A 57,671-nucleotide genomic window follows, 5' to 3' on the forward strand; every position below is an offset into this window, starting at 1 on the left:
ATCTGCTCTTCCGTGTATCGCTTTCGCGCCATTGTCGGGCCTCCGTTGTGCCAGTTTAGCACCTCGGAACCACAATCAGGCGCGGCCTAGTTTAGCGGGGAGACGTCGGGGGGACTCTGAGGATTTCAGGGGGCGAAGACACGCCGCCGGCGGCTGGTTTGGGGCATACAGTTCGGCTGATGGGGGTAGCTTGGGAAGTCAAAATCGGGGGCAGGGGGCAGCTAGAAACATGGGGAGGGGGCCTCTGGCGATACAGAGACCTGCGTCGAGTAGGACCGAGTTGGAGAAATCAATGTCCCCGCTGTCCTTTTTGCCCGCCTCATCCTCGGCTGGCGCCGAAGATGCCTCCCGACCCCACCCCCACAACCAACTGCTGTGTGCGGGTGGGGTCGGGAGGTCGGCGGGCTATGGGAGCGGGGTTGAGGGAGTGGATGCGTCTGGTTTTTGAACGGAAATGACGGGGAGAAAGAGGCGAGAATATCGGGCAAGGTAGAGAGCAGAGGGTGGGGGAATGGGAATGGTTCCAGGAGAGCTTTGGGAGGTTTCCAGCGGAGGGAGACTCGGTGATTAATGGTCTGGGGAGATGGGCTCTGCTGAGTGAGGGGACCTGGCATGGATAAGCTTCTGACTGTGAGCGAGGTGGCGGAGTTGCTCCAGGTGAAGCCGGGAACCATCTATCAGTGGGTCCACGAGGGCTACATCCCAATCCTCAAAATCGGCAGCTTGGTCCGCTTCGATAAGACGAGCATCACGGCCTGGTTGCGGAGCCGGGAGGTAGCCGGACGGCGCAGGAGGACGCTCACTTTTGAAATTGAAGATGCGCAGCTGGCGAGGTAGCGGGGTGAGACCTGTCATGGCGAAGCGGCCGCGTTTTCTTGTATCGTCTGTGCCGCCTCTATGGTGAAGAAAAGCCTTCAGCCGACACGGAATCCTCCTCCCGAGTCGGGCCGGCTCGGTCTCCTCCTCCTTCCGTGGGCGTTTCCCGCCTTGATGTGGGGGGTCGCGCTCGCCGAGATTATTCTGTCTTTGCGCGCGGAGTGGTTCACGAACCAGGCTTTCTACGTCCACGATATGACCTTGAAGGTCCTCTCCTGGGGCGCCTTCGCGACCGCGGCGCTCCTGGCCTTCGTGCCTCCGGCGCGCGTGGCGGTCGAGCGCTGCTTCGCTGCGGTCGACGCGCTCTCGCCGCGCCTGCGTGTGTTCTGGCTCGCATCGGCGACACTCGCCCTTTTCGCTCAGACCTCCTTCATCAAGTACTGTCAATACCGTGGCTTCCAGCTCCCAATGGACACGGCGGCGACGGCGAACATCGCCTACAACTTTCTCCATCATGGGACCTTTGAGAGCTCGATATTCGGCCTGCCGAGCTACTACGCCGTGCACTTCATGCCGGTCATCGCCCTGTTCGCGCCGCTGCTCCTGTTCTGCAACAGCGCGCTCACGCTCCTCTTCGCCCAGCAGGCGCTCGTCGCCTCGATGCCCGCGGCCCTCTTCCTCATGGTCCGCGGCGCCGGAGGGAGCGCGCTCGCGGCGGCCGCGGCGTTCTGGCTCGGGTGGACGAACTCGTTCTTCCAAGACCTCACCTCTACCAGCATCGCCCTCCAGGTCGCCCTTCCCGCCTTCTTCCTGTGGGGGATGCACCTCCTGGAGAGCCGGCGGATATGGGCGGGCGTCACCGCGCTGGTCCTGATGACGCTCTGCATCGAGCAGGCGCCCTTCACTCTATTCGGCCTCGGGCTCTATCTCCTCTTCCGGCCCGGGAGGCGCCTGCCGGCCCTGGCCCTTTGCCTCGGTTCGGCCCTGCTCTTCGGCGCGGAGATGAAGTTCATCCTTGCCCATCCGGAGGCGCCGCTCTTCCGGGACTGGTCGATGTTCGCGCATCTGGGGCCGGATCCGGCGAGTGCGCTGCGCTCCGCGCTGACGCATCCGTGGAATTTCGCCCTTAAGTTGCTCTGGCCGCCCGCTAAGCTCGAACCGCTCTGGCGCATGTTCTACACGACCGCCTTCCTCGGACTACTCGCCCCGACGCGCCTGTTGCCTTGGGCGGTGAACTACCTCCCCAACTTCCTCTCGGCGCCCGGGAGCTTCTACAACTTGGTCATCCTGCATTACCCGGCTTACGTCATGGGACCGCTATGGTGGGCGAGCGCGCACGGGGCGGCGCGCGCGGCGGGCTTCATGCAGGAGCGCAGATGGTCCGGCTTCCTGCTGGCGGCGGCGCTTCTGGTCTCGGGGTTCTCCCTGCGGGGTTCGACGCGGATCCTTCTCCCGGAGCGATCCGAACAGTCATTTAAGGACGGACCCTCCGTCGTCGCGCATGTCCCTCCAGCGGCGGCTGTTTGGATCAGCGAGTTCCTGAGCCCGGCTTTGAGTGCCCGGAGCTTCATCAAGGTCTTGCCGCTCCGTGGGGAAGACCCCAGCTTCGCGATGAACCTTTTCGTTCCCGACTATATCCTCCTTTCCAAGGGATTCATCACCCTCGGCGATCCGACCTTCCGGATGCGCATGGCGGCCTTCATCAGGCAGGAGGGCTACAAGAAGGTCGTCGAAGCTCCCTCGATCTACCTCCTCCGGCATCCCCGCGCACCGCTCGCCCCTCCCGGGGGCAGGCCTCCAGCGGCGACGCTGCCGCAGCCTCAGAAGGGCGTGGACTTTGCTGTGCAAGTCACGCAGTCGAAGTAGATTCCTGCTCCGAATCCGCATGCACAGAACCGCTAACGGCGGTTGGAGCGATGATTCTTTGGCGGGAAGAAGAGGGCCTTCATGCGCAGGCGCAGGAAGATCCGCAGGACACCGGACGCGGCGTTCCAGAGCTCCTCGGTGTTGACCGAGCTTTCTCCGCGCAGGCGATTGACGAAGATCGTGGGAGTCTCTCCGATCCGGTATCCGCGATTATGGAGATTGAGGAGGGTCTCACTGAGAGGGATGAAGCCCTTTCCCATCCGCCCGCAGGTGGCCGTGACGCACTCGGCGGCTTCGCGCGAATAGGCGCGGAAGCCGTTCGTGTAGTCGGTGATCGGTACGCCGAGCAGGGCCCGCGCGACAAGGTTTGCGAAGCGGGAGAAGAGGAGGCGCGTCCAAGGCCAGTTTTCGATGCTGCTCTGGGGAAGATAGCGGCTGGCGATGAGCAGGTCCAGTCCGCGTCCTCGTAGCCCCTGTTCCAACTCTGCGACTTGGGAGGGGGGGTGGGAGAAGTCCGCATCCATCTCGATGATGCGGAGGCACCCCTGGGAGAGCAGTTCCTTCATCCCCAGGAGTACGGCGGAGCCGCGTCCTTCTTTCGCGTCCCGGTGGATCATCCGCACGCCGTCCAGGGCGAGTTCCTCGACGGCCTTGACGGTCAATAGGTCCGGGGAGTCGTCCACGACGACGATGCGGACTTCGGGCAGGGCGACGCGCACCTGCTGGAGAAGCTCGGCGATGCTCTCCTGTTCCCGATAACAAGGGACGACGAGGCCGATAGTGGGAGGGTTCATCATCAGGTGGTTACGGGGTTATTTTAGTAGAATCGCGACTGGAATGAAGACCGAAAATGAAGGGAAGCCCGGTCTCTCCCGGGCCTCGGCGTTTCCTCTCGCGCCCTTGACGCACCTCGACATCGTTCTCTATTCCCTGCTCATCCTCCTCTGCGCAGTGTCCTTCCAACAGAAGGACCTCTTGGATACTTGCCGGGCTTCGCTCGCTTATCTGTCGGGGCATGTCTTCGACTTCTACGACTTCAACGCGTCGTATCCTCCTGCCTGCATGTACCTTCCCTCCACGTACGTCCTCTTCGCTCTCTGGGGGATACCTCTGAAGCTCATGGGGCTTCTCCCGGCCGCGCCGGCGGAGGTCGGAACTTTCTTCCTCTGGTTCAAGCTTCTGACGACGATTTTTGTAGCCGGCTCCGCCTATCTTATCCACCGGATTGGTCGGGTCCTCGGCCTTTCTCCGCGTAGCGCCATGCTGATGGCCGCTTTCTGGCTTGCCTCCCCGATCATGCTCTATTCGCAGTTCATGCTCGGACAATATGACGTTTTCACGACGTTCTTCATGCTCGCCGGGCTTTGCTTTCTGTTGGAGGAGCGGATGGAGCTCTTCGCCCTCTCCTTCGGCGCCGCGCTCACGTTCAAGTATTTCTCGGCCTTCATCTTTCTTCCCTTGCTGCTTCTTAAGGAGCGGCGGCCACTGCGGCTCGCGCTCTCCATGGGCCTCTTCATCCTCCCGCTTGCGCTCGAGATTCTTTGCTACCGCCACTCCCCAGCTTTCCGCTCCGGCGTGATGACCTCCAGTTCCTTGGAGCTTTTCAATAGCTCGACGGTGGAGTTCGCGTACGCTAAACTCCCTCTTTTCCTGTTTTCGTGGGCGTCCCTATGCGCGTACTGCTACCTCCGGGAGCCGGACGGCGCGGAGGACGTGCGGGCTTGGCTTTTGTATGTTCCGTTGCTCGCTTCGTGTCTCTTTTTCCTCTTCGTGCGCTGGCACCCGCAGTGGCTGCTGATGATGACGCCATTCCTGTCCATGGCGGTGTTCCTCGGCCGGAAACCGGGGGAACACTGCTTGCTCGAGCTCATGCTTTTCTATTTCTTTATCGCGATATCGACCCAGGTATGGGCGATGAACGTGGACCAATCACTGCTGCAGCGCGGAGTATGGAGAGCGTTGCGTCCTGAGATGTTCGACCCTGGGGGCGCAACGCTCGTTTACCGCATGCTTCCACCGCTGCAGATGGGGTTCAAGGTCGCTGCGTTTTCCGCGCTCCTCGCGGCCTTCATGCTCGATCTCGCGCCGTTCTTCCGCAAGACGCCGCTTGTGGAGCATAAAGATTTCGATTCCTATCTCCCGTTCGTGCGCCTGCGTCTGTGGGGTGGAGTCGGTGTATTCGTTTTGCCCGTCGTCATCTCCTTCTTCTCCGTGCGAGGGGAGGCGCGTCCCGTTTCGCTCGTAGGAGTTCCTCCTCAGGTCCAGGCGGAGCTCGTCCTGAGCGCGGGAGACGAGCTCGTGCAATCCTTCACCGCCGGGGCCGGGGATTTCCGCCGGATTCGACTGCGGGTGGCGCGGTTCTCTCCTCCAGCGTCGGCGGTCGGAGGACTCGAAGTCCTCTTGAAGGCCGTTCCTGAAGACAAAATACTGCTCCGCTTCTCCGTGCCGTGGGGACAGATATCCGCGGGACGGGACCTTTCTGCCGCGCACCCGCGGGGATTGCCGCTCCAGACAGGCAAGCGCTATCGTCTTGTGCTCAAGACTGCGGCAGGCTCCCCGCTGGAGTTGGCGTTGGCGCGCGATACGGCTTCGGGGCAAGCCGTCGGCCTCGAGCTTAACGGGCGAGCCCTCTGCTCGGCTGAAACTGCCTGCCTGCCTGTCCTCTCCGTCCTTCCGTAATCCTACCGGGACTCCCCCGTCGAGGATTTGACCCCTTGCCGGAGAACTTGTTGAATCCCGCTGCCATGAACCCCGTCGTCCCGTCGTCCCGCCGCGTCCTCATCATCGATGATGACCCTGCGTATGGGAGAACCGTCTATCGCGCTCTCCAGAAGCGCGGGTACGCGGCTTTCCATGCCGCGACCGGCACGGAGGGATCGGCGCAAGTCGAGACGTTCCGGCCGCACCTCATCTTGCTCGACCTCTACCTTCCCGACACCGACGGCATCGAGCTCTACAAGACCTTCAGGCAAGATTCGCGGACGCGAGGCGTCCCCATCATCTTGATGACCGGCGAGGCGTTCATCGAGAACGTTCTGAAGGCTATCTCGATCAGCTTGAATGCCGACGAGGTCTACTCTAAAGGGAATCCCAATCTGAACATCCTTATGGAGAGGGTCCAGCATGCGTTGGCCGCGGAGACTCCCTCGCAGCCCGTCGCCACCGATCAGCATATCGTGCGCCGAGGAAGGATTTCGGCAGATTTGGTCGGTCAGAAGGTTTGGGTCGACGGCCAGCCGATTCCTTCTCTGGGCGCTCGGCGTTTCGCGCTCCTCTGCGTCTTGCTGCGCAACGAGGGACCCACCTGTCGGGCGGACCTCCTTAGGGAGGTGTGGGCGGAGCGGGGGAACCTGAACCTGGTGGAGGTCACGATCAACCGCTTGCGCCAGGACCTGGAACGGCTCGGTGCTGGGCGCATCGACACCACGGCGCATGGGTATGAGTTGATTTGCGATAGCTGAGCAACCTCCACAGAGTCGTTCCTCGTCGGGGAATTCGCGACCTTACAGTTTGTAAGAATATCCGTACTGAAAATCCTTGCATTCCGACGGCGCGCGCTTATACTTCTTCAGGTTGGGCCGGATTGGAGGACGCGAGTGTCAGCGCCGAGGACACGAAGAACATCGGACTCTATTGCCTTGTCCCGCCCTGGGGCAAGGGCTTTCACCATAATATCCCAAGGGGGCTTCAATCCTCCTACATGAGGGCAATTCATGATTAGGTTCCTATGTGGGTCTAAAAGTTTCGGGCGTTATCTGGGAGAACTCTGGTGTGAATATTCAGTGCATGGGGGCGCGCGCGGGGCGGGAGAATGGGCAGCGATGGGAAAGGGAGACAAGATGAAGAGAGGCGCAAGTGAGAATGCATGGCTCCTGGGGAGCACTCTTCTTTTCGGTCTTTCGATGATGTCTGTAGCGTCCGATATCAAGCCCGCTGGCCCGAGGGATAAAGACTACCTACTGCCTGCCTCCAAGGACCAGGAGCTCTATGATCTCTGGAAGACCCAGAGCCCTCTGTTGCGTCAGTTGGAGTTGCAGTCAATCTGCCTTCGTAGTTCGGGTCGGCTGGCACCTCGCGTTGCCTCGCTGCTGGAGGTCGATCCTGACGAGGAGATGCGAGTCACGGCAGCCAGGGTTCTTGGGGCATGTGGGGAATCGACAGTTGCCTTGCCCGCGTTGCTCAAGGCAAAGACAGACCGCTCAGACAATGTGCGCTTGATTGCGGCCAACTCACTGATGAAAAGAAAGGACCCCCAGAGTGCATTGGCGATCTATCTCGATCTCTTAGACTCACCGACCTTGGCTCCAGCGGCCAGCAGACACCTATACGAGTTCAAGTCCGAACCGAGCCTCTACACCCAATTCAGAGATCGACTGCTAAAAATCAAGCGGAACAAATCAGCGAGCCTGAGCCTTCGGCTCGCTGCTTCGATGGGCATAGCCGGCGCGGATATAGCCAGTTTTGATGACTTGGCGGCAGACCTCTTGAAGGCTGGTCTCGAGGCCGTGGTGATGAAGGATGATGAGGCGTCCGTGAAGACGGCCCTCAAACACCTTGATTGGGTCGAGGCGATGGAGCGCAACTTGAAGCCCGACAGCGCAACACGGGGTCGAATGGCGCGTGCGATTGAGATCGCAAGTACCGCTGCCAGCGAGAAGGTCCGAAACAAGGTGGGAGATGTTCAGGGAAAGCTGCGGAAGTAGCGCTCAACGACGATCCAGCCGTCGGCATTTAACGGCCGTTGCCGTAATGCTCGGCTCGATAAGCATTTCTGCGCATGCGCAGGTGTATAGCCGGTCGGCGGCCGTTGCCTACTCAGACAAGTGGTGTGGCATCTCCAGCCTGTGCGGCGAGGACGATCGGTTCAACATCTGGAGCAATCTCCAGAGTCGTGAATCGACCTACTTCAACGACTATTCCCTTGGATTTTCAGGTCAAGGCGGCGACTGCGCGAACTTCGTCTCGCAGACGTTGATTTGGGGTGGCCTCGAATCCAGTCTCAGGGCGCATATTACCTCAGGCCGCATCAATCAGAACCTTGCTGGGAACAAGTTCGCGGGCGGAAATGAAGTCGAGTGCGCCGACCAGGCGATGCGGGATGCTGGCCTAAAGTGCGGCGGAGTCCTGGGCACCTGGGCAAGCGCCGGCAGCGACCAGCCGGAGATTCCGTTGCGCGACTTTCTCATCCAGGTATTCCATGCACAGTACCTTCGGGGCAATTTGTCGCTTATTCCGCCAGACCTTGGTCCCGGCGACATAGTGCTGTTCTCGGGCCTCACGCAGAACCACTCGTCCATCGTAGCGGCAGGCACTGGGGCAAACGCGTTGTTGAACTTCCATTCCAATCCCAGCTATCACAGGCCCATCACCGACCTAGCAAATCAGCCGGTCATGCACTTCTTCCGGATGAATCGTTCGCCAGGCCACAAGAAGCGGACGAGGATTCGGCAGGGGGCGCGTGTCATCCACGAATCCGCGCTCGACGAGGTGACGGCGGATGCCAGGAGCTTCAACATTCTGACCGAGAACGCGGCGAACGGCAGCGAGGAGATTGAGTTCACCCTCGATTTTAGCCAGTCGGTTCTCTCGGTTGATGCCAAGGTCGTTGGCGGGGCTGGCCATACGGTCACGCTGACCGGAGCCTTCACGGATATCACAAACACGCGATGGATTGGCACCATGAGTCCGACCCAACTCGCGACGCTCGACGACGGACAGGTAACCTTGTCGGTTGGCGGGCAGAACTTCGCCGAAAGCAGTAGCCAGGTCGACGGTGACCCGCGAACGGTGGCCCTCTGGGGCGGGACCGGCTTCACGCGCTACGAGAGCGAGACTGGAGCCGACGGTGCAGGCGGCCGAGATACATTGGTGAACTTCGATATTCATCGCAACGAGGCTCCGAATTCGCTGCTTCCAAGACCCTCCGTCGGTTTGCCCGGCTCTGGCACGATCAAGACGACTCAGTGCGCCATGCTGGGGGGAGATGGTTCAGATGTCTGCATGATTACTGTTGCGAGTTCGGACCCCCGGACGGTACAGGTCCGGGATCCAATAAAGCGTCCTGCCTGGGGAGGGCCGTTCTGCGGCCTGGAGGCCGGCGAACATACTGCGACGATCACCGGCTGCAACGGGCTTTCGGCGACGACGACTTTCATGGTCATTTCGGATGAGTCGCTTCTATCGCTGACCGCGTCGGATACGGACGGCCGCTCGGTCGGGCAGGGGACCCCGCTGGACCGTGCCGCTCTTGCGACGGCGACGATTACGGTCCATCTCAGTTACGAGCTGGAGCGGATAGGTTCTCCCGACTTCGCTTCGGCCGTCGTGGCCACTATCGGAGGAGATGCCGTTCCTCTGCATGTGGGGAACAACCAGGGGAATGTGTGGGCCGATGCCGAGTGGACCCATTCCGGCCCGGTCCCGGTCAGTTTCAGCATCAAGAATACGCAAGAGAGCGGCTCCGCGCCTTACGCCGGGGCCATCGGGATCAGCGTCGGAGTGAGTGGGCCGGGCGTGAGCGCGCAGTTGGACAAAAGCTTTTCTTTCGGGTATGGCTCGCCTTTGTGGAATCCAGGGGATGCCATCAGCGGCGAAATCAGCGTCCCCGAAGGTTTGCCGCGGCACAAATGTTCCGCCGATAGGCGCATGTGCGTGCGGACGCCGTATCACGCAGCGAAGCTCCTATGCTTTGAACCATCGGAAGAGGAAAAACAGGCGGCACATGAGCAGGGAATCGCGTTATCAGGGCCAATCTGCACCTACACCGGTTCCGCTTTAGCGCTCACGACTCCCGCCCAGATGGAGATGCGCTACAAGCCCTCTCCGGAGTCGGGGACGGATACGGCAACCCTCAAGCTGTATGTCTGGGATGGCACACATTGGCAAAGTGCGGAGGTTTCAAATCAGCAGTTCCATGCGGAGGCCGATGGCACGCTCGTTCTCAACGGGGAGACCACTCGCAGCGGTCGCTATGCCGCACTTTTTTATGAACCGACGACTCTCCCGGATGCGAAAGCGCCGACTCTCTCTGCAGCAGCTGTCTCTGATGATGGAGTGGCCTGGCAATCGCCGGACACCGCCCTTCTGCGTTCGACCGCGTCGGTCCGAATTCAGGCCCAGGATCTGGGACTCGGCGTCCAGCTCGTCAGCGGCCTCAGCACGACGACAGCGCCGGCGCCGCTCGCCGCAGTTTCGGGCACCCGCGTTCTCGTCCATTTCGACGAAGGGAGCGGGACGGCCTCGGCCGACGCGAGCGGCTACGGGGTCGACGCCGGACTCAGCAACGGCCCGACCTGGGTCGCCGGACGCTTTGGCGGCGGCGTTCACTTCAACGGCTCGAACCAATACGCGTCCTTCGCTCAGACGGCGACCTTCGACCGCACGGTCTTCAGCGTCGGCATCTGGGTCAAACCCTCGGCCGGCGGGCTCAGCGGCAACCTCTTCTCGAACGACAACGGCGGCTCCGCCGGCTACGGCATCGGTTTGTCGGGCGGGAAGCCCTACGCGTATACGAAAGCGGGCAGTCCGTCGGAGTCCTTCTACGTCCAGTCGCAGGTCTCGCTTGCGCCGAACCAATGGCACTACCTCGTGATGACCTGCGACGGGAGCCGCCTCTCGCTCTATGCGGACGGCGCCTCTCAGGGGAGCACGCCCGTAAGGATCAACATTCTCGGCGTCCCGAATCCTGTGATGGGCCAAACCGGCACCACCGGCTTCATCGTCGACGTCGACGAGTTCCGCCTGCTCGATCACGCACAGGCGCCGGAGGACGTCCTTCTCGAGTATCAGCGCGGCTACGGCGCGCAGTACAGCACGGACGGCGGCTACAGCTGGCTTCCGGTCCCGCCCGAGAAGCTCGACTACGGCAATGCGCTGGAAGGGAACCCAGGGCCGTACACGCTGACGGCTTCCGCGCTCCCTCTGGCGGAGTCGACCTGGACGAACCGGATCATGTTCTACGCCCAGGATGTTTCAGGCCATCTTTCGACCGCCGTCGTGCAGGTCATCGTCCCTCCCGCCGACGTGACGCCGCTGGAGATGGACTCGGCCGAGGCTTCGTCGGATGGGACGGCCTGGCAGGCGGCGAATACGCTCCTGGACGGCTCGACCGTGAGCGTGCGTCTGCGGATCCAAGACCCGGTGGTGGGGGCCGCCCGCACCTCCGGCGTGAGCACGACGACGGCCGCCCTGCCGCTCGCCGCCGTCTCGGGGACGCGCGTGCTCGTCCACTTCGACGAAGGAAGCGGGACGACCTCGGCGGACGCAAGCGGCTACGGGGTCAACGCCGGGCTCGCGCAGAATCCGAGTTGGGTAGCGGGGCGCTTCGGCAACGGCATCCATTTCAACGGCGCGAACCAATACGCCTACTTCACACAGTCGGGGATCTTCGACCGCACGGTTTTCAGCGTGGGAATCTGGGTCAAGCCCTCGGCGACAGGTCTCAGCGGCAACCTCTTCTCGAACGACAACGGCGGGTCCGCCGGCTACGGATTCGGCCTGTCGGGCGGCAAGGCCTACGCGTACACCAAGGCGGGCAGTCCGTCGGAGTCCTTCTACGTCCAGTCGCAGCTCTCGCTTGCGCCGAACCAATGGCACTACCTCGTGATGACCTGCGACGGGAGCCGCCTCTCGCTCTATGCGGACGGCGCCTCTCAGGGGAGCACGCCCGTAAGGATCAACATTCTCGGCGTCCCGAATCCTGTGATGGGCCAAACCGGCACCACCGGCTTCATCGTCGACGTCGACGAGTTCCGCCTGCTCGATCACGCACAGGCGCCGGAGGACGTCCTTCTCGAGTATCAGCGCGGTTACGGCGCGCAGTACAGCACGGACGGAGGGAAGAGCTGGGTCGCCGTCTCGACGGCGGCGCTGGATTATGGGACCGCTCAAGAGGGAGGGACGGGTCCCTATTCGTTGACGGTGAACGGACTGCGGTTGGCCGAATCCACCACCAGCAACCGGGTGATGTTCTATGCTCTGGATGCGGCGGCGCATCTCTCCAGCACGACCCTCCAGGTCATGACCGCTCCCTCCGACGTGACGGCTCCGGTCCTGACGAATCCGCAGGTCTCCAACGACGGGACGAACTGGTACCGCTACGGCACCGTCCTGCCCGGGACGACCGCCTATTTCCGCGCGACGGTGCAGGACCCGGCCGCCGGCATCGCGCGCACATCGGGGCTCAGCACGAGTACGGAGCCTGTTCGTGCCGCGCTGCGACCGCTGACGAAGATGCTGCTGCGCTTCGACGAAGGCGTCGGGACGGTTTCCACCGACGAGAGCGGCAGCGGTACTAACGCCACCCTCAACGGTCCCGTCTGGATCGATGGCCGCTTCGGCAAGGCCGTGTATCTGGATGGGGTGAACGATTACATCACCATCGCCAACAACAACGTCATCAATCCTCCCTCCGGCCAGCCGAACTCGATCACTGCGAGCCTTTGGGTCAAGATCGACGACCCCGCCGCGGGCGGCGCAATCATCTCGAACTGGGGCGGCGCCGGGTGGCAGCTCGCCATGAGCAACGGCAAACCGGACATCTACATCGCCGGCCCCGGCGGGGACGCGTACATCAGCAGTCCTGAGGGCCTGAGCACGAACGTGTGGCACCACATCGCCGCCACGTACGACGGCTCCTATGTCACCCTGTACGTCGACGGAGCCGTAAAGGGGCGAAAAGCGGGGCCGCTCGGATTTAACTACGGCGGAGGCGTGACCGTCGGCCGCAACAACTGGGCCTGGAACGGCTATTTCAAGGGAGCGATGGACGAGATGCGCGTCATCGCCGGTAGCGCGATGAGCGCCCCCCAGATCGCGCAGGAATATCGCCGCGGCTACGGCGCGACTTACAGCGTGAATTCCGGCGCGGCTTGGACTCGGATCGCGCAGGCGCTGCTCGACTTCGGGGGCGCTGCGGACGGGAGCCGGCAAGCGCAGATTCTCACAGTCTCAAGCGTGCCCTTCGGCGTCTCCTTCAGCAGCAATCTGATCGCCCTTTCCGTCTGGGACCTCGCCGGCAACATTTCTACCGAGACCTACGCGGTGCCAATCGGAGAGGACTCGACACCGCCTATCCCGCCGGTCCTTCTGTCTGCGCAGGGAAGGCCGGGAGGGCGCGTCGAACTGTATTGGGGAGAGGCATCCGGCGAGCCGAACGTCTCCTATCTCGTCTATCGCGCGACGGAGTCGATCATCTCAGCCGAGGGCCGGACGCCAATCCAGACCGGCGTGAGCACTCCGACATTCGTCGATGCTCCTGTGGACGACGGCCTTTATTATTACGCCGTGGCGGGCGTCGACTTACAGGGGAACGCGAGCCCGCTTTCCAATACGATGTCGGCTGTCGTGGACCGCTCCTCGCCGGTCGTCACGGGGATGTTCCCGGCGGGAGGCGAGCGGTTTGCGGCGGGAAGGGATTCTCTGACGGTCTCTTTCGTAGTCGATGACGCGATCGACTCCGCACCGACGATTCAATCGAGGATCGTGCAGCTTGCTGACACCGGGAACCCACGGGGTTCTCGGCCGGATTCGGTCGTGGTCAGTTCCATGCAGCCCGTCGATCTCGGATTACTCGATGATGGATTCTGGGCTCTTCACGTCGAGGCGCGGGATGCGATGGGAAATTCGACGACTGCATGGGGAGGGGTATTTGAAGTCCAGTATGACGGGACGCCTCCTTCCGCGGCGTTGACGAATCCGACGACGGGATATGTCCGCTCGGCGACTCCTCTGATCGCCGGGACGATGGGGGATACAGGCTCAGGGCTTTCGACAGCAACCCTACGTTTGATACTTGACGGTTCGATCCTCTCGGCGGTGGCGCAGTTCAACGGGGCGGCGGGGGTGGATTTGGGCACATGGACGCAGGCGACCTCGCTGCAGCAAGCCGTCGGGGCGTCCGGACATGTAATCGCCGGCGGACACCTTTATGTCCTCGGCGGCAACCCTGGAGGGGCCCTAACGAATGTGGTGCAGCATGCCCTCATCATGCCCGGAGGGGGGCTAGGGCCGTGGCAGACTACGACTCCATTGCCTGAAGGTCGTGGCGGCGCAAGGGCTGTCTACGTAGATGGGCGCATCTTTTCAATAGGGGGCGCTCTCAATCCTGGTTCCAGCGCGGTGCGCTCTGCGGTATATGCTGCGCAAGTGCAGGCGGACGGTAGTTTGGGGACGTGGATATCACTTCCCCCGCTCCCGCTGATCAACGGGCTGAGTTATTTCGGAGCCTACTACGTCAATGGCTACATTTACGTCATCGGCGGATATGGGAGCAGTAGCGCCTATAACAGCGTCTATTATGCGCGGCCTTGTGCGCAGGGGCTTTGCCATCCAGTCAGCGGCAGCAGCAGCTCTCCCTGGGCGCAAACGACATCCTTGCCGGCAGCGAGGACGTCATTCGCGTTCGCGAGTCAGGGGTCGTATATCTATGTCCTCGGCGGCCTTGACAACAATTATGCCTCGATGTCGACGGTCTGGTATGCCTTCGTGAACGGCGACGGCACGGTGGGGGCGTGGCAGACGGGTGGGGCTTTGCCGTACGCGGCGGGGACGGCATTCGCGGTGGAATCTCAGGGTGCGCTCTATTTCATGGGCGGGAACAATGGCGCGACGTATTTCGACAGCGTCATTGCGGCAAAGATTGGTGCGGACCATTCGCCCGGGACATGGCAGTCCGTGCGAGCGCTCCCCAAAAAATGGGGTGGGCCGGTGGGAGGAGTGTCTGAGGGGCGGCTCTACCTGACGGCGGGGACGGCCCAGGGAGTCCCGAATGCGGAGTCCTACAGTGCGCCGATGCCCGAAGGGGAAACTACAAGCGCAGTGCTCACGTTTGCCCCGACGCTCCCCTTAGCTCAGGGTTCTCATGTCGTGCGCATCGAGGGGAGCGATATCGCGGGCAATGCCGCTTCCGCAGAGCGGACATTCATCGTCGATGCCGTCGCTCCTGCAGCGATCACAGACCTCGCGATGCGGGTATTGTCCACGGGAGCCGTTGAATTGAGCTGGAGTTCTCCGGGGGATGACGGGGTCGAGGGAGAGATCGCAGACGCGGAGTTCCGAATCCAGTATAGCAGTGTGACGAGCACGGCATTCTCGACCGCCTCGGCTCAGATTGCCATCCATCGTGAGGGCCTCGCTCCGAGAACGACCTTCACTGTCCTCATCGGCGGACTTCAGTCGGGCGTGCGCTGTTATGCGTCTGTATTCACTCGTGACACCGCCGGGAATTGGGCTGGACAGTCGAATATCGCCAACGATGTCCTGTTGGCGCTGGATACGAGTGCCCCCAGTATTGGATTCTTGAACTTGAGCGATGGCGCTCTCTTAGGCGCAACGATCACTCACGCAGCGGTAGGCTACGGCGATGCACAGAGTGGGGTCGATGTGGCGACAGCGTTCGCTCTCCTTGATGGTGCGACGATCCAGATTCAGGCGCGGCCCGATGGCATGGATGTGCCTGTTCAAGGATTCGCTGATGGCTGGCATCTTTTGAGTGTTTGGGTGCGCGATCTTGCCGGGAACCAGGCGACGACGTCCGTCCGCTTCCGCCGCGATGTGACGCCTCCTTCCGCGGCGTTGACGAATCCGACGACGGGATATGTCCGCTTGGCGTCCCCGCTGCTTTCCGGCATGATGGCGGACTCTGGGTCGGGATTGTCGACGACGACGCTGCATCTGCTGCTCGACGGGACCACGATAGTGGCGCAGACGCAATGGAACACATCCTCCGGGAGCGGGGACTTCGGCTCGTGGCTGCAGGCGACCTCGATGCAGCAGGCCGTTGGGGCGTCCGGACATGTGATCGCCGGCGGACACCTTTATGTCCTCGGCGGCAACCCTGGAGGGGCTCTGACGAATGTGGTGCAGCATGCCCTCATCATGCCCGGAGGGGGGCTAGGGCCGTGGCAGACCACGACTCCATTGCCTGAAGGTCGTGGCGGCGCAAGGGCTGTCTACGTGGATGGGCGCATCTTTTCAATAGGGGGCGCTCTCAATCCTGGTTCCAGCGCGGTGCGCTCTGCGGTATATGCTGCGCCGGTTCAGGCAGACGGCAGTCTGGGGACGTGGACCTCGCTGCCTCCGCTCCCGCTTCTCAACGGGCTGAGCTACTCCGGGGCCCTCTACGTCAATGGCTACATTTACGTCATCGGCGGATATGGGAGCAGCAGCGCCTATAACAGCGTCTATTATGCGCGGCCTTGTGCGCAGGGCCTCTGCCATCCCGTCAGTGGAAGCAGCAGCTCTCCCTGGGCGCAAACGACATCCTTGCCGGCAGCGAGGACGTCATTCGCGTTCGCGAGTCAGGGGTCGTATATCTATGTCCTCGGCGGCCTTGACAACAATTATGCCTCGATGTCGACGGCCTGGTATGCCTTCGTGAACGGCGACGGCACGGTGGGGGCGTGGCAGACGGGTGGGGCTTTGCCGTACGCGGCAGGGACGGCATTCGCGGTGGAATCTCAGGGTGCGCTCTATTTCATGGGCGGGAACAATGGCGCGACGTATTTCGACAGCGTCATTGCGGCAAAGATCGGTGCGGACCATTCGCCCGGGACATGGCAGTCCGTGCGAGCGCTCCCCAAAAAGTGGGGTGGGCCGGTGGGAGGAGTGTCTGAGGGGCGGCTCTACCTGACGGCGGGGACGGCCCAGGGAGTCCCGAATGCGGAGTCCTACCACGCTCTCCTGCCGAGGGCTGAGGTAATGGATGCCATCTTGAGCGCGCAACTTTCAGAGAATCTCGGACAAGGGCCGCACGTGTTGCGTCTTGAGGGTGCCGACATCGCAGGCAACCCCGCCTTCGACGAGCGGACATTTATCGTCGACGTCATCGCGCCGTCGGCAGTGACGGATTTTACCATGAGTGCAATCTCGAGCTCCGCGTTGACGCTTTCTTGGACTGCCCCGGGCGACGACGGGTGGACGGGGGCGATCGACGGGGCCGAGTTCCGTTTGGGCTACAGCACCATCGTCCCAGCCTTCTCGACTGCGACAGCGCAGGTCGTTCTGGATCGGGCGGCTTTGGCACCGGGAACGACTCTGAGTTGGACGCTTGAGAATCCGCTCCTTGGCACCACCTATTACGCGGCGGTCTTCACGCGAGACACGGCGGGCAATTGGTCCTCGGTCTCCAATGTCGCGACGGCACTGCCGATGGCGGTCGCGTCGAGCACGGACGGCGTCGTGCAGTTCGTTTCTCCGGAACCTGATGCGACGGTTGCGATCGTGCCAGTGCAGGCCGAGCCGGGGGCTTATAGCGTCGCGTTAGCTACGCAGGCGCTCAATCCTATCGGGAACGTGTTCTATGAGCTGACTTCAGGGCTCGTCTTCCACGATGTCCCGGCACGCCTGAGCTTCTACTTTGATCCCATGCTGGCCGATCCTTCCGCGCTCTCCATCTATACCTTCGACGGGATGGGATGGTCCTCTTCTTCCATCGTCAACCAGCAGGTGACCTTCCTTGCCGATGGCCGGGGCCTGCTCACAGGCGAGATATATCACACCTCTCTCTATGCCTCGATGGTGTCCGATTTGGCCTCGCCGGAGACGTCGTTCTCTGTCGATGGGGCTAGTTCGGTCGCGGCCGGCGTCGTCGAGTTCGTGTCCGATTCAAAGGCTGTCCTTCAGGCGCAAGATCGAGCGAGCCTGGGAGGGACTCCTTCCGGTGTGGCAGCGACCTATTTCCAGATTGACGAAGGCGCGGAGACGCCATATAACGGGCCCTTCTGGGTATCTGTCGGCACCCATACTCTCGCGTTCCGCAGCGTTGACGGAAGGGGGAATGCAGAGACGATGAAGATCGTCTCGGTGAGGGTCCTTCTTGCCGACACGACCCCGCCGACGCTCGCGCTCGTTCCCGCCGACCGGAGCACCGTCACGACGGCCTTTCCGCTTGTCGCCGCATCTTACTCGGACGAGGGGAGGGGCATCGACGCCGGGACGGCGCGGCTCTCCCTTGACGGAGTGGATGTGAGTTCCTCCGCCGTCGTCGGAGCTTCCTCCGCGACCTTCACCGCCGCGGTGATGCTGGCTCAGGGGCGGCATGTCGCGGCGGCGGAGGTCGCCGATTTGGCGGGGAACCGCTCTTCGGCGACGGCGGCCTTCTTCATCGATTCCCTGCCCCCGGAGACGACTCTTCTCGTGGGCGGCGCTCCGTTCCCGGGAGGCAGCGTCGTCCTGACCTCCTCCGACTCGGTCGGGTTCGCCGCGACGGACGCGGGAGTTGGAGTCGCCCGGACGCTCTACGCGCTCGATGGCGCGGCTCCTGTCGTTTTCTCTTCCGCCTTCAGCGTGGCGCTCGGGACGCACACGCTGGCGTTCCACAGCGTAGACTTCGAGGGCAACGCCGAGGAGACGAGGCTCGTCTCGTTGGATGTCCTCGCCGTGGATACGATGACGCCGGTCTTAGCCATGCAGCCGGCTGATGGGAGCACGGTCACGACCGTCGTCCCTTCCCTCGTCGTCTTCTATTCGGATGTCGGCAGGGGCATGAAACTCACCTCCGTGCGGGTCGCTCTCGATGGGGTGGACATGACCGCGCAGGCGGTGATAACTGCTTCCTCGGCGAGCTTCACCCCGGCCTCGGCGCTGGCGCAGGGGATGCATACTCTCTCGGCCCAAGCCTCCGACCTCGCAGGCAACCAGGCTTCGGCTTCCGCCTCCTTCTTCATCGACTCCCTGCCGCCGCTGACGACTTTGCGGGTGAACGGGCAGTCGGTCCCGGTTGGAGCACTCATCATCGCTTCGACCGATGCACTCAGCTTCACGGCGATCGACGAGGGCGTCGGCATCGCACGGACCCTCTACGCGCTGGACGGCGAGGCCCCGGTCGAGTTCACGACGTCCTTCAGCGTTCCGTCCGGGGCGCATACCCTAGCGTTCCATAGCGTGGACAAGGCGGGCAGCGCCGAGGCGACGCAGACCGTCGCACTGACCGTCAATCCGGCCACGCCGCCTACGGACGTTCCGCCTGTCCGCCTACAGGTGCTGGGCAACAGCAGAATGCTGCATCACCCTTGGGACGCGGACGGCCGCGGCAGCAGGGTCTATATCGCCGACACGAACGCGGACCGGATACTCGTGCTGGGCCAGGGGGGCGGCTTCCTGGCCGCCTACGGCAACGTGCGACGCGAGGAACCCTATTTCGAGAAGCCCCGGGCGGTCGCGGTTGACGGCGTGGGCAACATCTTCGTGGCCGACACCCAGCATCACCGTGTGGTGAAGCTCGGGCCTGACGGGAGCTTCCTCTTCGATATCGGCGAGGCACGGATGAAGAAGGGGCAGAAGAGCTTCCATCCCGGCTCGGGACGGGCGCAGTTCCGGCATCCTTCCGGCATCGCCTTGGCGCCGGGCGGTAAGATCGTGGTCTCCGACACGGGCAACCGGCGCATCCAAGTCTTCAACGCGGACGGGAGCTTCTCGCGCGTCATCGCCTTGCCTGCGACGGGCGAACGCTTCGAGTGCGACGATGAAGACGGCGACAGGGATGACGATCAAGACGAGAGCGCGCCCTTCGGCGTTGACGTGGACGCCGTTGGGAGCATCTACGTCGCCGACGCCAAGGGCCACCGCGCCCTGGTGTTCGACGCGAACGGGACGTTGCGGCTGAGCGTGGGGCAGAAAGGGAATGCGGCGGGCTCATTCCGACGTCCGGAGGGCATCTCCTCGACGCCGGATGGAGGGTTCTTCGTCTCAGACCGGGTCCTCGACCGCATCAGCAAGTTCGACGCACAGGGGCGCCTGAGCTATATCTTCGGCCGCCACGGCGTCATCCAGGACCGCCGCCCGCTGCCTTCCGAGATCGTCTTCAACAAGCCCGTCGGCCTGGACATGGACGCGGAAGGACGTCTCTATGTGGCCGACCGCAACAACGAGCGCGTGCAGGTCTTCGGACCGGCCTCCATGGCGCCGCTCGTGGCCTCCGCCGTCGGCGGGTTCCGAGCGGCGTCAACCGAGTCCGCCGCACCTTCGACTCCCGAAGCGGAGCTCCCAGTCGCTTTGGCCGCGCTCGACGCCCAGTTGGCGCAGAGCGCGCGCTCGACCGTCGAGAAGGACAAGGGCGGCAAGGTCCTGCGCCCGGACAAGGCCGCCGTCGAAGTGCCCGCCGCCGCCATCAGCGACGACCTTGAGATCACGGTGGCCGCTCCAGCCGAGCAGGTCGAGCAGTCCGAGCGCAAGGACGCACGCGAGCAGAAGAACCTCTCCCCCGCTTCCGTGCCTGTGGAATACGGCCCCGAGGGGACCCTTTTCGCCGCCCCCGTCACCATCACCCTGCCCTACGACCGGGACCTGTTGCTGGCGCGCGGGGTGAGCGAGGACTCCGTCAAGGTCCACTACTGGAACCCCGACCGCAAGGACTGGGAGGAACTGGTCACCACCGTGGACAAGGATGCGCTCACGGTGAGTGCGAAGACGATGCACTTCTCGCTCTATCAGGCGCTCGCGCCCGAGGGAGAGGGACTGCGGACCGCGCTCGCCGACAGCGAGGCCGAGTTCTACCTCCGCGACCTCTACGTCTTCCCCAACCCGGCTCGGGCGGGGGCGAAGCCTACCGTCCACCTGGCGGTGGGGGTGGCGGACTCGGTCAGCATCCGGTTCTACGACGTGTCGGGTCGGAAGGTGCATGAGGCGAACATCGACCGGCCGCCCGTGGTCATGGACGACGGGAGCGGGCCCAAGTACGTCTACGAATACGTCTGGGACGGCCACATCCCGAGCGGGGTCTACTTCTACGCCGTGGAGGCCAAGAGCGGCGGGCACGGTAGTATAAGGCGCACGGGGAAACTCGCGGTGGTACGCTGAGCCATGAGACACTTCAAACTCTTCCCGCTCGCAGCTCTTATCTTGACTCTCCCGGGATTGAGCGCCTTCTGCGCGCTCAATTCAGGGGCCGCGTTCCTCAAGATCGGCACCGGGGCCCGCCCTGAGGCCATGGGCGGCGCCTATACGGCCCTGGCCGACGACGTCAACGCGCTCTACTACAACCCGGGCGGGCTCTCGGGACTGGGCAAGCGCGAGGTCGGGTTCACCCATACGCAGTGGCTCATGGACACCACCTTCGATTTCTTCGGCTTCGCCCAGCCGCTCAAGAACGGGACGCTGGGCGTGAGCGCGGCGCGCCTGGGCAGCGGGAACTTCGAGGGCCGCGACGAGAACCGTCAGGTGACGAACGGATTCACGGCTTCGGACACCGCACTCACCCTCGGCTTCGGCCGGATGTTCAAGGGCTTCACCAGCCACGGCGACACGGGCTTCGGCATGAACGTGAAGTACCTCGAGAGCGCCATCGGCTCGGACAAGGCCTCGACCTTCGCGGCCGACTTCGGGGCGGTGCATCGTTTCGACGCCATGCCGCTCTCGCTGGGCGTCTCGGTCTTGAACGTGGGACAGGGGATGAAGTTCCTCGAGCAGCGCGATCCGCTGCCGCTGTCCATCGCGGTGGGCGGGGCGTACCGGCTCGCGGGGGCGCTCAACATCGCGCTGGATGTGCGCCAGGAGCCCAACGACGGGGGCGTGGACGTCGGGGTGGGGACGGAGTACTCGCTCGTGCAGGGCTTCGCCCTGCGGGCCGGCTACGCGAGCCAGGCGGCGCATGCCGCCACGGGAGGGGGCTCTCCGCTCGGCGGGATCGGCGGCGGCTTCGGCCTTAAGATCCGCAACTACCGCGCCGACTACACCTTCACGCCCTTCGGAGAGCTCGGCAACGTGCAGCGTTTGTCCGTCGGCGCCCGCTTCTGACCTGAAAAATTCGGCACCAGTCCTCCTGCGACAAGGGGCTTGGATTTTCCGTTCCAACCTGGAATTCCCAACTGGGGATTCCAGGTTAATAGCGTAGCTTGTCCATCGCGGACCGCAGGAAGTCGGGCGCGAGGTGGGCGTATATCTCGGTGGTCTTGATGGTGGAGTGGCCGAGCAGCTTCTGGACGGTGTAGATGTCGGTGCCGTTCATGACGAGGTGGCTGGCGAAGGTGTGACGCAACGTGTGGACGGAGGCGTTCTCGATCCCGCAGCGACGGAAGAGCAGGCGAAAGTCCCTTGAGAGTACGTTGCCGTCCAATTGCCGACCGCCGACGTTGGTGAAGAGGGGGGAGTCCTCCCGTCGCGGCAGGGCGTCGAGTACCTCGCGCAGACGGGACGTCATGGGGATGTGCCGGGTCTCGTAGTCCTTGGGGTTCCAACCGTCCTTGGACTGGATGGCGACGACCTTGTTCTTGAAGTCGATGTCGGCCCAGGTCAGGTGGATGAGTTCGTCGCGCCGGAGCCCGGTGTGCAGGAAGGTCTCCAGGATGGGGCGCAGGCGCTCATCTGCGGCCTTGATGGCGGTGCGCGCCTCTTCCGTGCTCAGGTAGCGGACTTGCCGTCGGGGCTCGCGGAACTTCTGGACGGACTTGGCGGGGTCCTGAGGGAGGGCTCCCCAGGCCACGGCCTTGTTAAGCATGGCCTTGATGGTGTTGAGCTCCCGGTTGATGGTCGAGACCTTGTTGCCTTGCTCGCGGCGATGGGCCTTGTAGGCCTCCAGGCGGGCCGCGGTGACGGCGCTGAGCCGGTCCACCTGCAGGAACTCGGTGAAGAGCTTCAGGATGCGGATATCGCGGGCGTAGGACTGCGGGGCCTTGTTGCCTTTAGAGTAGGCGAGATACTCGCGGAGGAAGTCGTCTAAGGCGCGGTCCTTGGCGGTGAAGCCGAGTTCCTTGCGCTCGAGCTTGACCTGGACGTCGGCCAACGCGAGTTCGGCAAGGCGTTTTGATTTGCCCACGCGCTTGCGAACGCGCCGGCCGTCGACCGCGTAGTCGAGGTACCAATACCGTCCTTTCTTTCCGTCACGCTCGTAGATCCGGGCCATGCGTTCTTTCTCTTGACGCTGCGGCTTCTCCGCGACTAAGATATAGACGGCCCGACGGAGTCGAATTCCGAGGCGTCTGCCTCGGCCGCCAACCTACAAGGGGTGGCTAGACTGAAGTTGGGTCGCCTTTTTCTCCCTTGATTCCGCGGGGTCGAGATGCTAAAATTTAGTTGGAGGCTTTGTGGCGAAAGCCACATTGCCTTTCTTTTTTTATCCCTTCTCCGACGCCGGCCGCAAATCCCGAATAACCGTAAGCCCTGAAACCTTCTGAGGCTTTGCCTTCGTATAGGCCAGAGCCGCGGCGACCTTGGCGAATTCTTCCAGTTCTGGACGCGCCGGGGTCGTCGCGCCAGGAGTCTTGTAATATCCCCAACTCAGAAGATACGCCATGATGTCCGCGATTTGGATGCCCGAACTCAAATCGCTGTGGACGAAGAACGGTTCGGGAATCACGAGTTCGGAGCGCTCGATCCCCCTGCGCGTGTTCTTGAAGTAGAAGTCCATCTGCCCGATCAGGATGTGGCTGCGGGATTTTTCAAGCTCATCGAATACGATGATGCCGGCGGGATGGACGGCGCGTTTGTCGTCCAGGAAGTAGAAGAATCTCTCGAAGAGATAAGAGTAGTCTTTGCGCAAGAAGTCGGCGATTGCGGAGCGCGGGGCTTGCTTCGGGATGATGCTGGCGAAGAGAGTGCAACGATGCTCTGTGCAAAGGCGCAGCAGCCGACGCGTGAATTCAAGCTTGCATTGGGCGAGGGCGGCGTATTCCCGGGGCACGGCGCCGGAGCCTCTCTCGAGCACTTCTTTGGCGAGATCGCGTCGTTCGGCCTCGGAGGCGAATGTTGCGAGCGCCGCATGGCGGAAGACTTTTCTCTTCAGGAGCTTGGAGGCCTTGAGTTCCCGCGCGCCCGCGGAGTAGCGCATTCCGAAGCAATCGAGCTCGGCATGGTGTATTTTGCGGATGAAGGGCCAGAGGGTGTTGTCTCGGATCGCGACGCCGGCCAGGACCTCGCAGGGGGATTCCTGCTGGTCTTGCCCGGACTCATCAACGAAAAGGAAGTATGCCATGAGAGCGAGTTGGCAAGAAATTATGGCACAAATATGGCACAGAGTCAACGGGACAAAAACAAGACGGAGGCCGCATCCTGCCGGCCTCCGTCGGTAATAACGCCTTTTGAAGTGGTGCCCTCACGGGGAATCGAACCCCGGTTTTGGCCTTGAAAGGGCCACGTCCTAACCGTTAGACGATGAGGGCGAAAGTCCGCTGTCCGTTGGGCCCGGTGGGATTCGAACCCACGGCCACACGCTTAAAAGGCGCGTGCTCTACCCCTGAGCTACGGGCCCAACGGCGTTCGATTATATAATAACCGGGGGGGAGATTTCGGACTCCCTCCGGCGGCCGGGTTCCCGTCGTCCGTTCCCGTCCTATTGAAACGAGATTCCAATATGCTAGGATGGGGAGGTCCCGACAAGGAGGAAGTCATGAGAAAATCGATGCTCGCCGCGCTCGTCTTCGGGCTGCTGCCGTTCGCCGCGCTCGCGCAGGCGCCGCAGGCCGCGCCGGCCCCGCAGGCCAAGGACGCTCCGAAGGCCGCGAAGAAGGCGGAGAAGAAGGCCGCCAAGACGCCCAAGGCGGAGAAGAAGGACAAGGCGTCGACCGCGAAGGCCGTGAAGGACGACGGCGCCGTGACCGACTATACCCCTCTTCCCGAGGAGTACGGCCGGAAGTTCTTCTGCCCCGTGATGGGAGAGGAGTCGACGGTGAACCCGAAGACCCTCGCGCTCAGGTACAAAGGCAAGACCTACTACTTCTGCTGCGCGGGCTGCCCCAAGAAGTTCAAGCAGAACCCCGAGAAGTACGCGAAGTAGGCGTTCCGTCGCGAAAAAGAAAGAGCCTCCCCGCCGAGCGGGGAGGCTCTCTTTATTGTGCGCGTGCGGTTCAGGATCCCCGCATCTCGATCAACAGCCGCGCGGTTTTCGCCAGCTCTGCGGCCCGCACGAGCATCCGGTCGATAATCGGGTCCAGCGAGGCGGTCGTCGGGTCCCTGTCCACGAGGGCCTTGGTCTCCTTCTCCGACTCGCACATGAGGACATCGACTATCACGTCCCAGTGCTCGGCGGCGAGAGGGCCCTTCGCATCCTTGTCGAGCTTTGCGAGGCCGCCGATGAGACGGTCGAGCTGAGCATTGGTGATTTGGGCGGCGGGCACCTGGATGGCCAGGATCGTGAAGGGGTCCAGGATCATCTCGACATGCGCCCGGCGCAGGTTGCTCCCTTTGACGACGATGTCGTTGCCGGGGCCGGTGATCGAGGTCTTCACGAAGGCGCCCTGCGGCGCGGCCATTCCGCGGGTCTCTTTCTGGATGGAGCGGAACGGGACGTAGACGAGCTGCGCGCCGGCGGTCTGCGCGAAGAGGAGCCCGAGGACGAGAACGGAAAGGAGCTTCTTCATGTGGAACCTGACCTCCAAGGGATTACCAAGCATGGCAACTCGTTCATTCTACTCAGGCGCGGCCCGGGAGATATGGGCACTTCGGGCAACGAAGCGGAGTTTTATGGACCGCGGGAGGCCTGGGCCGTGTGGCCCCCGCATGCTGGGCCCTCGGCCCCCGCGGGAAGCCGCGGACGGCCGCTCCGGCGTCCCTTGACAGCTTCGCGGACCGGGTCTACACTCAATCCGCGAGGTTCCGACATGAAGACCCCCCTGCTCGCCGTTTTCCTCACGTTGCCGTGTCTGCTCTCATCGCCGTTGTCGGCCGCGGAACTCCCCGGCGACGCCAGTTCCACGGAGCCCGGAGGCACCCCCCTCCAGGAGGCGAAGAGCAGCGTCAAGGTCGGCGGCGGTTTGAACGTCAAGCAGGGAGGGGTCCCCGACAACAAGGTGACTCCGACTTCCGACGGGAAGGAGTTGCTCGACGAGAACGGCGTCGTCGTCAAAGAGGAGGGAACGGTCGCCGGGGCCGTCACGGCGGGGGGGGCGTCGCAGGCGGGCGGCTCAGAGAACATCCTGCAGGGCCTCCTCGGGTTCTATAAGCACCGGAGGGACCTCGACACCCGCGGCGACGGCCACCACGACAGCAGCGTTCTCGGGACGCTCTACACTCAAGCGTTCGGGACGATCCCGACGGAGATGAAGCATGAGCTTCTTCGTTTGCCGCGAAATGAACGCATGCAGATCATCCTCGATTGGCAGAAGAACGGCGGCGACACCGCCTATCTCGAGTCGCTCCTCCGAGGCCGCTCCTCCGGGCAGCAGACGGCGTCCGGCGTCGTGGGGCAGTCGATCTCCCAGGCCTACAACAACGCGAAGGCGCAGGTCGTCGCGACGCCGACGAAAGCCGCGGCGACCCCCGTCTTCCCGAGCGCGGAGTTCATCGCCGCGGGAGACTATGCGTCGATCCGGCCGACGGACGTCGCGGGCCAGCGTTATCTCGCGGTCTCCGCGTACAAGGACGGCGAGTATAAGACGGCGCGCGACGCCGCCGCCATCGCCATGAAGGACGGCCCGGCGAAGGCGGACCTCCTGACCGCCTACGCCGGTTCGAGCTTCCACCTCGGCGACTACGGGGAGGCCCGCCGCGCGGCGGCCGAGGCGCTGCGCATCGACCCGCAGAGCCAGGAGGCGACCGCCGTGCTCAAGCTCGCGGAGACCCGCGCGCCTCAGGCCAAGCCGCTGCCGGGCAAAGAGGGGATCTTCGGGGCGGAGCGCGAGCTGGAAGGCGCGCAGGACGGAGCCGCCGCGAGGGGGGACTCCCCGGGCGGAGGCGCGCTCCCCGCCGCGCAGGGTGAGCGGGTCCTGCCCGGGCGCAGCGCCGAGGAGATCTCGCGCGTCGAGAACGAGCGGCTCCTTCCCGATTCGCATCAGCGCTCCGTCGAACTCGCGCGCGAAGCGGCGACGAAGATGCAGGTCAAGGATTTCGCGGGGGCGAAGGAGGCCGCGACGAAGGCGCTCGCGGCCGAGCCGGCCAACGCGCAGGCGCTCGTCTACCGCTCGATGGCGAACAACCGGCTCGGCGACTACTCCGCCGCGCGCGCGGACGCCACCGAGGCGCTGCGCGTCGCGCCGATGGCGGCGCCCTCGCTGCTCGCCCGCGCCTTCGCCGAGAACCGGCTCAAGGACTATCCCCCGGCGCTCGAGGATTCGAACGCCGCGCTCGCCCGCGAGCCGCGCAACTCCTTCGGCTACCTCATGCGCGCGTACGCGCAGGCCGGGCTCGGGAGAGAGACGGAGATGCGAGCCTCCCTCGAGAGCGCCGCCGCCTTCAATCCCGCGTTCCGCCCCATCTTCGAGCGCGCGCTGCAGGTCCCGGAGGGGAGCGACGCGATGTTCCTCTTCGAGGGGGAGACCCTTCCCGGGCTCTCGGCGACGGACTCCGCCGCGCGCCGGCGCCTGCCCTGGTGGCCCTTCGCGGCCGGGCTGGGCCTCGCCGCGGCGGCCTGGGGCTTCCTGCGCCGCCGGATCGCCGGCGCGACGACGGTGCGCCGCATCGCGGAGAGCGCCCCCGCCGCGCCGGCGTCCTCCGGAAGCATCCCCACGGGCTACGCCGTGCTCCGCTCGCTCGGCGCCGGCGGCATGGGAGAGGTCTACGAGGCGAAGGACCTCGCGCTCGACCGCCGCGTCGCGGTCAAGCGCATGCGCGAGGAGCTCCGCCGCGACCCGCGCGAGCGCGCGCGCTTCCTCGAGGAGGCGCGGCTGGTGGCGAAGCTGCGCCATCCCGGCATCGTGGAGGTCTACCACATCCTCGAGGACGCCTCCGACGTGTACCTGGTCTTCGAGTACGTCGAGGGCCGCACCCTCGGGCAGGTCCTCGCGGAGCGCCGCCGCCTTCCTTTCAGGGAGGCGAAGGCGCTGCTCTGCGAGGTCTGCGCCGCCGTCGAGCACGCGCACGCGCACGGCGTCGTCCACCGCGACTTGAAGCCCGCCAACATCATGCTCAACGCGGAGGGCCGCGCGAAGGTCATGGACTTCGGCATCGCGCGCCACGCGCAGGAGGCGTTGACGCGCATGGCGCACACGGGGACGGTGGCGGGCACGCCGCCCTACATGGCGCCGGAGCAGGAGCTCGGGCAGGTCGGCCGCGAGTCGGACGTGTTCGCGCTCGGGGTCCTGCTCTACGAGACACTCACCGGCGAGCAGCCCTTCGCCGGCTCACCGGCCGGGATGCTCATGGCCAAGCGCGAAGGCCGCTTCCAGCGAGCGAGCGAGCGAGCTCCGGAGCTGCCCTCGGGCGTCGATGAACTGCTCGTCCGGGCGCTCGCACCCGAGCCGGAGGCGCGGCTGCGCTCGGCGGCCGCGCTCTCCGCGGAACTCCAGAAGCTCGGCTAGGATCAAAGAAAATCCCCCCCGGGAGGGCATTCCCTCCCGGGGGGGATTTTCTTTGATTACTTACTGAGGAGCCAGAAGCGGTCGGCGAGCTCGAGCTCCTTCGAGTCGGGCGAGCGCAGGCGCGCGAGCGCCTCTTCGACGCTCAAGGATTCTCCGTCCTGGGGGTAAGGAAGGACGACGCGCATGCCGTCCTCCGCTCGCGTCGCACTGGCGGCGCTCAGGCCCGTCGCGGGTGCGACGCGCATGCCGTCCTCCGCTCGCGTCGCACTGGCGGCGCTCAGGCCCGTCGCGGGTGCGACGCGCATGCCGTCGGCTTCGGGGCCGGCGCCCGTGCGGGCCCGGACGCTCTCGAGGATGCCCGCGCGATAGACCGCATGGCCGGCGCCGACGATGACGAGCATGGGCCCGTCGGAAAGGGAGGCGAGCGCCCGCTCGCCCATCGTGTTGTTCCAGACCTGCATCGCCTCGAGCATGCGCTCCATGCGTCCGGTGGGCATCCCCAGCGCGCGAAAGCGCTTGAGCAGGAGCGACTTGGAGCCGTGCCCGCCGAGCGATTCCTTTACGTAGGCGAGGTAGCGGGGGTCGACGATGGGGAAGATGTCGGCGGGGATCGCGGCGCGCTGCTCGGGCGTCAGCGAGGAGAGGCCGCCCTTGGCGACCTGCTTGACGATCTCCGGCGGCGCGTTGAGCGCGCGCACGCGGATGCCGCCGCGGCGGGCGTAGTCGAGCACGGGACGGTACAGCGCGAAGTCGAAGCCCCAGTTCTTCTTCCAGAACGCGGCGAAGTCGGCCTCGCTCATCGCGCCGGAGAGGTACGCGTCGAGGTCGGGCTGCTTCGTGTAGTCGAGCATCTCGAGGCCGAGCTGGACGCCCGGGCGTCGGGCGTGCATGAGCTTCAGGACCTCGGCCTGCACGAGATGGTGGAGGGGCTCGTCGTGCTTCTCCCCGACGATGACGAGCCGCGCGTCCGCGAGGGCCGCGCCGAGCGCTTCGGCGCCGACCGCCGCGCCGGAGGGGGCTTCCACGACGACGGCGTCGGGCGGGAGGGCGGGCGCGGCTTTCATCCCCGGCGTCGGCCGCGCGTGGCGCAGCATGGCTTTCAGGAGGGGGCCTCTTCCTGCGCCGCAGGGGCCCGACAGCACCCCGCGGCACTGGCCGAGAGGAGAACTGCCGCGGCCTGCTTCGAGGGCGGAGACCGGCAGGGAGAGGGCGAGGAGCCCGACGGCGAGAGCGGTCTTCATGGCCCGATTCTAGCTCCTTTCGCCGGCGAAAGGGAAGCGTCTGCCGGACGTTTGACAGCCCGGGGCGGGGGGTCTATAATGGAGCCGTGCCCGCCGACTGGAAGGACGAACTCTCGCGCCTCCTGCCCGGTGTCCGCTTCGACGAACCCCTCAGTTCCCACACCACCTTCCGCATCGGCGGCCCCGCCGACGCGCTCGTCGAGCCCCGCGACCGCGGGGAACTCGTCGGGCTCCATCGCTTCGCGCGCGAGCGGGGCCTCGGCGTCTTCGCCCTCGGCTGGGGCTCGAACCTGCTCGTACGCGACGGCGGCATCCGGGGGATCGTGCTGCGCCTGAGCGGCGAGTTCGAGCGCATCGACTTCCCGGGAGCGGGTGCGGTGGAGGCGGGCGCCGCCGCGCGTCTGCCGACGCTCGTGATGCGCTGCGCCGAGCGCGCGCTCTCGGGGCTGGAGCCGCTCGTCGGGGTGCCCGGGACGTTCGGAGGCGCACTCGTCATGAACGCGGGCACGCGCGAGGCCGAGATCGGCTCGTTCGTGCGCGAGGTCGAGGTCCTGGACCTGGAGCGCCTGGAGCCGGTCCGCCTGCCGGCCGCGCAGCTGCGCTTCTCCTACCGTTCGAGCAGTCTTGCCGGGCGCCTCGTCCTCGGCGGGCGCCTCGAATTGCCGCCCGGGGACAAAGATGTTATAATCGGGCGCGTACGGGAGAATCAGTCCCGACGGAAGCGGACTCAGCCCATACACACTTTCAACGTGGGATCGACCTTCAAGAACCCCCCCGGGCGTTTCGCAGCGCAGCTGATCGAAGAGTCAGGGCTCAAGGGCCGGAGCGTGGGCGGCGCGCGCGTCTCCCCGCTGCACGCGAATTTCATCGAGAACGAACGCGGCGCCACCGCCGCCGACGTCCTCGCTTTAGTCGAGGTCGTCCGCGGGGCCGTGCGCGAGCGCTTCGGGGTGGAGCTGGAACTCGAGATGAAGGTGGTCGGTGAAGCGGCACCGGGTCCGGCTCAGGCCTAGGGCTCGCGAGCAGCGACGCTCCGCCCTGGGCGGAGCCGCCGCCGTTCTGGGAATCGTCGTCGGTCTGGTCTTTCTCGTCAACGCGCGGCCGTGGACCCGCATGAAGGTGCCGGTCCCCTCCGCGCCCTCGGCCCCGCGCTGGCTCGGGGTGGAGAACGTCGAGCTCGTCGGAGCGCCGCCGGCGCTCGAGCCGGCCCTGCGCGAGGCGCTGGGGTGGAAGCCGGGGATGCGCTGGGGCCCGCTCGAGCCCTACCGCGCGGCGCGGCGCGTACGGGAGGCGTTCCCGTGCCTGAGCGGCGTGCGCGTCCGGCGCTCCTGGAGCGGCCGCGCGGCGCGCTTCGAGGCCGCGCTCCGGGAGCCCGCGGCGGCGATCGTCCGCGGCGGCAAGCGGGAGGCCTACCTCGGACGCGACGGAACGGTCTTCGCGGCGCCCGAAGGGGTCTACGCCGAGCCCCTCCCCGTGGTGGGCTGGGGAGAGCGCCCCGCGGCGGCGGAGCTGGGCGAGCTCGCGCGGCTGCTCGCGGCGGCGGCCCTTCCCGGCGCGCTGCCGGCGGGGCTCAAGGGCCTGCGTCGCGGCGAAGACGGGTGGACGATCTCGTCGGCGGACGGGGCGGAGCTCCTCTGGGGCCCGCTGGAGTGGACGGACGAGAAGATTTCGCGCCTGAAGGAGGTCTACGACGATGCGCTCCCGCGTTTCGGGGCGCTGCAGTCGGCGGACCTGAGGCATTTCGGAGACGGGAAGATCATGGTGACGCCGCGCTGACGCAAGGACATGATGACATGGCTAAGACCGACCTGATCGCGGGACTCGACATCGGAAGCGGCAAGGTGACCTGCGTGCTCGGCACGCTCGAGCCCGACGGCAGCGGCTTGCGCATCCTCAGCGGAGCCAGCATCCCCTGCCGCGGGGTGAAGGGCGGCGTCGTCATCAACATCAAGGAGACCGCCCACGCCATCCGCCAGGCCGTCGAGAAGGCCGAGGCCGAGTCCGCCGGCAGCGTCGTCCAGGGCGTCTATCTCGGCGTGCGCGGCAAGCATCTGGAGTCCTACAACAACCGCGGGGCCTACAACATCGCCCGCACCGACAAGGAGATCACCGCCGAGGACGTCCGCGCGGTCATCGAGAACGCCAAGGCCATCCCCATCTCCAACGACCGCGAGATCCTCCACGTCATCCCGCAGGGCTTCGCCCTCGACCGCCAGCGCGGCGTGCCGGACCCCGTCGGGATGGAGGGCTCGCTGCTCGAGGTCGAGGTGCACATCGTCACCGCGCTCAGCAGCCACCTCAACAACCTCACGAAGGCGGTCGCCGAGGCCGGCTTCGACGTGCTCGAGCCCATCTACAGCGCGCTCGCTCTCGGCGAGCTCGTGGTGACGCCCGAGGAGCGCGAGCTCGGCGCCCTGCTCGTCGACCTCGGCGGGCACTCGGTCACGCTCGCGATCTACGGCGAGGGGGCCATCCGCTTCTCCAAGGAGCTCCCCATCGGCACCGAGGCCATCACCGGCGACCTCGCCCACGCCCTGCGCACCAATTTCCAGGTCGCCGAGCGCATGAAGCTCGAGCACGGCGTCGCCCACCCCCGCCTCGCCGCGGAGGGGGACGCCGAGGTCGACTACCTCGGCGTCGACGGGCGCACCCCGCGCAAGACCAGCGGGAAGACGATGCTGAGCATCGTCGTCCCGCGCATCGAGGAGACCTTCAGCCTCATCGCCCAGGAGGTCCGCAACTCGCCCTTCGCCGACGTCGCGATGGGCAGCGGCGCGATCCTCTCCGGCGGCGGGGCGATGCTGCGCGGCATGCCCGAGGCCGGCGAGCAGATCCTCGAGATGTCCGTCCGGCTCGGCCTCGTGCCGCCCGGCGTCGTCTCTGCGCCGCAGAAGTTCTTCGACGACGCGACGTTCACGACGGCGATGGGGCTCGTGCGCTACCCGGTGACGACGATGCGCGAGACGGTCCGCCGGGAGCAGGGCGCGCGCAAGACGGACCCCCGCTGGCTGCGCAAGGCGAGGGGGATGTTCCAGGAGATATTCTGACGCGCATCAAGTACGCCGAGGAGCTCAAGCCGCTGCGGGCCGTGATCAAGGTGATCGGCCTGGGCGGAGCGGGCGGGAACGCCGTCAACCGCATGGCCGCCGCCGGCCTGCAGGACGTCGAGCTCATCGCCGCCAACACCGACGCGCAGCACCTGCGCGACAGCAAGGCCGCGGTCCGCCTCCAGATCGGCGAGAACCTCACCGAGGGGCTCGGGGTCGGCGGAGACCCCTCCAAGGGCCGCCTCGCCGCGCTCGAGTCGCGCGACCACCTCATCGAGGTCCTGACCGGCTCCCACCTCGTCTTCGTGACCGCGGGCATGGGCGGCGGCACAGGCACCGGCGTGGCCCCCATCGCCGCCCAGGTCGCGCGCGAGCTCAACGCCCTCACCGTCGGCGTCGTCACGCGCCCCTTCCGCTTCGAGGGGCAGCAGCGCGCGAGCTACGCCGAGGCCGGCATCAAGGAGCTGCGCACCTGCGTGGACACCCTTCTCGTCATCCCCAACGACCGCGTCTTCGAGGTCAGCGACCAGGCGACGCCCTCTCACGAGGCCTACCGCATGGTCGACGACGTGCTCCGTCAGGCGGTGCAGGCCATCTCGGACGTGATCACCCGCCCCGGCCACATCAACATGGACCTCAACGACCTCAAGGCCGTCATGGTCAACGCCGGCGACGCCGTCATGGGCGTGGGCGAGTCTCTCGGCGCCAACCGCGCGGTCGAGGCGGCCCGCAACGCCATCGAGTCGCGCCTCCTCGAGAACGCCTCCATCGAGGGCGCGAGCGGGCTCATGGTGAACATCGTCGGCAACCGCAGCGTCACCATGGACGAGGTCCGCCAGGCCATGGATTTCATCACGCGCACGGCACAGCCCGACGCCCGCATCAAGTTCGGGCAGGTCTACGACGAAGGGCTCGACGACCGTCTGCGCATCACGGTCATCGCGACCGGCTTCCCGACGCACCGCCGCCTCGGGGGACGCCTGCCCCAGCGCGCGGGGGGGAGGCCGCTTCCCCGCGAGGCCGCCGGCCCCGCCCCGGCCGGGCTCGACGAATGGTCGAAGCCGGCCTATCTCCGAATGCAGCCGAAGAAGCTCCGCTGAGAGGCAACGACATGGACCTGCAGGCGATGCTCCAGACGATGATCAACCAGAACGCGAGCGACCTCCACATCCGCGCGGGGGGGCCCACCTATCTGCGCATCCACGGCGAGCTCGCGCCGGTCTCCCCGGACATCGTCCCCGTCGCGGAGGTCGAGGCGATGCTCCAGCGCATCGCCACGCCCCGCGCGAAGAGGATCTTCGAGGCGCGTCAGGAATGCGACTTCTCCTTCCAGGTCGGCGAGGTCGCGCGCTTCCGCGTCAACGCCTTCAAGCAGCGCGGCATGCTCTGCATGGCCATCCGCTTCATCAGCATGCGCATCCCGACGGCCGAGGAGCTCCACCTCCCCGTCGCCACGGTCAAGAAGATCGCCGAGAACAGCCGCGGGATGGTCCTCGTCACCGGCGTCACGGGCTCGGGCAAGTCCTCCTCGCTCGCCGCGATGATCGACTACATCAACACGACGCGGCCCGAGCACATCGTCACCATCGAGGACCCCATCGAGTTCGTGCACAAGGACAAGAAGTCCATCATCAGCCAGCGCGAGATCGGCGAGGATACCGAGAACTACGTCGAGGCCCTCAAGATGGCGATGCGCCAGGACCCGGACGTCATCCTCATGGGCGAGATGCGCGACGCCGAGAGCGTCTCCGCCGCGATGACCGCCGCCCAGACCGGCCACCTGGTCTTCGGCACCCTGCACACCCTCGACTCCATCCAGACCGTCAACCGCATCATCGACCTCTATCCCCCGCACCAGCAGGCCCTCGTGCGCATCCAGCTCGCCGACACGCTGAAGGCCGTCATCAGCCAGCGCCTGCTGCCCTGCCTCAAGGGCGGCCGCGTCCCGGCGATGGAGATCATGGTCTGCACGGCCCACGTGCGCAAGCTCATCGAGGACAACAACTCCCCGGGCATCTCCCAGGCGCTCGCGAAAGGCGCGTTCTACGGGATGCAGACGTTCAATCAATCTCTCGTCAAGCTGTACAAGGAGGGCCTGGTCAGCGAGAAGGACGCCCTGGAAGCGGCGACCAACCCCGACGACCTGAAGCTCGCCATGCGCGGCATCGAGCAGGAGATCAAGGCGGGCTGAGCGGCCCGGCATCGACCCCATCGGTCGGAGGACATCATGTTCGCGGAAGGCTACATCGGAATCGCAGGCACCATCGGAGTCGGGAAGTCGACGCTGACGACCGACCTCGCGCGTGCGCTGAACTTCGAACCCATCCTGGAGGAGGTCGACGGGAACCCCTACCTCGAGCACTTCTACCACGACATGAAGGGCTACGGGACCATGATGCAGGTCTGGCTGCTCAACCACCGCTTCCGCCAGCACCGCGAGTTCGTGACCCGCATCAGCCTCGGCAAGATCCGCGGCGTCGTGCAGGACCGGACGATCTGGGAAGACACGATCTTCGCGCGGATGCTCAACCGCCACCCGGACAAGATCATCACGGACATCGACTACAACACCTACCTCGACCTCTTCGACAACATGGTCCTGCGCGAGCTCGTCTTCCCGCAGCTCCTCATCTACCTCGACTGCAAGCCCGAGACCGCCATGGAGCGCATCAAGATGCGCGGGCGGGTCATGGAGCAGGGCATCGACCTCGGGTACCTGCGCATGCTCAAGCAGAACTACGAGGAGTTCATCTCCGAGATGGAGTACGCGGGCGTGCGCATCCTCCGGGTGAAGTGGGAGAGCTTCATGCCCATCCCCGAGATCGTCCGCATGGTTCATGAGTACAGCCTCAAGCCGTCGAGCTTCACGAAGTGGGTCCGGCCGCTGCGCCGCACCCCTGCGATGAAGCCCCAACCGACCGTCGGGGCGGGAGCCCCGGAGGAATCCGCGAAGAAGGCGCATGCCGGGGTCTGAACCCTCCATCGAGGAGTCGTCCACGGGCATCGCTCCCGAAGGCCTCTGGCTCGAGCCGCGCCTGCGCGCGCGCGGCGTCCCGCACGGCCTGACGCTGGCCGCCCTCGGGGACATGAAGCGGCCCGCGCGCCGCGCCGAGGCCCTCGCCGCCGCGGGCCGGCCGGGACTCCTCCCCTGCACCCTCCTCCAGCGCCACGGCATCCGCGTCCATGAGGCGCGCGTCGGCGGCGACTACGCCCTCGCCTCGGGCGCCGCCCGCCTCGAGGGCGACGGCTGGGTCTGCGCGGCCCCCGGGCTCTTCACCGCGATCTACGTCGCCGACTGCCTGCCGCTCTTCGTCTGGGACGACCGGGACCTCTCCGTCGTCGGGGTCTTCCACGCCGGCTGGCGGGGCCTCGCCGCCGGCATGCCGCGCGCGGCCGTCGGCGCCTTCGAGCGACTCGGCGTCGGGCCCGAGCGGCTCAGCGCCGCGGTCGGCCCGCACGCCGGCGCGTGCTGCTATAAGGTCGGACCCGAGCTCCGCGAGCACTTTCGGCCATCGAGTTTCCGCGCGGGGGGCAAGAACCTCCTTCCCGCCCCTGCGGCGGGCCCGAGCGCAGCGGGGACGAGCCGAAAGGAGAACGACCTGCGGCTCGACTTGGGGGCGGAGGCGCGGGAGCAGTTCTCCGAGGCCGGCGTCGACGCTTCCCGCGTCTCGGTCTCGGAGGAGTGCACGATCTGCGGCCGGGGTTATCATTCCTTCCGGCGCGACAAGCAGGACCTGCGCATGATGGCCTTCATCGCCATCCCGGCGGCGCCGTCGGCGGGAGGTCCGTCCTGCTCATGAGCGCGGCGCGACGCACCCCGGATTTCGCCGCTCTCGTGCGGCCTCCCGTGCACGGCCTGCCGCCCTGCGTCCACGGCGCCCCCGGCTCGGGGGAACGCAAGGGGCGGCTCGTCGAGCTCGGGTCGAACCAGAACTTCCTCGGAGCCTCTCCCAAAGCCCTCGCGGAGTTCCGCCGCGCCGCCCGCGAGGTCCATCGTTATCCCGACTGCGGCAGCATGCTGCTGCGCGAGGGCTTCTCGCGGGCGCACGGCCTCGAGGCGTCCGAGGTGGTCGTCGGCAGCGGCTCCGACGACGTCCTGCGCATGCTCTGCGCGGCCCTCCTCTCCCCCGAGGACGAGGTCGTCGTCTCCCAGCACGCCTTCATCCGCTTCAAGCAGCACGCCGCGCTCATGGGCGCGAAGGTCATCGAGGTCCCGATGTCCGACTGGACCCACGACCTCGACACCCTGGCGCGCGCGGCGAGTTCGCGCACGAAGCTCGTCTTCGTCGCGAACCCCAACAATCCCACGGGGACCTACAACACGCAGGAGGACGTGTCGGCGCTGCTCCGGGCGCTCCCGCCCTCGTGCGTCCTCGTCCTCGACGAAGCCTACGCCGAGTACGCGGAGGCCTGCCCGGACTACCCGCGCAGCCTCCCCGGCCTCGTGCGCCGGCACCCGAACCTCTTCGTCGTGCGGTCCTTCTCCAAGGCGTACGGCCTCGCCGGGCTGCGCGTGGGCGTCGGGGTCGGCGACCCCGCCCTCGTCGGCTGGCTCGACCGCGTGCGGCTCCCCTTCAACGTCACGCTCCCGGCCCAGCGGGCGGCGCTCGCCGCCCTCGCGGACCGCGCCTTCGTCCGCCGCAGCGTGTCCGCCGCGCTGCGCGAGCGCGAGGCGCTCGGCGCCGACCTGCGCCGCCTGGGGTGCACGACCATCGACTCGGCCGCGAACTTCCTCTTCACGGGCGTCCCCGTCCCGGGCCGCGAGCTCTCCCGCCGGCTCCTGCGCCGCGGCGTCTCGGTCCGTCCTCTCGACGAGTACGGCCTTCCCGACCACGTGCGGATCAGCGTCGGGAGCGCCGAGGACCGGCGGCGCCTGCGCGAGGCCCTCGCCGGCGCGCTTTCCGGGAAGGAGGAGGCCCATGGCTGAGCCCCGGCGCTACATCATCGCCCTCGACGGCCCGGCCGGGGTCGGCAAGTCCACGGTGGGGCGACTCGTCGCCGAGCGCCTGGGCTACCGCTTCATCAACACCGGCGAGATGTACCGGGCGCTGACCTGGCGCGCCCTCGAGGAGGGCCTCGACCTCGACGACGCCGCCGCCCTCGCGCGCCTGGCGCGCTCGACGCGCTGGGATTTCCGGACCACCGACGACGGCGTCACGCTGCGCACCTTCGTCGACGAACGCAACGTCACCGCCCACATCCGCGACGAACGGGTGGGGAAGAACTCCAGCAAGGTCTCCTCGGCCCCCGGCGTGCGGCGCCACCTGCGCATGCTCCAGCGCCGTCTGGGACGCCGCGGCGGGGTCGTCATGGAGGGGCGCGACATCACGACGGTCGTGTTCCCCAACGCCGATTTCAAGATCTATCTCGACGCGTCCATCGACGAGCGCGCGCGCCGCCGCACGAAGCAGCTGCGCGCGCAGGGCAAGAAGGCGGATCTCCGGGCGATCCGCGACGCCATCGCCTCGCGCGACCGGCAGGACAGCGAGCGGAAGATCAACCCCCTGCGCCAGGCCGAGGACGCGATCGTCATCGATTCGACGAAGCTTTCGCTCAAGGAGGTCGCCGCGTGCATCCTCAGAAGGATACGCGGAGCGCGCTCCACCGGCTCCTGACCCGCGCGTTCGGGCTCCTCGCGGGGCTGCGCGGGATGGACGTGCAGGGGCTCGAGCGCGTGCCGAGGGACGGGCCGGTGATCGTGGCCGCCAACCACGTGTCGCTCTTCGACCCGCCCGTGACGCACGTGGCCGTCTCCCGGGTGCGCTACGCGCGCTACCTGGGCAAGGAGGAGCTCTTCCGCATCCCGCCGCTGGGGGCGCTGCTGAAGAACTGCGGCGTCATCCCCCTGGACCGCGGGCGGGGGGACATGGCGGCGCTGCGGGTCTCGCTGGGAGTGCTCTCCGGCGGAGGTTGTCTGGTGGTGTACCCGGAGGGGACGCGCTCGCGCGACGGGCGTCCCGGCCGGCCGAAGGCGGGCGTCGGGCTGCTCGCCAAGCGCACGGGAGCGGTCGTGGTGCCGGTCCGGCTTCGGAACACGGAGCGCTTCTGGATGCGCGGGCCGTGGTCGGTGCGCTTCGGCACGCCGCTGCGCTACGAGGAAGGGGAGGACCGCGGCGGCGCCCAGCGCTTCGCGGAGCGCGTGATGGACGAGGTCTGGAAGCTTTAGAAGGATTTAGAGACGCAGAGAAAGGAAGGAGCGATGAACATGGAAAGGAACAACGGAGACGTCGAGAACCTGCAGGAGCAGTCCGGAGCGGAGGCCTTGGAGCCCGCCGAGGGGGAGGCCGAGGGACAGTCGATGAAGGAGCTGCTCCAGGAGCAGTCCGATTTCGAGTCGAAGCTCGAGAAGCGCGAGGTCGTCTGGGTGAAGGTCATCCAGGCCCTGCCCGAGCACGTGCTCGTGGACATCGGCGAGAAGCGCGAGGCGGTCATCCCCGGGAGCGAGTTCCCGGCGGACGAGCGCCCGGCGGCCGGCCGGCGCGTGCCGGCGGTGCTCGTCAGCCGCGGGCGCGGCGACAAGCCGACGACCCTCTCGACGGCCAAGGCGCGCTGGAAGCTCGGCTGGGAGCAGGCCGTGAAGGCCTACGAGGAGAAGGCCCGCGTCCGCGGGCGCGTGACCTCGGCCATCAAGGGCGGCTTCCTCGTCGACGTCGGGGGCGTCACGGGCTTCCTCCCGTCCTCGCTGGCCGACCTGCGGCCCGTGCGCGACCCCAAGACCATGATCGGGACGGGCGTGCGCTGCGTCATCATCGAGCTCAACAAGGACAAGGGGCAGATCGTCCTCTCCCGGCGCGCCGTGCTGGAGGAGGAGACCACGAAGCGCAAGGCCAAGCTCCTCGACGAGCTCAAGGTCGGCGAGATCCGGATCGGGCGCGTCCTGCGCGTCAACGAGAACGGGCTTTTCGTCGACATCGGCGGGCTCGAGGCGCTCGTCCCCACCGCCGAGATCGCCTGGAAGGACGCCGAGGGCGCCAAGGCGAAGGTCGAGCGCGGCCAGAAGATCCGCGCCCGGGTGCTGCGCATCGAGAAGGAGACCGGCAAGGTCGCACTGGGGGTCAAGCAGCTCACCCCGCATCCGGCCGACTCCGTGCGCAAGCGGCATCCCGTGAAATCCATCGTCAAGGGCAAGGTCTCCGAGATCCTCGCCGACGGCGTGCGCGTGAAGCTCAGCGAGCACGAGAACGCGTTCTGCACGGTCGAGGAGCTCCCGGTCGACGGCGTCGAGCCGCCGCGCGACCGCTTCGAGCGCCGCTCGCGCGACGAGTTCCGTCCGGTCCTCCCTCCGCTGTGGCCGAAGGTCGGCGAGGAGGTCTCCGGGATCGTCCTCGGCGTCCATCCGACGACCTTCGAGGTGTCGATCTCGATCCGCCGCTACGAGGCGATCCAGGACCGCAAGCGCGTGGCCCAGTATCTCAAGGCCGCCCCGCCCCTGACCCTCGGGCAGCTGCTCAACCCCGGCGACGAATAGGGTTGAGCGCGTGGACCGCGGCGGCGCGGCGCCTCATGGCGCCCGCCGCCGCGTCGCGTCCGACCGCATGAAGAGAGCCGCTCCCTTCGCTGCGCTTCTCCTGGGCCTGGCGGCACTCGCCGTCTCCCCGGCGCACGCCCAGTTCGGGCGCAACCAGGTCGTGACCCGCGATTTCGAGTGGAAGGTCGTCTCCACCGAGCACTTCGACATCCACTATTACGAGGAGTCCGCTCCGATGGTCCCCTTCGCGGCCAGGGTCCTCGAGAGCTCCTACGCGCGCCTGAGCCGGACCCTGCGGACCGACTTCAAGGGCGCCCGCAAGCCGTTCTTCCTCTACGGCTCGGCCAACGAGATGCAGCAGTCGAGCATCGTCGACGCGGGCGACGGCACCGGAGGCATCACCGAGCCCTTCAAGGACCGCTTCCTCGTCTACCACGACGGCAGCCGGCGCTGGCTCGACACCGTCGCGAGCCACGAACTCGCCCACGTCTTCCAGTTCCACGTGCTCATCAGCGGCTTCTGGAAGTCCGCGCAGATCCTCAAGACGATCGTCTACCCGCTCTGGTTCATGGAAGGCATGGCGGAGTGGTCCACGAAGGGCCTCGACGAGACGGCCGGCGAGGTCCTCATGCGCGACGCGGCCACCTCGAAGACCCTCATCCCGCTCTGGAAGCTCGAGCATTTCAGCCACCTCAAGCCGCACCAGGTCCGCCTCGCCTACGAGAGCGGAGCGAGCGCGCTGGAGTTCATCGAGAGCCAGTACGGCGAAGGGCGCGTCGAGCGCATGCTCAAGCTCTTCGACTCGAAGTTCGAGAGCGGCGCCGTGCTCCAGGACGTCACCGGACTCGACGTCTTCGCCTTCGACCGCCGCTGGCGGGAGTACCTCGAGGAGCGCTATGCCGCGCAGGTGCGCCGGGAGCGTCTCCAGGAGCCCGCCGTCTACGGGCGGGTCCTCACGACCGCGCACGACCGCAACATCCCCGAGTCCAACAGCTCGCCGGTCCCCCTGCCCGGCCGCAAGGCCGTGGCCTATCTCTCGACGAGGGACGGCTTCCCGCCCGCGCTCATGCTCCTCGACCTCTCCTCGGGGAAGACGCGCACGCTGCTCGATCTGGAGCCCCGCATCGAGACCGTCGAGCTGGGCCGCTTCGCCGACCTCTCGCGCGTGCTCGCCGCCTCCCCGGACGGCCGCCGACTCGCGTTCACCGGCAAGCGCAATCACCGGGATTCCCTCTACCTCTACGACCTGGAGACCCGGCGGCTCGAGCGGGTGCCGCTCCCCGGCCTCTCCGACGCCACCCAGCCGGCCTTCTCTCCGGACGGACGCAGCGTCGCGCTGGCGGGCATGAAGGAGGCCCTCACGGACCTCTGGCTCCTCGACCTCTCCACGCGCCGGCTGCGCCGGCTCACCGAGGACCCTCAGGACGACCAGACCCCGTCCTTCAGCCCCGACGGGCGCTCGATCGTCTACACCTCCGAGGCGGAGGTCGAGGGGGACGCGATGCCTTACCAGCGCCGACTGCGCCGCCTCGACCTCTTCAGCGGCATGAGCGAAGAGCTGAGCGCGCTGCGCGGGGCCGCGCGCGACCCCGTCGTCTCCCCCGACGGCCGGCGGGTGCTCTTCGCGCTCGAGAAGGACGGCTCTCAGGATCTCCACGAGCTCGAGCTCGCCACGGGCCGCGTCGAGCGCCTGACGCGCACGGTGGGCGCCGCCTACACCCCGGCCTACGCCCCGGACGGCTCCATCGCCTTCGCCTCCCTGCGGGGAGGGAGCGTGCAGCTCTACGCGGGCAACCGCGCGGATTTCCTCTCGGAGCCGGTCCTGAGGGGCAAGCCCGCGCCGGCGGCGCCGACGAGGTCGCCGGCGACCGTCTCCGTCTCGACGACCCCGCTCTTCGGGTCGGAGCGTGCGTTCCGGGACTCCTTCGGCTCCGACCTCTTCCTGCCCGCGTTCTTCTACTCCTCGAACGGAGGGTTCTTCTGGACGAGCTACTGGCAGGGCTCGGACATGCTCGGCATCCATCAGGCGCAGGGCCTCATGACCTACGCCTCGGGCGAGGGCTACGTCGATTATCAGGCCGCCTACCAGTACAGCCGCTGGCGCCCGCGCTTCGTCTTCCAGAGCATGGGGACCGTCTACAACCGCGGCCTCGACACGAGCAAGGGCTGGAACTCCAACGAGTCGGCCCATACGCAGGCGGCGACGATGGCCTATCCTCTCGACCGGTTCCAGCGCGTCGAGCTGACCGCGGCGGCCGTGACCGACCGCTACAACGACGTCAACAACGGCGAGCGCATCGTCAACGACGCGCGCATCGCGGCGGCGGCGTACGTCCGCGACACCGTGAAGGGCCGCTACCTCGTGGCCACCGGGGGCTCGCGCCTGCGCCTGGGCTACCTCGAGTCCCCCCGCGTCCTGGGGGGGAACTTCATCTACCGCACCGCCTCGGTCTACGCTTCGAAGTACGTCCCCACGGGAGGCCTGAGCGCGTTCGCCCTGCGCGGCTTCGCGGTGCAGAGCGTCGGCCCCCAGACGCCGCAGTACGCGCTGGGCGGCTTCTCCTCCGTCCGCGGCTACGGCTACAGCACGGTGACCGACGTCGGCTCGCGCATGGCGCTCGGGACCGCCGAGTGGCGCTTCCCGCTCTGGGGGAACCTCGACTACTACATGTGGTACATGTTCCCGGACTTCTACTTCAAAGCGGTCAGCGCCGCCGTCTTCACCGACGCGGGCTACGCCTGGGACACTTCCTCGCAGCTCGAGGGCGCGCGCTGGCGGGACGTGCGGCACTCCTACGGCGCCGGCCTGCGCCTGCACGTCTTCATCCTCCAGCTCTTCCCGCTGGTCGTGCACTTCGACTACGCGCGCCGCACGACGACGCCGGGCGGGGTCTTTTATGTCTATCTGGGGCCGATGTTCTGACCCCGCCCCCTCACCCCTGCCCTCTCTCGCGTGGCGGGAGAGGGGGGACGAAGAGAGCTATAATCAAAGCGCCATGAACGAAGTTTTCGAGCGTCGTCGCGGAGTCCTCCACGCGGACGGGGTTTCCGTCGAGCGCATCGCCCGGGCCGCGGGGACGCCGGTCTACGTCTACTCGGCCTCCGAGATCCGCCGCCGGCTGCGCGCCTTCCGCTCCGCCTTCGCCGCGCGCGAGCATCTCGTCTGCTACGCGCTCAAGGCCAACTCGAACCTGGCCGTCTGCCGCGTCCTCGCGCGCGAGGGCGCCGGCGCCGACATCGTCTCGGGCGGCGAGCTCGCGCGCGCCCTCGAGGCCGGGATCGAGCCCGGGAGGATCGTCTACTCCGGAGTCGGCAAGACCGAGAGCGAGATGCGCCGCGCGCTGCGCGCCGGCATCCTCGCCTTCAACGTCGAGTCCGCCGAGGAGGCGGAGGCGCTCGCGGCGGTCGCGCGGCGTCTGGGGCGCTCTGCGCCCTTCGCCGTGCGTCTGAACCCCGATGTGGACGCGCACACGCACGCCCACGTCACGACCGGGCGCTACGGCAACAAGTTCGGGCTCCCGCTGCCGGAAGCCCTGGCGGTCTACCGCCGCTCCCTGCGGACCCGGGGCCTGCGGGCCGTCGGCATCCAGTGCCACATCGGTTCCCAGGTCCAGCGGGTGGCGCCTTATCGCGCGGCGCTCTCGGCGCTGCTCGAGGCCGTCTCCGCCGTCGAGGCGGCGGGCGTGCGCCTGCGGCACGTCGACGTCGGCGGCGGCATGGGCATCGCCTATAGCGGAGGGCGTGATATGCGCCCCGAGGAGCTCGCGAAAGTCCTCCTCCCCTCCCTGCGCGGACGCCCCGACCTTCGCCTTCTGCTCGAGCCGGGCCGCTGGCTCGTCGGGCCGGCCGGCCTCCTGCTCACGAAGGTCCTCTTCCGCAAGAGCGGCGGAGGACGCCGCTTCCTCATCGTGGACGCGGCGATGAACGACCTCCTGCGCCCGGCGCTCTACGGCGCGCATCACGCGATCGTCCCGGTTCGACAGCGCGCCGGCCGCTGCGAGCGCAGCGACGTCGTCGGGCCGGTCTGCGAGAGCGCGGACTTCCTCGCCAAGGACCACCTTCTGGCGCCGCAGCGTCCCGGCGACTTCCTCGCCGTCCTGCAGAGCGGCGCTTACGGCTTCAGCATGAGCTCGCAGTACAACTCCCGTCCGCGCGCCGCCGAGGTCCTCGTCGACGGCGGCCGCTGGCGCGTCGCGCGCCGGCGCGAGGACTACGAGGACCTCGTCCGCAATGAGCGCTGAGGTCCCGGTCGAGGCCGGGCTTTACGACGAGCGCTATTACCTGGAGAACTGCGGGGGCTCGGAGTTCTACGCCCGCTACGGCGCCGAGGTCCTCAAGCCCGCGCTCGCCTACTCGCTGCGCCGCTCCGAGCTGCGCGCGGGGATGCGGGCGCTCGACCTCGGCTGCGGCCGCGGAGAGCTCCTTCTGCACCTGCGCCGCGCGGGCGTCTTCGCGGTCGGCTCCGACTACGCGCCCGAAGCTCTGAAGCTCGCCCGCCGGGTCTCCGGCGCGGAGGTCCAGCTCTGCGACGCGAAGCGCCTGCCCTACGCGGACTCCTCCTTCGACCGCGCCTTCTTCATCGGCGTCATCGACCATCTCCACGACGGGGAGCTCGAGCGCACCTTCGCCGAGCTGGCCCGGGTGCTGCGCGGGGACGGCTTCGTCGTCGTGCACACCTGCGTCAACCGCCTCTACTACAAGAAGGTCAGCTACCGCTTCCGCCTGCGCGCCGCCCGCCTCCTGCGCCGGCTCGGGCTGCCGGTGAGGGAGCCTTCACCGCCGCGCTCCGACGAGGACGAGCGCCTGCACGTCAACGAGCACGGCTACGGGGACCTCGCGCGCTTCTTCCGCCGCATCGGCTGGCGCGCCGAGATCGAGCCGCTGCCGAACTACAAGCACCGCGTCCGGGAGCTCTACGGGGAGGTCGGAGCCGACTTCCCTCTGCGCGCGGCCCCGCGCTGGCGGACGGCCCTCTATCTCGGCCTGCTCTTCCGGGCGCCGCTGGACCGCCTCCTCGCCCGGGAATTCCTCGTCCGCGCGCATCCGCCCGCGCGGAGGGGCGGGTGAAGCGCCCTGCCGGCGCCGCGCTGCTCCTGCTGCCCTTCGCCGCCCTCCTCGCCGTGCACGCTCCCCTGCTGCGCGGCGGGGTCTACTTCACCGACGACCTGACCCACATCACCCAGCCCTGGCGCTTCCTTTGCGCCGAGGCGCTCCAGCGAGGGATGCTCCCGCTCTGGGATCCCTACGCGTTCTTCGGCCTTCCGCTGCTCGGGAACATGCAGGCGGGCGCGCTGAGCCCGCTGGCGGCCCTCTTCCACGTCTTCCCGTTCACCCGGGCGCTGGGGCCCTTCCTGCTCCTCCACTACGCGCTGGCGCTGTTCTGGACCTGGCTCTGGCTGCGCAGCCGCGGTTTCCGCGGCAGCGCCGCGCTGGCGGGCGCCTCGCTCTTCGCGCTCGGAGGCTATCTGACGGCGTACCTGCAGTTCCCCAACCTCCTCGCGACGCTCGCGCATCTTCCCGCGCTCCTGCTCTTCGCCGGGCGGCCGCTGCCCTTCGCCTTCGCCTGCGCCGACGCGCTCCTCTCCGGCTATCCGCCCGTGCTGGGTGCGGGCATCGCGGCGGTCTTCGCCGTCTCGGCGGCCTGGCCGGCCCCGGGGAGCGGAGGGCTTCGTCGGGAGTGGGCCCGCACGGCGGCGGGAGCGGCGCTGGGCCTGGCGCTCGGCGCGGCGGTGCTCTTCCCCGGAGCCGAGCTCTCGAGGCAATCCGCGCGGGTCCGCGACATCCTTCCGGACTGGCAGAGGATGGCGCAGTCCCTGCGGCCCTACGAGCTCACGGCTTTCGTCCATCCCGCGTGGACGCGGCGGCTCATGCTCGCCGGGCAGGACCGTTCCGAGCGTCTCGAGACCGTGACCTGGGACGACGGCGGGGCGCCGAGGACCTTCACGTTCCGCTCGGACTATCGCGACTCGCTCCGCGACCCGGCGGGACTGCCCGTCTCCACCTGGAAGAGCGTCTACGTCGGCTTCGCCGGCATGGCCCTTGCGCTCGCGGGCCTGCTCCTCTTCGCCGCGCGCAGCCCCGGGCGCGCGGCGGCGGCGGCGGCCCTTCTCGCCGCGGTCGCGCTGCTCGTGCTCGGGAAGCACTGCGGAGCCTCGAGCTGGCTCTGGGAGCATTGCGCTCCGCTGTGGTTCATCCGGGGCCCGGCCCGGCTGGGCTACCTCGCGCTCGCCGCGCTCGTGCCGCTCGCCGCGCTCGCCGTCGACCGCCTCGCGCGGCGCTCGCGCGCAGCCGCCGCGCTCTGCGCCCTCGTCGTGATCGCAGAGCTCTCCTCGCTCGCGTACGGCTTCTACCCCGCCCTTCCCGCCGACTACTACACGACGAAGGGCCCGCTCGTCGAGCGGCTCCAGAAGGAGCTCGCCGGCGCGCGCTATTTCCTGTCGACCACCGGCGAGGTGTGGGCGCTCGTCGACAAGGACGACCGCTCGCCGGAGTATCGGCGCTTCCGCGAGACCATCTGGAGGAGCTACCGGCAGAAGCTCTTCGGCATCGTCGGGGCGTCCTACCACCTCGCTGCCGCGGGGGGGGAGTACGAGCCGCTGCTGCCCGCCGAGGCGACGAAGGTCGTCGAAGCCCTGAGGGACTCTCCGAAAGAGGAGCTGGCGGCCCGCTTGCGCGCGAGCGGGGTGCGCCTCTATCTGGACCGCCGGGAGGACCCGAAGAGTCCGCTCAAGCCCCTGGGAACGACCTTGTGGCACGTCTACGGGACGCCGGAAGAGCCCGTCGGAGCGCTCCTCGTCGCGCGCGAGCGCTCCCCGCTGCTCGAAGGGAGCTTCGAGGACGGGGCGAAGACCTTGAGAGGGGCCGCTTGGAAGCGCGCCCTTCGGAGAGAAGACCGGGTCCTCGCCGAGGGAGAGGCGCGGGAGGGGGGGACGCTCTTCCTCTCCGAGCCGTTCTATCCCGGCTGGGAAGCCCGCGTCGACGGAGTGAAGACCGAAAGACGGAGGGCTCTCGGAGCGTTCACCTCCGTCGAGGTCCCGGCGGGAGCCCGGCGCGTGGAGCTGCGCTATGCGCCGGGTTCCTGGCGCCTGGGGCTGGCGCTCTCGCTCTCCCTGCTCACGGCCCTCCTGAGCGGGCTCTGGCTGCGCCTGAGGGCGTTCTAGAGCGGCGGAAGACCATCGGAGAGGAGCCGCCCGGATTTTTGACAGGGCCCCGGCGAGGGGCTATAATCAAGCGATGGCGAAGAAGAAGAAGAAAGAGGCAGCGTACGCATCGTCCGCGGCGCAGGAGCCCGAGGGAGAGCGGATCACCCGTCGGGGCTGGCTCCTCGTCGGAGCGGGCGTCGCCGCCCTCCTGCTGGGCTTCGTCGTGCTCTCCTTCACCGATCCTCTGGGCCAGAACTGGGCCTCGAAGCTCGCGCCGCTCCTCATCCTCGGTGCGTACGGCGTCATAGGAGCGGGGATCATGCTCCCAGAGTCTCCGACAGCTTCCGCGGCGCTTCAGACTCCCGAAGCCGCCTCCACGCAGACGAATCCCGCCGCTCGATAGCGTTTTCCGGCTCCCGCCGCCGTTCCCATCGGCATCAAGGTCCTTCCCCGGTCTTTTCCGCTGCGGATGCGGTTCATTGCGCGGGCGCGTTTTCAGGTATCCGGATACCTGAGATCTCTTCCTGGTTTTTCCGAGCGTCGCGGTGAAAAAACCATGGAAGCTCTCCGCGCTTCCCCGTTTTTTCGCGGGTGTCTGTCCCCGATGGTCTTTTCGGGTCCGGGCCCGGATCGCGGTCCGGGTTCGATGGTGTTTTTTGAAGCAGTATGAAAATCGGGGGGGCTCCCCGGTTTTTTGGGTCCGGGCCCCCCGGTCCTTTCCTGGTCTTTCCGGACCCCCCCGGCCCCGGCCCCGGGGGAGCGTTTTCAAGGGGTCCGGATACCTTGAAATCTGCCTGCCCGGACCCCTCCCTTTCATGGTCTTTTCGGCCGCTCCGGATCGGCTCTTTCCACCCCTGGGCGGGTCCGGATCCTTGCCAACTTTTCGGCTCTCCGCGCTGCGGCCGGATCCGTCCGGTCCCGGTCGCGCCGGGAAGTTGCCAGGGTTTCGACTGCCAATTATGAGAACCTCACAACATCTGTCGGAAACGCGCGATTATCGCTGGATTCTCCGTCGGAATCCATGATTTTCTAATGTGGTTTATTCGATGGGTCCGGCGGAACGTCCCATGGCTGTATGTAACATAATATATGTTATCAGCACTAGTCGCTGGGAGGGAGCGCTTGGCTCGATCCGGTCCCCCTGCGGGTTCTTCGGCGGGTTTGTCGTCGGAGAACGGCCCTGGTTCCTGGCTCGCAATCAGCTCGGCTTCTGGGCCGGCTTGCCCTTCACGAATTCGGTGAGATTCGCAGCCAGAAGGATCGCTTTGACCTTTCCCGGGCCGCTCAGCTCATAGCGCCTTGCCCTGCGGCTGCCGCTGGCCAGGATCTCGCCTTTCTCGAGGCCTTCCTGGATGACGCGATCGACTCGCGCTATAGGGTAACCAGAAGCGCGCAGCCAGCGGGCCATCTGCGTGGAGGTCGGCTTCTGGATGCGCAGCAGGGCCTGCGCGGCCGCCAGGAGCAGCAAGGTGGCGTCTTTCTCGGTCTTTTCGCCTCTGAGTTTGGTCCTCAGCTGGAGAGTGTTCCCGCGGGTCTCCAGGATGGCCTCCCAGTCTACCAAGGCGTGCTCTGCGCCCCCGGGGCCGCCCAGGGCGAGCTGAAGCGATGCGGGGCTTGGGCCGCCGCCGCTCTGGGCCGTCATGAACTCCCGGCGTTCGCCGGCGACGAACTCCGCGCTGCCCTCGGCTTCGATCTCGGCGCCGCTGGGCAGGCGCAGGCGTATGCGATGGCGGGAGTGAGGAGGGTTCTCGGCGGGGTCGTTCGTCTTCGCGGTCATTAGCGTGCCTCAGAATCGGATTCGCGGCGGCATCTTGTGGATACGTCGTGCGTATCCGTTTTTATCGACGAGAGTCGCTCGGCAATGGCAAGAGTATGCCATAAATAATGGCATAAGACAACCGTTTAAGATTTATGAGTCTCGTTAAAGACGAACAGGTGTTGATAACCCTGTGGATTGCGGGGGCAGCGCGACGACCTCCGACGGGCCCGCCGAGAGCGGTCCCCTGCGGGAAGACCGGACGATCTGGGGGTTTTCCCCCCCGAAACGCCCTTAAAATCACCCTCCAGAAGCGGTTTGAGAGGGCTCCAGGCGCTCGGGGAAGGGGTCCTTCTGGGTCCGCCCATGGCGGCGCCGGCCGGGGGCCCTAGGGGCGCCCCCCGGCACGGAAGCGTTTCATGGGGCCATCTTGGCTCCTGGGCCCGTCCAGAGGGCCTGCGGGCAGGCGGCTGGACCCGTTGGGAGACGGCGTTTCCCGGGGGATCCCGGTCAGGCGGGAAGCTTCTTCCGGGAGAGCGGGGAGCGGTTGAGGCGGGTGGAGGCGCGGACCGCGGGAGACCGGCTTTCTAGAAGCGGCCGCTCGCTTCCAGCATGTAGCGGCGGGCCGAGCTCATGCCGACGTCTAAGGCGGAGCCGGCTTTGAAGAAGGCGGCGGAGGCCTTCAGGGAGAAGCGGTCGAAGACGTCGTAGCGCAGGCGGAGGTCGAGCTCGGTCCCGAGGTTCCGGTGCGGGCCGATGCCGTTGCGGTCGGCCTGATAGAGGTAGTAGTCGACGTCCAGGACGACGCCGTAGTAGGCGGGCGGGGTGATGCCGACGCCGACGGTCACGATGCCGCTGACGCCCTTCTGGAGGCCGCTGGCCGTGCCGGTGGATTGCCCGCCGAAGGCGTCGTAGGGGGTCGCGCCGAAGAACTCCCCCCACCCCGCGCGCTCGAGGCCGTCGAAGCGGTGTCCGGAGGACGGGAAGAAGGCTTCGTCGGTCGTCGGGGTCCCGGCGTCGTCGCCCGAGCCGCGGGCGGCGAGGAGGCGGATGATCCCCTGGGTCTGGCTCCAGAGCGGCTGGCGCCACTTCGCGCGCAGGACCTGGGCGTTGCCGTTATAAGTGATGTGGTTCCCGAGCGGGGTCGGTCCCGTCGGCGTGGCGGCGCCCTTCTCGAGCGCGGCCTCGGCCTCGAGCACCATGGGGCCGTAATTGAAGTCGTAGTGGAGGCTCGAGAACCAGCGGGTCGCCTTGCTTATCGCGGGGCAGGCGATCAGCGGATTGGTCGTGCAGGGGCCGAGGGCCAGGCTCTTCGCCCCATGGTCGCGCTCGAGCATCTGATTGAGCTGCCATGTCCCCTCCGCCGGGATCTCCAGCGAGAAGCCGAAGGCCTCGAGGTCGTTGGGGTTCGCCTGGTTGTTGCGGGGCTGGAAGATGAAAAGCTGCCCCCTCATGTCGAGCCAGGGCAGGGGGCCCTTCGCGGAGAAGCCGGTCAGGCCGGCGCCGTCGTCGTCGAGCAGAAGCCCGCTGCCGAGCCGGAAGGTCTGGAGGCCGAAGGTGCTCTCCCAGGGGAGGCCGCCGAGGTTGCGCACCCGCATGAAGGCGTTCTCGATGAAGGGGTCCAGGCGCGTGTTCGGGTAGTGCTCCGAGATGCGGTCGAAGGGCGGCGTGAAGGGGGTCGTCGAGCCGGCGACGCCGAGGGCGTGCAGGCGGATGGAGACGTCCATCGACTGCGATTCTCCTCGGAACTCTCCGATGGCGATGTCCTTGAGGGTGAAGCCGAGGCGCGCGCGCTGGGAGATGAAGGCCTGGTTGTTCCGGTCCGAGTTGAGGTTGAGGTTCGTGTAGGAGAGCGCCCGCATCCGGTACTCGGTCGCCACGTCGAGGCTGGCGGCGAAGGCGCCGGAGCCCGCGAGGGCGAGGAGGACGGCGGCGGCGAGCGGCGCGTGTCGCTTCACGGCGTAGAATCTAGCAAATATTCCCGGCCAAAAGACGACCCCCCCGGCGCAAGCGCCGAGGGGGTGTCTTTAACCGTCCTTGTGCCGAAGTTAGAACTTCAGCGACAGGTCGGCGAAGCAGAGGGTCGCCGCGTTGACGCCCTTGCCGGCCTTCCGGTTGTTCTCGTAGATGTAGCCGCCGGGGAGGAACTTCGCGAGTCCCACTCCGTAGCTGACGTTCTCCGAGTGCTTCCAGTCGGCGGTGATGCCGACTTCGGAGCCGATGTGCTTGTTGTTGTGCGTGCGGCCATCGGCCATGATGAAGGTCGCATCGCCGTCGGTCGCGGTCTGGAAGCGGTAGTCCGTGAAGGACAGGCCGACGACCAGCTTGTCCGCCATCGCCGGGGTCGTCTTCAGGCCGACGCCCATGACGATGCGGTTCTCGAGGCCGTTGGTGCTGACGTCGCCGCCGGCCTGAACCTGCATGTTGTAGTCGGACACGTTGTTGAAGCGCCCGTTGATGATGCCGGGGCGGTAGTCCGACGCGATCGACTTGAAGCCGCCGATCTTGTTCTCCTTGGTGCTGATGCGGCCCGTGCCGGCGCCGATGTTGACCCAGGGAGTGAACGCGCCCACGTTGCTGATGTCGGCCTTATAGCCGAGGTCCAGGATGGCGGCCTTGCCGGTGTAGTTGCCGGAGGCGCCGCCGCCGATGGTGCGGTTCTCACCGCTGTTCATCGCGAACTGCAGGCCGGCCCATCCGCCCATCGCCTCAATCTTGGACTTCAGACCGTAGACCCAGAGGTAGTCCGCCTTCTGCGCGCCAGCGGCCAGGGTGTCGTGAGACACCTTGTTCCAGACGAAGGCGTTGAGCTTGACCGGGAGGCCCTTCACGCCGACGTCGAAGCCGCGAACGTCCACGTCCGCCTGGTTGTTGGTGGCCGGATCGTTGCCGGTCGCCTTACCCGCGAGGCCCGTGAACCCGACCATGTCGTTGGCCCAGTCGAGCCGGAAGGCGTCGAGAGCCGTGACGTACATGCCGTAGTTGTTCTTCGGGCCGACGTAGATGACGAGGTCGCCGGGCTCGCCGAAGAACTGGCGGCCGACCACTGCGTCGAAGGCTCCGATGAACTTGTCGACCTTCACGTTCGCCTGCTGGAGGTAGACGGATCCCAGCACGTTGGCGCCCGCGGTGCCGATGGGCTGCGCGCCGGCGCTGCCGTTGCTCTGCGCGCCGACCTGGCCGGTATTGCCCACATTGCCCCACGCCCGGTCGTTCTTGACGAGCGACACGTTGGCATGGATGTCATCGAGCAGGTCCCAGTTCGTGTTGACCATCACGCGGGTGAGCGCGTTTCCGATGCGATCGTTGTCCTGGCTGACGAAATCGCGGACGTTCTTAGCCGAGTTGGCCTGGAAGTCCAGCGCTCCGCCGACCTTGAGGTTCTTGAGAACTTCGGCACTCGCCGACCCTGAAGGTGTGACCAGGGCCAGGGCAAGCGCAATCCCTAGGAACTTCTTCATTCTTGTTCGACCTCCTTAGTTGTCGTAGGCATCCCTTTGGGACGCCCCTACTGCCGACTATAGAGCATCCTCTTCGGATGCCTACGCCTTGTTAAGGATTTCCCCGGTCCGAATCCCTTCCGAGGTCTCCTTCAAGAGCAAGCGGATTCTATGAAACAGGTTTTCGGGCTGTCAAGTCTTTTTTTATGTTTTCCACCACCGCGTTCGTCCCGAGAGCGGCAGGGAGTGCTCCGCTTTTATCATCTAGTATCATCCACTCGGTGCCCTCCGTCGAAGAACGCGCGCGGTCGATGACATAAAAGGAGAAGCCGCCGGGAGGAAGCGTCCTCCCGGCGGCTTCTCCCGTTTATATGGCGTGGGCTCGCTCAGCCTTTAGTCGGCGCGAGCCGCGCCTTCGCCCACTCGGCCCAGGAGCTGTCGGGATAAAGGAACGCGATGCGCTCGTAGGCCGCCCGCGCCTTGTCGGCCTCTCCCAGCGAGAGGTGGCAGCGGGCCATGGAGGCGTGGACCTGCGGCGCGAGGAAGTGGTCCTGATAAGAATCCAGGAAGCGCTGGTCCGCGTCCACCGCGGAGCGGCAGTCGCCCGCGGCCTCCTTGGTCATGCCGACATCCGCCATGGCGAGCGCGATGAGGGCCTTGTCGCGGGCGGTCTCCAGCAGCGCCTGATAGGTCTCCCCCGCTTCCTTGAAGCGTCCCTGCTGGAACTCGATGTCGCCCTCCAGGAGCCGCGCATGGCCGGCCGCGAGCTCTCCGGGGTGCTCTTCCTGCAGGCGCTTGACGAGCTCCATGGCCTGCGGGATCTGTCCGGAGTAGGCGTAGCTCTGGGCCACCGCGTACTTGGCCCAGGAGTCCTCGCGGGCCGAGAAGTGCCGGTAGACGGCCGTGGCCGCCACGATGAGCGCGGCCGCCGTCCCCACCCCGACCCAGACGGCGGTCTGCTGGTGCATGCGCAGCCAGAGGGACGACCTCTCGAGGACCTCGGCCACCTCGTTGCGCTTCGCTTCCTGTCTCGCCCATCCCTTTGCCATGAAAGACTCCCTTTACCTATATTCCCCCCTCTCCCGCTTGCGGGAGAGGGCCTGGGCCCTCTGCATCGGTCGAGTCATGCCCTCGGAGGGAATCGAACCCCCATCTTCTCCTTAGGACGGAGTAGCTCTATCCATTGAGCTACGAGGGCGACTCGGGATTTCCCAACGAGGAATCCCGAGGGAGATATTACATTAAATGCCTCAGTCCAAAAAGCATCGCCCCGCTCCCGGCATGGCGGGAGCGGGGCGAGCGATCTCCTGCGACCCTGAGGGGGCGCGCTCTCAGTAGATCAGCGCGGAGTGGACGACGCGCCCGGGGAGCTTCTCGCGCCCTTTCAGGAAGTCCAGCTCGATGAAGAAGGCGGCCCCGGAGACCTTGGCGCCGAGCTTCTCCACGAGCTCGCAGGCCGCCTTCGCCGTGCCGCCGGTGGCGAGCACGTCGTCGACGACGAGGATCCGGGAGCCCTTCGGCGCGGCGTCCTCGTGCAGCTCGATGGTGTCCGTGCCGTACTCGAGCGCGTAGGTCACCGCGACGGTCTTGCAGGGGAGCTTCCCCTTCTTGCGGATCGGGATGACGCCCACGCCGAGTCGGGCGGCCATCGCGGCGGCGAAGAGGAAGCCGCGGGACTCGATGCCGGCGATGAGGTCGATCTTCCCGCCCTCGAAGGGCGCGCACATCTCCTCGACCGCGGCGGCGAAGGCCTTCGCATCGGCGAGCATCGGGGTGATGTCCTTGAAGACGATGCCCTTCTTCGGGAAGTCGGGCACGTCGCGCACGAAGGCGCGCAGGTCCACGGTCCGGGCGCTCATTTCCCCCCCTTCCCCTTGCGGGTCTTCGGCGAGGGGTGGTCGGCCGTCACGCGGCCGGGCGGGATGATCTGGCCGAGGATGTCGGTGCGCAGCTTCGGCGCGTTCCAGCCGGGCTGCAGGTTCGGGCTGCCGATCGAGCGCGGCTCGCTGAGCTCGATGAGGCCCATGCGGTGCGCGACGCGGCGCAGGCGCAGCAGCGCCCGCTCCTCGATCTGGCGGATGCGCTCGCGCGAGAGCTTCAGGCGCTTGCCGACCTCCTCGAGCGTCATCGGGGCCTGTCCCGTCAGCCCGTGGCGCAGTTCGAGGATGATCCGCTCGCGGTCGCCGATCTCGTGGAGCGCCTGCTGGAGCTCGTCGTGCAGCTTGAGGATGGAGATGAGGTTCTCCGGCGACTGGGAGGTGGACTCGGAGATCATGTCCTCGACGGTCAGGTTGTCGTCGTCGCTCTCGATGGGGTTCTCGAGCGAGCCGATGCCCTTGGCCGCTTCCGCCGCGTCCAGGACGCCGCGGACCTGGCGGGCCGTCCAGTGCATCTTCTTGGCCATCTCGGCGAGCGTCGGGTCCCGGCCGAGGACGGCGTGCATCTTCTCCCATTCGCGCAGCCACTTGCGCAGCGCCTCCCAGGCGTGCGGCGGGATGCGGATGGTCTTCGACTGTTCCTCCACGGCGCGGCGGATCGACTGCTCGATCCAGTAGGAGGCGTAGGTCGAGAAGCGGTAGCCCTTCGAGGGGTCGAACTTGTCGATGGCGTGCATGAGCCCGAGGTTCCCCTCCTCGATGAGGTCGAGGAACTCGGTACCCTGGCGGTGGTACTTCTTCGCGATGGGGACGACGAGGCGGAGGTTCGCCTCCATGATGCGCTTCTTCGCCTCGCGGTCGCCGCGCTTGGCGCGCTTCCAGAGCTTGTGCATCTCCTCGCGGTCGACGGGGATGAGCTTCTGGATGCCTTTGAAGTATTGACTGGTCGCGTCGGTGGTCGGTTGCATGGGCCTCTGTGCGCCTGGTCAGAGAATCTCGAATCCCTTCCCGCCGTCCGGGGGCGTCTCGCGGCGTTCGACGGCGTCCACGCTCGCGTACGACGGCCCCGCCTTCAGCTCGGTGACGAACGACTCCACGTCCGCGGCGTCCCCCTCCGCTTCGGCCTCGACCCCCCCGTCGGGGAGGTTCCGGACCCAGCCGCTCAGGCCCAGACGCGTGGCCGTGTCGAGGGCGAAGAAGCGGAACCCTACTCCCTGGACGCGGCCGCGGATGCGGAGGTGCACGCGCATACTGTCAAGGCCCAATCATACAATAATGTCAAGGGGACTTGTCCACCGTCTGTTGCCCTGTCAAGGGACGGGAGCCCCTCTCGTTGAAAAAGACGACGCGGGCCTCTTCAGGCCCGCGTCATTTCTTGAAATTTCGGGGTGCTCGGACTTGAACCGAGAACCTCTTGGTCCCGAACCAAGCGCTCTAGCCGATTGAGCTACACCCCGGGAAATCGAGCGACAGGGTCATTCTAGCACTTTCCTAGACCCGTCGGCATCCTCGGAGAGGATGCCGGACCCAGTGCCTCATCGGGGAGCCGGGAATCGAACCCGGAGTCTCTCGCACCCCAAGCGAGCGCTCTACCATTGAGCCACTCCCCGATGCGGCACTGGGACGCCGATTGTAGCAAATAAGAGCGGCCGCGCCTTCAGGCCAGCTCGTCCGCGAGCGCGCGCACTTCGTCGCGCACGTCGCGCAGGATCCGCAGGGCCTGGGTGTTCATGCGGGCGCCCTGGAGTGCTGCGTCCTCGGAGGGCTTCGCCGCGCGCGCGCGCTCGAGCAGGGCTTTGCGCGCCCCGGCCACGGTCATCTTGCGGTTGCGCAGCAGATCCTTGATCCGCAGGACGAGTTCCACGTCGCGGCGCGCGTAGCGGCGATGCCCGCTCGCGCGGCGCACCGGCCGCAGCATGCGGAACTGCGCCTCCCAGTAGCGCAGGGTGTGGACGGGGACCTGCGCGGCGCGGCTCACCTCGCTGACGGTGAAGAACTCCTTGTCCGGCAGCAGCGGGCGGATCTCTTCGGTCACGGCGAGAGGAGGTTCTTCGAAGCCTTGAAGCGTACGCCCTTGCGGGGCGGCACCTGGACGTTGTCGCCGGTCTTCGGGTTGCGGCCGAGCCGGGCCTGGCGCGCCTTGACGCGGAAGGTCCCGAAGTTCGAGATGACGACCTTCTCCCCCCCGCGCAGGGCCTGCCGGACGACCTCGAAGGTGGTCTCGACGGCGCGGGCGGCTTCTCCCTTCGTGGAGAGGACTTTGGAAACGGCCTTGATGATGTCCAGTCGGTTCATGATCCTTTCTTCCCCGGGGCGTCCGGGCCCTCCTCGTCCTTCTCGCCGGAACCTTGGCCGCGCGGCGGCTTCTGTTTGAGGTCCTTGAAGATGTCCTCGGGGCGGATGTTCTTGAGCTCCTCGCGGAACTTCGTGACCTCCTGCTCGCTGATGGGCTTGCTCAGCACCTGGCAGCGCTCGAAGACGGTCTTCTTCACGAACATCGGACAGCCGGCGCGGACCGCGACGGCGATGGCGTCCGAGGGGCGCGAGTCGACGAGGCGCTCCTCCGCTCCGCGGCGCAGGTGGATGTTCGCGTAGAAGGTGTTCTCCCGCAGGTCGGTGACGACGACCTTCTCCACGTTCCAGCCCAGGGTCTTGATCGCCGAGAGCAGGAGGTCGTGCGTCAGCGGCCGGGGCAGCACGATGCCGGAGAAGCGGATGGCGATGGCCTGCCCTTCGGCGAGGCCGATCCAGATGGGCAGCAGGCGGCTGCCCTCGGCCTCCTCGAGGAAGACGATGCATTCGTTGACGGTGGTCGCCAGCGAGTAGATGCGGACCTCGATCTCGTCGGGCAAGACCCGCTTCGAGTCCTTCTCTTTCGCTTCCTTCGGGTCCTTCGGCTCCTCGCCGGGAGGTTCTTTCTTGGCCATGGTCGTTCCTCTTATCTTTCCGTCGAAAATCCGAGCGCTTCCACCACCGTCTTGGGCGGGCGTCCGCCGTGGACGACTCCCCAGACCGCCTCGAGGAGCGGCGCCTTGAAGCCGCACGAGTGGAGAAGCTCGAGCGCGCTCTGAGCCGACTCGACGCCTTCGACGACCATGTCGATCTCGGCGAGGGCGCGACGCAGGCTCCGTCCCCGGCCGAGGCGCTCTCCGAGCCCGCGGTTGCGGGACTCCTGCGAAGTCCCGGTGGCGATGAGGTCCCCGAGCCCGCAGAGTCCGTAGATCGTCTCGCGCCGCCCGCCGAGGCGCTCCACGAGCTGTCCCATCTCCGCGACGCCCTGGGTCATCAGCGCGGCCTTCGTGTTCGCGCCGAGGCGCAGGCCGTCGAGGATCCCGGCGCCGATGGCCACGACGTTCTTGAGCGAGCCGGCGAGTTCGACGCCGATCTGGTCGTCGCTCGGGACGACGCGCACCGTCCCTCCCTCGAGCAGGCGGCGGACCTCGCGCGCGGCGGGCACCGGCGGGCCGGCGAGCACCATGCGCGTGGGGACGCCGCGGGCGACCTCGCGCGCGAAGCTCGGGCCCGAGAGCGTGAAGATCCGGCCTTCGAGGTGCGGGAGCTCTTCGTGGAGGACCTCTCCCATCGTGCGCAGGGAGCCGCGCTCCACGCCCTTGGAGGCGTTGACGACGATGGGGCGCGGCGGGACCGCACCGACGAGCGGCCGCAGGCGTCTCATCGTCGCGCGCACCGCGGTCGAGGGCAGCACGACCAGCAGGACCCCGGCGTCGCGGACCGCCTCCTCGAGGTCGGAGACGACGCGCACCGGCGGAAGGATCCGGAGATCCGGGATGTGCGGGTGGCGGCGCGTGCGTTCGAGGCGCGCGGCGAGGGCGGCGAAGTACTCCCAGAGGACCA

Annotated in this window: 41 protein-coding genes and 5 tRNA genes (1 of these 46 running past the window's edge); 25 read left to right on the top strand and 21 right to left on the bottom strand. The window is 66.7% G+C overall.

Features of this window, described 5'->3' with window-relative positions; genetic code table 11:
- Positions 1-612: 612 nt before the first annotated feature.
- Both WC969_05130 and WC969_05135 read left to right on the top strand, forming a co-directional pair.
- Positions 613-837: a helix-turn-helix domain-containing protein gene (locus WC969_05130; GenBank protein ID MFA6029218.1), complete on the top strand. Its 225-nt coding sequence runs from the start codon at positions 613-615 to the stop codon at positions 835-837.
- Positions 838-897: 60 nt separating this feature from the next.
- Positions 898-2,682, top strand: coding sequence for a DUF2079 domain-containing protein (locus tag WC969_05135; protein ID MFA6029219.1), 1,785 nt, complete (start codon positions 898-900; stop codon positions 2,680-2,682).
- A 32-nt stretch (positions 2,683-2,714) separates the two neighbouring features.
- Here WC969_05135 and WC969_05140 read toward each other — a convergent pair whose 3' ends face one another.
- Complete coding sequence (locus WC969_05140) at positions 2,715-3,479, bottom strand: glycosyltransferase (protein ID MFA6029220.1); 765 nt, start codon at positions 3,477-3,479, stop codon at positions 2,715-2,717.
- A gap of 40 nt (positions 3,480-3,519) precedes the next feature.
- Between WC969_05140 and WC969_05145 the strand changes: the two genes are divergently transcribed.
- The 5 genes from WC969_05145 to WC969_05165 all read left to right on the top strand — a co-directional run bounded on the left by WC969_05145 (position 3,520) and on the right by WC969_05165 (position 21,414).
- Entirely contained in the window at positions 3,520-5,361 is a 1,842-nt protein-coding gene (locus WC969_05145; protein ID MFA6029221.1) for a hypothetical protein, read from the top strand.
- A gap of 65 nt (positions 5,362-5,426) precedes the next feature.
- Positions 5,427-6,143, top strand: a complete 717-nt coding sequence (locus tag WC969_05150) for a response regulator transcription factor (GenBank protein ID MFA6029222.1) — start codon at positions 5,427-5,429, stop codon at positions 6,141-6,143.
- Between the two features lie 360 nt (positions 6,144-6,503).
- Positions 6,504-7,385 (top strand): HEAT repeat domain-containing protein, encoded by an 882-nt coding sequence (locus WC969_05155; protein MFA6029223.1) that lies wholly within the window; start codon positions 6,504-6,506, stop codon positions 7,383-7,385.
- Between the two features lie 46 nt (positions 7,386-7,431).
- The gene (locus WC969_05160; GenBank protein ID MFA6029224.1) at positions 7,432-20,478 is read left to right on the top strand and encodes a LamG-like jellyroll fold domain-containing protein; all 13,047 of its coding nucleotides are present in this window, start codon (positions 7,432-7,434) and stop codon (positions 20,476-20,478) included.
- Between the two features lie 57 nt (positions 20,479-20,535).
- A complete protein-coding gene (locus tag WC969_05165; GenBank protein ID MFA6029225.1) occupies positions 20,536-21,414 on the top strand; it encodes a PorV/PorQ family protein in 879 nt (292 codons plus the stop codon).
- Between the two features lie 85 nt (positions 21,415-21,499).
- Here WC969_05165 and WC969_05170 read toward each other — a convergent pair whose 3' ends face one another.
- The 4 genes from WC969_05170 to WC969_05185 all read right to left on the bottom strand — a co-directional run bounded on the left by WC969_05170 (position 21,500) and on the right by WC969_05185 (position 23,863).
- Complete coding sequence (locus WC969_05170) at positions 21,500-22,519, bottom strand: tyrosine-type recombinase/integrase (protein MFA6029226.1); 1,020 nt, start codon at positions 22,517-22,519, stop codon at positions 21,500-21,502.
- A 210-nt stretch (positions 22,520-22,729) separates the two neighbouring features.
- The gene (locus WC969_05175) at positions 22,730-23,587 is read right to left on the bottom strand and encodes a DUF3800 domain-containing protein (GenBank protein ID MFA6029227.1); all 858 of its coding nucleotides are present in this window, start codon (positions 23,585-23,587) and stop codon (positions 22,730-22,732) included.
- 112 nt (positions 23,588-23,699) lie between these two features.
- Positions 23,700-23,774 (bottom strand) — tRNA-Glu (locus WC969_05180).
- 17 nt (positions 23,775-23,791) lie between these two features.
- A tRNA-Lys gene (locus WC969_05185) sits at positions 23,792-23,863 on the bottom strand.
- 138 nt (positions 23,864-24,001) lie between these two features.
- Between WC969_05185 and WC969_05190 the strand changes: the two genes are divergently transcribed.
- Positions 24,002-24,388 carry a YHS domain-containing protein gene (locus tag WC969_05190; GenBank protein MFA6029228.1) on the top strand — a complete coding sequence of 129 codons (387 nt, stop codon included), beginning with the start codon at positions 24,002-24,004 and terminating at the stop codon, positions 24,386-24,388.
- A gap of 70 nt (positions 24,389-24,458) precedes the next feature.
- On the opposite strand, the gene WC969_05195 is transcribed toward WC969_05190, so the two are convergent.
- Positions 24,459-24,971, bottom strand: coding sequence for a hypothetical protein (locus tag WC969_05195; GenBank protein MFA6029229.1), 513 nt, complete (start codon positions 24,969-24,971; stop codon positions 24,459-24,461).
- A gap of 240 nt (positions 24,972-25,211) precedes the next feature.
- On the opposite strand from WC969_05195, the gene WC969_05200 reads away from it, so the two are divergent.
- Positions 25,212-27,845 (top strand): protein kinase, encoded by a 2,634-nt coding sequence (locus tag WC969_05200; GenBank protein MFA6029230.1) that lies wholly within the window; start codon positions 25,212-25,214, stop codon positions 27,843-27,845.
- 56 nt (positions 27,846-27,901) lie between these two features.
- On the opposite strand, the gene WC969_05205 is transcribed toward WC969_05200, so the two are convergent.
- Positions 27,902-29,086: a ChaN family lipoprotein gene (locus WC969_05205; GenBank protein MFA6029231.1), complete on the bottom strand. Its 1,185-nt coding sequence runs from the start codon at positions 29,084-29,086 to the stop codon at positions 27,902-27,904.
- A gap of 86 nt (positions 29,087-29,172) precedes the next feature.
- Here WC969_05205 and murB point away from each other — a divergent pair, with 86 nt between their 5' ends.
- The 16 genes from murB (at position 29,173) to WC969_05285 (ending at position 47,146) form a co-directional block, all read left to right on the top strand.
- Positions 29,173-30,099, top strand: coding sequence for a UDP-N-acetylmuramate dehydrogenase (gene murB, locus WC969_05210; GenBank protein MFA6029232.1), 927 nt, complete (start codon positions 29,173-29,175; stop codon positions 30,097-30,099).
- Entirely contained in the window at positions 30,068-30,862 is a 795-nt protein-coding gene (locus WC969_05215; protein ID MFA6029233.1) for a cell division protein FtsQ/DivIB, read from the top strand. The genes murB and WC969_05215 overlap by 32 nt, the downstream gene beginning before the upstream one ends.
- A 17-nt stretch (positions 30,863-30,879) precedes the next feature.
- Positions 30,880-32,133, top strand: coding sequence for a cell division protein FtsA (ftsA, locus tag WC969_05220; protein MFA6029234.1), 1,254 nt, complete (start codon positions 30,880-30,882; stop codon positions 32,131-32,133).
- A gap of 5 nt (positions 32,134-32,138) precedes the next feature.
- Positions 32,139-33,233: a cell division protein FtsZ gene (gene ftsZ / locus WC969_05225; GenBank protein ID MFA6029235.1), complete on the top strand. Its 1,095-nt coding sequence runs from the start codon at positions 32,139-32,141 to the stop codon at positions 33,231-33,233.
- Between the two features lie 11 nt (positions 33,234-33,244).
- Complete coding sequence (locus WC969_05230; GenBank protein ID MFA6029236.1) at positions 33,245-34,324, top strand: type IV pilus twitching motility protein PilT; 1,080 nt, start codon at positions 33,245-33,247, stop codon at positions 34,322-34,324.
- A gap of 36 nt (positions 34,325-34,360) precedes the next feature.
- Complete coding sequence (locus WC969_05235) at positions 34,361-35,107, top strand: deoxynucleoside kinase (GenBank protein MFA6029237.1); 747 nt, start codon at positions 34,361-34,363, stop codon at positions 35,105-35,107.
- Complete coding sequence (locus tag WC969_05240) at positions 35,094-35,933, top strand: polyphenol oxidase family protein (protein MFA6029238.1); 840 nt, start codon at positions 35,094-35,096, stop codon at positions 35,931-35,933. The genes WC969_05235 and WC969_05240 overlap by 14 nt, the downstream gene beginning before the upstream one ends.
- Positions 35,930-37,060 (top strand): histidinol-phosphate transaminase, encoded by a 1,131-nt coding sequence (gene hisC, locus WC969_05245; GenBank protein MFA6029239.1) that lies wholly within the window; start codon positions 35,930-35,932, stop codon positions 37,058-37,060. The genes WC969_05240 and hisC overlap by 4 nt, the downstream gene beginning before the upstream one ends.
- The gene (cmk, locus tag WC969_05250) at positions 37,053-37,748 is read left to right on the top strand and encodes a (d)CMP kinase (GenBank protein MFA6029240.1); all 696 of its coding nucleotides are present in this window, start codon (positions 37,053-37,055) and stop codon (positions 37,746-37,748) included. The genes hisC and cmk overlap by 8 nt, the downstream gene beginning before the upstream one ends.
- Entirely contained in the window at positions 37,703-38,299 is a 597-nt protein-coding gene (locus WC969_05255) for a lysophospholipid acyltransferase family protein (GenBank protein MFA6029241.1), read from the top strand. Before cmk ends, WC969_05255 begins: the two co-directional genes overlap by 46 nt.
- Positions 38,300-38,332: 33 nt before the next feature.
- A complete protein-coding gene (locus tag WC969_05260) occupies positions 38,333-39,601 on the top strand; it encodes a S1 RNA-binding domain-containing protein (GenBank protein ID MFA6029242.1) in 1,269 nt (422 codons plus the stop codon).
- A 67-nt stretch (positions 39,602-39,668) separates the two neighbouring features.
- Positions 39,669-42,524 carry a BamA/TamA family outer membrane protein gene (locus WC969_05265; GenBank protein ID MFA6029243.1) on the top strand — a complete coding sequence of 952 codons (2,856 nt, stop codon included), beginning with the start codon at positions 39,669-39,671 and terminating at the stop codon, positions 42,522-42,524.
- Positions 42,525-42,597: 73 nt separating this feature from the next.
- On the top strand, positions 42,598-43,842 hold the full coding sequence (gene lysA / locus WC969_05270) for a diaminopimelate decarboxylase (GenBank protein ID MFA6029244.1): 1,245 nt from the start codon (positions 42,598-42,600) through the stop codon (positions 43,840-43,842).
- On the top strand, positions 43,832-44,668 hold the full coding sequence (locus WC969_05275) for a class I SAM-dependent methyltransferase (GenBank protein ID MFA6029245.1): 837 nt from the start codon (positions 43,832-43,834) through the stop codon (positions 44,666-44,668). The genes lysA and WC969_05275 overlap by 11 nt, the downstream gene beginning before the upstream one ends.
- Positions 44,665-46,761 (top strand): YfhO family protein, encoded by a 2,097-nt coding sequence (locus WC969_05280; protein MFA6029246.1) that lies wholly within the window; start codon positions 44,665-44,667, stop codon positions 46,759-46,761. The genes WC969_05275 and WC969_05280 overlap by 4 nt, the downstream gene beginning before the upstream one ends.
- A gap of 73 nt (positions 46,762-46,834) precedes the next feature.
- Positions 46,835-47,146 carry a hypothetical protein gene (locus WC969_05285; protein MFA6029247.1) on the top strand — a complete coding sequence of 104 codons (312 nt, stop codon included), beginning with the start codon at positions 46,835-46,837 and terminating at the stop codon, positions 47,144-47,146.
- 795 nt (positions 47,147-47,941) lie between these two features.
- Here the strand turns inward: WC969_05285 and WC969_05290 are convergent.
- From WC969_05290 to WC969_05355, 14 genes are all read right to left on the bottom strand, one after another.
- Positions 47,942-48,520 (bottom strand): hypothetical protein, encoded by a 579-nt coding sequence (locus WC969_05290; GenBank protein MFA6029248.1) that lies wholly within the window; start codon positions 48,518-48,520, stop codon positions 47,942-47,944.
- A gap of 566 nt (positions 48,521-49,086) precedes the next feature.
- Positions 49,087-50,457: a hypothetical protein gene (locus WC969_05295; GenBank protein MFA6029249.1), complete on the bottom strand. Its 1,371-nt coding sequence runs from the start codon at positions 50,455-50,457 to the stop codon at positions 49,087-49,089.
- Between the two features lie 90 nt (positions 50,458-50,547).
- On the bottom strand, positions 50,548-51,960 hold the full coding sequence (locus WC969_05300) for a hypothetical protein (GenBank protein ID MFA6029250.1): 1,413 nt from the start codon (positions 51,958-51,960) through the stop codon (positions 50,548-50,550).
- Between the two features lie 365 nt (positions 51,961-52,325).
- Positions 52,326-52,988 (bottom strand): tetratricopeptide repeat protein, encoded by a 663-nt coding sequence (locus WC969_05305; protein MFA6029251.1) that lies wholly within the window; start codon positions 52,986-52,988, stop codon positions 52,326-52,328.
- Positions 52,989-53,065: 77 nt separating this feature from the next.
- Positions 53,066-53,137: transfer RNA gene (locus tag WC969_05310), tRNA-Arg, on the bottom strand.
- A gap of 133 nt (positions 53,138-53,270) precedes the next feature.
- Positions 53,271-53,798, bottom strand: a complete 528-nt coding sequence (locus tag WC969_05315) for an adenine phosphoribosyltransferase (GenBank protein ID MFA6029252.1) — start codon at positions 53,796-53,798, stop codon at positions 53,271-53,273.
- On the bottom strand, positions 53,795-54,784 hold the full coding sequence (locus WC969_05320; protein ID MFA6029253.1) for a sigma-70 family RNA polymerase sigma factor: 990 nt from the start codon (positions 54,782-54,784) through the stop codon (positions 53,795-53,797). Before WC969_05320 ends, WC969_05315 begins: the two co-directional genes overlap by 4 nt.
- Positions 54,785-54,802: 18 nt before the next feature.
- A complete protein-coding gene (locus tag WC969_05325; protein MFA6029254.1) occupies positions 54,803-55,066 on the bottom strand; it encodes an acylphosphatase in 264 nt (87 codons plus the stop codon).
- Positions 55,067-55,199: 133 nt separating this feature from the next.
- A tRNA-Pro gene (locus WC969_05330) sits at positions 55,200-55,273 on the bottom strand.
- Between the two features lie 81 nt (positions 55,274-55,354).
- Positions 55,355-55,426, bottom strand: a tRNA-Pro gene (locus WC969_05335).
- A 47-nt stretch (positions 55,427-55,473) separates the two neighbouring features.
- On the bottom strand, positions 55,474-55,851 hold the full coding sequence (locus tag WC969_05340) for a MerR family transcriptional regulator (GenBank protein ID MFA6029255.1): 378 nt from the start codon (positions 55,849-55,851) through the stop codon (positions 55,474-55,476).
- A complete protein-coding gene (locus WC969_05345) occupies positions 55,848-56,111 on the bottom strand; it encodes an HU family DNA-binding protein (GenBank protein ID MFA6029256.1) in 264 nt (87 codons plus the stop codon). The genes WC969_05340 and WC969_05345 overlap by 4 nt, the downstream gene beginning before the upstream one ends.
- Positions 56,108-56,743 (bottom strand): bifunctional nuclease family protein, encoded by a 636-nt coding sequence (locus tag WC969_05350; GenBank protein MFA6029257.1) that lies wholly within the window; start codon positions 56,741-56,743, stop codon positions 56,108-56,110. The genes WC969_05345 and WC969_05350 overlap by 4 nt, the downstream gene beginning before the upstream one ends.
- A gap of 11 nt (positions 56,744-56,754) precedes the next feature.
- Positions 56,755-57,671: the 3' portion of an NAD(P)H-dependent glycerol-3-phosphate dehydrogenase gene (locus WC969_05355; protein ID MFA6029258.1), read on the bottom strand. 91 nt of this gene lie beyond the right edge of the window; only the last 917 of its 1,008 coding nucleotides appear in the window; the start codon falls outside the window, past its right edge; the stop codon is at positions 56,755-56,757.

It is taken from the genome of Elusimicrobiota bacterium (genome assembly GCA_041660925.1).
In the GTDB taxonomy this organism is placed as follows: domain Bacteria; phylum Elusimicrobiota; class Elusimicrobia; order UBA1565; family UBA1565; genus JBAZUV01.

Bases quoted from the DNA above. Each gene is read 5' to 3' on its own strand.
- WC969_05130 (MFA6029218.1), top strand. From the start codon at position 613: ATGGATAAGCTTCTGACTGTGAGCGAGGTGGCGGAGTTGCTCCAGGTG.
- WC969_05135 (MFA6029219.1), top strand. From the start codon at position 898: ATGGTGAAGAAAAGCCTTCAGCCGACACGGAATCCTCCTCCCGAGTCG.
- WC969_05140 (MFA6029220.1), bottom strand. From the start codon at position 3,479: ATGATGAACCCTCCCACTATCGGCCTCGTCGTCCCTTGTTATCGGGAA.
- WC969_05145 (MFA6029221.1), top strand. From the start codon at position 3,520: ATGAAGACCGAAAATGAAGGGAAGCCCGGTCTCTCCCGGGCCTCGGCG.
- WC969_05150 (MFA6029222.1), top strand. From the start codon at position 5,427: ATGAACCCCGTCGTCCCGTCGTCCCGCCGCGTCCTCATCATCGATGAT.
- WC969_05155 (MFA6029223.1), top strand. From the start codon at position 6,504: ATGGGAAAGGGAGACAAGATGAAGAGAGGCGCAAGTGAGAATGCATGG.
- WC969_05160 (MFA6029224.1), top strand. From the start codon at position 7,432: ATGCTCGGCTCGATAAGCATTTCTGCGCATGCGCAGGTGTATAGCCGG.
- WC969_05170 (MFA6029226.1), bottom strand. From the start codon at position 22,519: ATGGCCCGGATCTACGAGCGTGACGGAAAGAAAGGACGGTATTGGTAC.
- WC969_05175 (MFA6029227.1), bottom strand. From the start codon at position 23,587: ATGGCATACTTCCTTTTCGTTGATGAGTCCGGGCAAGACCAGCAGGAA.
- WC969_05190 (MFA6029228.1), top strand. From the start codon at position 24,002: ATGAGAAAATCGATGCTCGCCGCGCTCGTCTTCGGGCTGCTGCCGTTC.
- WC969_05195 (MFA6029229.1), bottom strand. From the start codon at position 24,971: ATGAAGAAGCTCCTTTCCGTTCTCGTCCTCGGGCTCCTCTTCGCGCAG.
- WC969_05200 (MFA6029230.1), top strand. From the start codon at position 25,212: ATGAAGACCCCCCTGCTCGCCGTTTTCCTCACGTTGCCGTGTCTGCTC.
- WC969_05205 (MFA6029231.1), bottom strand. From the start codon at position 29,086: ATGAAGACCGCTCTCGCCGTCGGGCTCCTCGCCCTCTCCCTGCCGGTC.
- ftsA (MFA6029234.1), top strand. From the start codon at position 30,880: ATGGCTAAGACCGACCTGATCGCGGGACTCGACATCGGAAGCGGCAAG.
- WC969_05230 (MFA6029236.1), top strand. From the start codon at position 33,245: ATGGACCTGCAGGCGATGCTCCAGACGATGATCAACCAGAACGCGAGC.
- WC969_05235 (MFA6029237.1), top strand. From the start codon at position 34,361: ATGTTCGCGGAAGGCTACATCGGAATCGCAGGCACCATCGGAGTCGGG.
- WC969_05240 (MFA6029238.1), top strand. From the start codon at position 35,094: ATGCCGGGGTCTGAACCCTCCATCGAGGAGTCGTCCACGGGCATCGCT.
- hisC (MFA6029239.1), top strand. From the start codon at position 35,930: ATGAGCGCGGCGCGACGCACCCCGGATTTCGCCGCTCTCGTGCGGCCT.
- cmk (MFA6029240.1), top strand. From the start codon at position 37,053: ATGGCTGAGCCCCGGCGCTACATCATCGCCCTCGACGGCCCGGCCGGG.
- WC969_05260 (MFA6029242.1), top strand. From the start codon at position 38,333: ATGAACATGGAAAGGAACAACGGAGACGTCGAGAACCTGCAGGAGCAG.
- WC969_05265 (MFA6029243.1), top strand. From the start codon at position 39,669: ATGAAGAGAGCCGCTCCCTTCGCTGCGCTTCTCCTGGGCCTGGCGGCA.
- lysA (MFA6029244.1), top strand. From the start codon at position 42,598: ATGAACGAAGTTTTCGAGCGTCGTCGCGGAGTCCTCCACGCGGACGGG.
- WC969_05275 (MFA6029245.1), top strand. From the start codon at position 43,832: ATGAGCGCTGAGGTCCCGGTCGAGGCCGGGCTTTACGACGAGCGCTAT.
- WC969_05285 (MFA6029247.1), top strand. From the start codon at position 46,835: ATGGCGAAGAAGAAGAAGAAAGAGGCAGCGTACGCATCGTCCGCGGCG.
- WC969_05290 (MFA6029248.1), bottom strand. From the start codon at position 48,520: ATGACCGCGAAGACGAACGACCCCGCCGAGAACCCTCCTCACTCCCGC.
- WC969_05300 (MFA6029250.1), bottom strand. From the start codon at position 51,960: ATGAAGAAGTTCCTAGGGATTGCGCTTGCCCTGGCCCTGGTCACACCT.
- WC969_05305 (MFA6029251.1), bottom strand. From the start codon at position 52,988: ATGGCAAAGGGATGGGCGAGACAGGAAGCGAAGCGCAACGAGGTGGCC.
- WC969_05315 (MFA6029252.1), bottom strand. From the start codon at position 53,798: ATGAGCGCCCGGACCGTGGACCTGCGCGCCTTCGTGCGCGACGTGCCC.
- WC969_05320 (MFA6029253.1), bottom strand. From the start codon at position 54,784: ATGCAACCGACCACCGACGCGACCAGTCAATACTTCAAAGGCATCCAG.
- WC969_05325 (MFA6029254.1), bottom strand. From the start codon at position 55,066: ATGCGCGTGCACCTCCGCATCCGCGGCCGCGTCCAGGGAGTAGGGTTC.
- WC969_05345 (MFA6029256.1), bottom strand. From the start codon at position 56,111: ATGAACCGACTGGACATCATCAAGGCCGTTTCCAAAGTCCTCTCCACG.
- WC969_05350 (MFA6029257.1), bottom strand. From the start codon at position 56,743: ATGGCCAAGAAAGAACCTCCCGGCGAGGAGCCGAAGGACCCGAAGGAA.